Origin of the sequence: Ectothiorhodospira mobilis, from assembly GCF_016584115.1 — a bacterium.
Lineage (GTDB): Bacteria > Pseudomonadota > Gammaproteobacteria > Ectothiorhodospirales > Ectothiorhodospiraceae > Ectothiorhodospira > Ectothiorhodospira mobilis.
This window is the reverse complement of sequence record NZ_NRSK01000003.1, coordinates 1-55,966: the sequence shown is the minus strand read 5'-3', so window position 1 is coordinate 55,966 and position 55,966 is coordinate 1. Positions and strand designations below refer to the sequence as shown.

Genomic DNA, 55,966 nt, shown 5'->3' with positions numbered 1-55,966 from the left:
GACGAGGGCCCGCGCTTGCCGGCTGGCACCCTGGTGCAGCTCCCCGCACTGCCCGAGCCGGAGGCGGAGGATGCCGTGAGGCTGTGGGACTGATATGCAGCCCGCTTTTCGCGTCATAGCAGACGGCCAGGACGTAACGCAACGCATCGCGGATCGCCTGGTGGAGCTTACAGTGTCAGATGAGGCGGGGGGCACGAGTGACACCCTGGATATCCGCCTGGATGACCGCGAGCACGCCATCGAGCTGCCTCGCCGCGGCGCCGAGCTTGAGGTGGCCATCGGGATGGGCGAGGCCAAGACCATGGGGCGGTACGTGGTGGACGAGGTGACCCTGGAGGGGCCGCCGGCCACCCTCTCCATCGCCGCCAAGGCGGCGGATATGCGCCAGTCCCTGAAGAGCCCCAAGACGCGGAGCTGGGACGAGACGACCCTGGGTGACGTGGTGTCGTCCATCGCTGGTGAGCACGGCCTGGAGGCCAAGGTGGCCGCTGAGCTGGCCACCGTGCAGCTCACCCATGTGGACCAGACCGAGGAAAGCGACCTGCACTTGGTCACCCGTCTGGCCCAGCGCCACGGTGCCACCGCCAAGCCGGCCGGTGGCGCTTTGTTGGTGGTCCCGCGCGGCAGCAGCCAGACCGCCAGCGGCCGCACCCTGCCGGCGATGAACATCCAGGGCTCCGAGCTGTCCCGGTGGTCGGTTACCATAGCCGACCGCGAGCGCTACGCCAGCGTGGTGGCCACCTACCACGACCCCGCCAAGGCGGAGCCGGTGGAGATGACGGCTGGCAGCGGAGAGCCAGCCTATCGGCTACGTGACACCTACTCGGACGAGGCGGCCGCCCAGGAGGCGGCAGACGCCCGCTTGCGCGCAGCCAAGCTCGGCGAGGCCACCCTGCGCGCCACGCTGGCCGTGGGCCGCCCCGAGGCGGTCGCAGAGACGCCGATCACTGTGGAGGGGGTGCGGGAGGGTGTGGACGGGGATTGGGTGGCCAAGCGAGTGCGGCACCGGTTCGGGCGGTCCGGCTACACCACCGAGATCGAGGCCGAGGTGCCAGCCTAAACGGTCTCAATCAATTTCGGACGGGTCGCAAAAAATTTTTGCCGGCCTAACGTCCGGGCAGTTCTGACAGGACAGGGAATAGTAGGTCTCGAAGTGCAGGTCTTCGTCCAGGGCCCGGACCCGCTCTGCCTGCGCCTCGCTCACCCGGGGCGGATGCCCGCCCACCTGCAGCAGGGCCAGCACCAGGGAGGTGAACTCGTGCCCCAGGGGGATACCGGCGAAGACCACCCCCGTGTCCTCCCCGGGGCGGCGGATGGAAAAGGACGGGGTTCGGGCATCTTCACCGTCGGTGCGCAGGGTCACCCGCTCCGACAGTTCCGCGATTTCCCGCAGAAGGGCCTCCAGGTCACGGGATTTCTCCCCCGCATCCAGGGTGGCCACCAGCTCCACGGGCTGGCCGATCTTGTCCAGGTGCTGCCTGAGTTGTTCCTTGAGTCGGGCATCCAGCATGCCGGCGGGACCTCATCGTATGGCACTGCGTGGTGGGGGCCCATGCCCCCGGCGTGACGACGCCCGGGAGGGCCCGGGCGTCGTGGGATCCCCATGGGGGAGACGGTGGATCTCAGATCTTGCCCACCAGGTCCAGGGAGGGCTCCAGGGTCTCCTCCCCTTCCTGCCACTTGGCCGGGCAGGCCTCGTTGGGATGGGCCGCCACGTACTGGGCCGCCTTCACCTTGCGCAGCAGCTCCTCGGCATTGCGGCCGATGTTGCCGGCATTGATCTCCACGATCTGGATCTTCCCCTCGGGATCGATGACGAAGGTGCCCCGTTCCGCCAGGCCGTCCGATTCGATCAGCACCTCGAAGTCCCGCGAGATCTGCAGGGTGGGATCGCCGATCATGGGGAACTGCAGCTTGCCGATGGTGGCGGAACTGTCGTGCCAGGCCTTGTGGGTGAAATGGGTGTCCGTGGACACGCTGTAGATCTCCACCCCCAGCCTCTTGAATTCCTCATAATGATCCGCCAGATCCCCCAATTCCGTGGGGCAGACGAAGGTGAAGTCGGCGGGATAGAAGAAGAACACCGACCACTGGCCCTTCAGGCCCTCATCGGTCACCTCGATAAACTCGCCGTTGTGGTAGGCGGTGGCCTTGAAGGGCTTGACCTGGGTGTGGATCAGGGACATGGAATGACCTCCTCGCTGCGTGTGAACAGGGTGCGTTAGATAGTTAGACGCATTCTAACCTACACCCCGGAGGAGACAAATAAGATTTTTTTATGGAAACAACACCCCGCGGGCGGGGCCGCGGGGCGGGATCCGGCCAGTTCCGGGGCCTATTTCAAGACATCCCGGATCTCCCGGGGCCAGGAGAAGGAGCGGTTGCCCCCCTTGCCCCGGGCCCGGCCGCCATGCTGGCGCCCCTTCTGTGTCAACTCCAGATGCCCCTCGGCATCCCGTTGCAGGAAGCCCCGCTCCTGCATCATCTCCAGGAAGGCCGGGGTCTTCATCTTCAGGGAACTGGCGATGCGGGACGAGGGAAGCAGGTCTGCATCGCCCTTGCCGGAGCGGGACGAGGCCTTACCCTGTCCGCCGCTGCCCCGGCCCTTGCCGCGCCCGGCGGGCGATGCCTTCTGCGCGGCAGTGGAGGCGGACGCAGGTGCGGAGGGCTCCCCCTCGCCTGGGACCGCGTCGGGGCGGTCTGCCTCCTGCTGGGAGGGTTGCCCGTCCGCCTGTACGGAATCGGTCCCTGCGGCCAGGGCCGCCTCCCCGGAAGGGGATGCGGGCGGTACCTCGCCCGCTACGGCGGAGGCCTGACCGCCGGCGGACTGCGCCCTGCCCTGTCCACCGCGACCCTTACCCTGGGAACGGCGGGATCGTCCGCCCCCGCCCTTCTTGCGGCCGGGGGCGGCCTGCCCCTCCTCCTGCGCTGGGGTGTCGGCCTTCTCCGGGGCCGCGGGCGGCGCCTCCATGGAGGGCTGGGCCTGGGGCTCCGGGGGGGCCTCCGCGGGTACGGGGGGCTCCTCTTCCGCGGCTGCCTGCGGCGCCGGGGGGATCTGGTCCAGCTCCCAGCGCTCCTGGTAATCCAGGGGCTCCAGTTCATGCAGGTCCGCCAGACCCTGGGCAATGCGCTGCAACGTCTCCCGGTTCACACGGTTGAAGGCCGCCTGCACCGCGTTCACCACCCCCTGGGAGAGGGAGATCTTCTTCAGGCGCTCCCGCTCGTAGTGGCGCACGAACTCACTGAGCTTGAACACCCGGTCCCCCCAGCGGCTGACGTTCTCCACATCCACCTGATCGTCGTCCCCCAGCACCAGGCACACCTCCAGGGAATGGGACATACGCATCCCCAGGCGCCGGGGCCAGGGTTCGGCGGCCAGGATCTTCTCCAGCAGATCGGCCTTCTCGAAGAGTTCGGGGAAGGCACGGCGCACCCCCACCCATTCCTGGCCCTCCTCCGACCAGACGAAGACCTCGCCGAGGGTGTTCACCTTCACCCGCTCGGCCCCCATGAACCCGGAATCCACCAGGGTGAACTGCAGGCTGCGGTTGATGAGCAGATGGTCGATCTCCACCACCTCTTCGCCGTAGGGCAGGCGCAGATCGTGCAGCACGGCCACGTCGTCCGAGAGTTCTCCCAGATGCAGATCCACCGACTCGGCGAACATGTGCAGTGCGTCCTTCAGGTAGATACGCAGCATCTCCGAATCCACCAACCCCGCCTGATCGGGATAGGCCTCCTGGATGCGCTCAAGCTCCATCAGGTGGGGGGACCGATCATCCGGTTGTTTTATCAACATGTGAGACTCCTTGAAGACCGCTCATGGACTGGGCAAAGCCGGGGCGCCGGTGCAGCAACGCCGTGTCCCAACCCTGCAATGGAGATGGAATAACCCGAAAAGTAAAATATTTCCCCCATACAATCAATTACTTATTATTTAAAAACCGGCACATCTCTTGCAGTGCATATTTTGCAGCTGGCGGGGGGATCAGGGACGCTGATACCAGAAGCGGGTGAAGCGCCTGGAGCGCAGGGCGAAGGGGACCAGCAGCAGCACCAGGGCGGTCCACAGGTGCCGCCAGGGGGAGAACCAGCGGGCCTTGCGCCCGGAACTCTGCACCGGATGGGCAAGGATGCGAAAGACCTGGCCACGGCGGCGGCCCTGGCGGGCGAGGCGGCGGGAGAGGAACACTTCCTCGCCGGCATAGACCCGCTCGCTGAAGCCGCCGGCGGCGTCGAAGGCCTCGCGGGTGCAGAAGAGATAGCAACCGGCGGCCAGGCCCAGGGCCATGGACATTTGGTTCCAGAGCACCTGCCCCCAACGGTAGAGGGCCCGATCCAACTGGTCGAGTTGCACCTGTGCCCCGCCGCCGCAGACCTCCCCGCTGCGCAGGGCATGCAGGGTGGCGTTCAGCAGATCCGCATCGGGCCAGGTGTCGGCATCCACGAACAACAGGTAACGCCCCCGGGCCACGGCCGCCCCGGCATTGCGGGCGCGGGCGATGCGGCGTTCCGGCTCGTGGACCACCTGCGCGCCCCGCTCCCGGGCGATGCGGGCCGTGGCATCGCTGGAGGCATTGTCCGTGACGATCACCTCCGCCCGCACCCGGGCCCCGGCACAGGCGGCCTGTACCGCATCCAGGGCACCACCGATCCACTCCGCCTCGTTCCAGGCGGGGAGGATGACGGAGAGTTCGGGGGCCCCGGCGGCGTCCCCCATGGTTCCGGCTGGAGCAGGCCCCGGCAGCGTCATTCGTTCAGGGCCAGGGCCGCCGGGCTGAGCCAGGGATAGTGCTCGCGCAGGGCCTCCCAGTCCTGTGGCGTGCCCAGGTTGTGCCGGGGCGGCAGTTCGTGCCAGCGCCAGCCCAGGGCCTGCAGGCGCGGGCGCAGCTGGGCCATCACCCGGTCCGAGCCCCATTCCAGGGCCTGGAACAGGCCGGGATCGGCGCGGCGCAGGCCCAGCAGCACGCAGCCGCCGTCATGGGCGGGCCCGAGCACGGCATCGGCCCCGGCGCGCAGCTGCGCGGCGGCCTCGCGGAGGTCCTGCACCGTGGTCTCCGGGCAATCGGTACCCATGACCATGGCGGCGGGAAAGCACTCCAGGGCCCGCTCCAGGGCCTCATGAAGGCGGGACTGCAGGTTCACGCCATCCTGGGAGGCCAGGGCCACACCGTAGTCCACCGCCAGCTTGCGCAGGAAGGGATGCTTCCCGTCCGGCGCCCCGTGGATGATCACCGACCCGCAATCGGCGGCACAGGCCACGGTGAGGGTATGGCGCACCAGGGCCTTGTGCACCCGGCAGGCGTCCTCGGCGCCGATGACCGGGATGAGCCGCACCTTGGTGCGCCCGGGCACGGGGGCACGGGTGAAGACGAGGACGGGGATCTCCTGTTCGCGCATGCTCATCCGCCTCAGCCCACCCAGGCCCGGGCGTTGCGGAACAGGCGCATCCAGGGGCCGTCCTCACCCCATTCATCCGGGTGCCAGGAGAACTGGAGGCTGCGAAAGACCCGTTCCGGATGGGGCATCATGAGGGTGACACGACCGTCGTCCGTGGTCAGGCCGGTGATGCCCCCGGGGGAGCCGTTGGGATTGAAGGGGTAGCGCTCCGTGGCCCGCCCGTCATGATCCACGTAGCGCAGGGCCACGGCGGCGGACGCCGCGTCGGCCCCATCGGGGAAGACCACCCGGCCCTCGCCATGGGCCACGGCGATGGGCATGCGTGAACCGGCCATGCCCTGCAGCAGCACGGAGGGGCTGTCCACCACCTCCACCAGGGAGAGGCGGGCCTCGAACTGTTCACTGCGGTTGCGCACGAACCGGGGCCAATGGGCCGCACCGGGGATCAGATCCTTGAGCTGGGAGAGCATCTGGCAGCCGTTGCACACCCCCAGGGCGAAGGTGTCCGGGCGCTGGAAGAAGGCCTCAAAGGCCTCCCGCAGGCGGGCATGGAACAGGATACTCCGGGCCCAGCCGCCCCCGGCCCCGAGGACATCCCCATAGGAGAACCCGCCACAGGCGGCCAGGCCCTGGAACGAGGCAAGATCCACGCGGCCCTCCAGGAGATCGGTCATGTGCACATCCACGGCGGAGAAACCGGCGCGATGGAAGGCGGCGGCCATCTCCAGCTGGCCGTTGACCCCCTGCTCCCGCAGGATGGCCACCCGCGGCCGGGCGCCGGTGTGGACCTGGGGCGCCGGGTCCACAGCGGGATCGAAGGTGAGCCGGGCCGACAGCCCCGGATCGTCGTCCCGGGCCAGGGCCTCGAAGGCCTCCCGGGCACAGTCCGGATCGTCCCGCAGGGCCTGCATGCGGTAGCTGGTCTCGGCCCAGCACTGCTGCAGGGCGGCGCGGGTCTCGGCGAAGACCTCCCGGTGACCGTGACGGAAGACGATGCGCCCGCTGCCGTGCGGGCGGCCGAGGACATGGCTGTGATGGGCCAGACCCGCCTCCTGCAGGGCGGAGAGGACCTCCTCGGTATCCTCGTGGCGCACCTGGATCACCGCCCCCAGCTCCTCGCTGAACAGGGCGGCCACGGGGTCCTCCCCCAGATCGTCCAGGTGCACCTCCATACCGGTGCGACCGGCGAAGGCCATCTCGCAGAGGGTGGCCAGGAGCCCGCCGTCGGAGCGGTCGTGATAGGCCAGCAGGAGGCCCTCCCGGCGCAGGTCCTGGATCACGGCAAAGAAGCGCGCCAGCATCTCCGGATCATCCAGATCCGGGGCGTGGTGCCCCACCTGCCCCAGCACCTGGGCCAGGGCGGAACCCGCCAGGCGGTTATGCCTCTTGCCCAGGTCGATGAGGATCAAGTCCGTATCACCAAGATCGGTGCGCAGCTGCGGCGTCAGGGTCTGGCGGACATCCGCCACCGGGGCGAAGGCGGACACCACCAGCGACAGCGGCGCGGTCATCCCCCGCTCCTCCCCGTCCACCTCCCAGACGGTGCGCATGGACAGGGAATCCTTGCCCACGGGGATGCAGATCCCCAGGCGCGGGCACAGGGCCTCGCCCACGGCGCGCACGGTGTCGAACAGGGCGGCATCCTCGCCGGGATGACCGGCGGCGGCCATCCAGTTGGCCGACAGGCGCACCTGCCCCAGGGCCTCCACCGCCGCCGCGGCGATGTTGGTGATCGCCTCGCCGATGGCCATGCGTCCGGAGGCGGCGGGATGGGCCAGGGCCACCGGGGCGCGCTCCCCCATGGCCATGGCCTCGCCGGTGTAACCTTCATGGTCGCTGGCGGTGACGGCCACGTCCGCCACCGGCACCTGCCAGGGGCCCACCATCTGATCCCGCGCTACCAGGCCGGTGACGCTGCGATCGCCGATGGTGATGAGAAACTCCTTGGAGGCCACCGCCGGCAGGCGCAGCACCCGGCGCACCAGCTCCTCCAGGGCATGCCCGGAGGCATCCACCTCCGGGCGGTGGAAGGTGCGGTGATGCACGTCCCGCAGCATCTTGGGGGGCTTACCCAGGAGCACCTCCATGGGCAGGTCCACCGGATTGTTCTGCCCCTGGGCATCCCCCACCAGCAGATGGCGGTCGGCGGTGGCCGTGCCGATGACGGCATAGGGCGCCCGCTCCCGCTCGCACAGGGCGGCGAACCGCTCCAGGCAGTCGGCGTCCACCGCCAGCACATAGCGCTCCTGGGCCTCATTGCACCAGATCTCCATGGGGGAGAGATCCGCCTCGGCGGAGGGCACGGCGCGCAGCTCGATGCGCCCGCCCCGGCCGGCGTCATCCAGGATCTCCGGCACGGCGTTGGACAGCCCACCGGCCCCCACGTCGTGGATGGAGAGGATGGGGTTGTCCGCCCCCAGGGCGGTACAGCGGTCGATGACCTCCTGGCAGCGGCGCTGCATCTCCGGGTTGCCCCGCTGCACCGAGGCGAAATCCAGGTCCTCGGCGCTCTCCCCGCTGGCCACCGACGAGGCCGCGCCCCCGCCCAGGCCGATGAGCATGGCCGGCCCCCCCAGCACCACGATGGGCGTCCCCTCCGGCAGCGGGGCCTTCTCCACGTGCTCGCGGCGGATACTGCCCATGCCGCCGGCGATCATGATGGGCTTGTGATAGCCCTTGAGCGCCTCGCCGTCGGGCCCCGGGGCCTGCATCTCCAGGGTGCGGAAATAGCCCGCCAGGGCCGGGCGGCCGAACTCGTTATTGAAGGCGGCAGCGCCGATGGGCCCCTCCAGCATGATCTCCAGGGCCGACTCGATACGCCCCGGCCGGCCGAAATCCCGCTCCCAGGGCTGCTCGAAGCCGGGGATGCGCAGGTTGGACACGGAGAACCCGGTAAGCCCCGCCTTGGGCTTCGAGCCGCGGCCGGTGGCCCCCTCGTCGCGGATCTCCCCGCCGGCACCGGTGGCCGCCCCCGGAAAGGGGGAGATGGCCGTGGGGTGGTTGTGGGTCTCCACCTTCATGAGGATGGGCAGATCGCCAGTCACCGGGCGGTATTCCCCCGTGTCGGCATCGGGCATCAGGCGGCGGGCCACGTGACCCTCGATCACCGAGGCATTATCCCGATACGCGGAGAGCACCCCATCCGGGGCCTGATCGTAGGTATTGCGGATCATGGCGAACAGCGTGCGCTCCTGGGGACGGCCGTCGATGATCCAGCTGGCATTGAAGATCTTGTGGCGGCAGTGCTCGGAGTTGGCCTGGGCGAACATCATCAGTTCCACATCCGTGGGATCCCGCCCCAAGGCCTCGTAGGCCTCCACCAGGTAATCCAGCTCGTCCTCGCTCAGGGCCAGGCCCAGCCCGGCATTCACCTCCGCCAGGGTGCGGCGGGGCTCGTCCCCCAGGGGGATCACCCGCAGGGGCCGCGCCGGCGCGGTGGCGAACAGCCCCTCCGCCTCCTCCACGCCGCGCAGCACCGTCTCGGTCATGCGGTCGTGCAACAGGGGCATCAGCGCCTGCAGCGCCCCGTCCTCCAGTGCCCCTTCGCTGTCGATCCAGAAGACCCGCCCACGCTCAACCCGGCGCACCGCCTCCAGGCCGCAGTGGTGGACGATGTCCGTGGCCTTGCTGGACCAGGGGGAGAGGGTGCCCAGGCGCGGCACCACCCACAGGGCCGTACCGCGCCCCTCCGGACCGGGCCCCTCCCCTTCCGTCAGCAGCCGCTCCAGCGTCCCGCGTTCGGCCTCGTCCAGCTCCCGCTCCGTATCGACGAGGTACACAAACCGCGCCGTCACCCCGCACACGGCCGGCACCCGCTGGCGCAGGGCCTGCAGCAGACGCTCACGGCGGAAGGCGGAGAGGGCGGCGGGACCAGAAAGAGACAGCATGGAGTCACCCCGGGGGTTGAAACGGTGGGAAAAGGCCCCAATGATACTGGAAACCACCCGTTCGCGGGTCCCCCCCATGGCGCGGGGATCCCATGGGTAGGTGACACGGAACCAAGGGACGGGTATCCTGTCCAATGGAACAACACCGGGGGCGACCTGGCTTCGACGTGGGTCGCGAAACCTGAGGTGCATGCCGAGGATACAGCTTACCTCGTAAATCATGCTGTAACGCTAATAGTTGCCAACGACGACAACTACGCTCTGGCCGCTTAAAAACCGGTCAGCCACCGACGGGACTTGCTTGTGGGTTCTACTCGGTGGTCATCGCACACAAGCTCGCGGAGCGGACCTGCCCGGGTCCTAACCGTTAAAACCGAGCGGGCTCGCGCCAAGGCATCCTGTCCGTCGGAGGCTGCGGCGTTAACCGAAAAGACGGACTAAGCATGTAGTACCAAGGGCGTAGGTCCTGCGGACGCGGGTTCGATTCCCGCCGCCTCCACCAATCAAGTCGACGAATCAAGCACCTACGGGTGCTTTTTTCGTTTATTGGCCATCCCATTAGCCATTCCCCAAAGCCATACCCGGCCCTGGGAAACCAAAGACACCACATCAGCCGTCCATCCCCGGCACATCAGCGGCCTATTAGCGCCAGCCAGAAAAACGAAAACAGCGCCATCATGGGCGCTGTCCAAGAATCGGGGTCCACTTCTCTGCTGGAGCGCCCCGAGGAGACCAGCGAGGGTTTACGGGACCTGTTTACAAGAAAGGCGCCCTGGGACGCGAGGTGATGTTGCGCGCACCGGAGCCTCTGGCCGCGCAGCATCGGCTGGAGGGTTTTGATTGCGGCAAGCCCGCGCTGAACGACTGGCTGTTGCACCACGCCCGCCAAGCGCAGGGCAGTGGCTCAGCCAAGACCTTTGTCGTTGCCGAAGATGATGGCCGAGTAGCAGGCTACTTCAGCCTGACCGTAGGGCAAGTCGATACGCTGGACGCGCCGGAGCGCATCCGCAAGGGAATGGGGCAGTATCCGTTGCCGGTGGTGATCCTGGCGAGGCTCGCTGTATCGGTAGTGGATCAGGGGCGAGGCATCGGATTTGGCCTGCTACAGGACGCGATTCGCCGTACGATGCTGATTGCTGAGCAGGCCGGTATCCGGGCTATGCTGACCCACCCTATTGATGAACAAGCAGCGCGCTTCTACAACCGGTTTGGGTTCATTGCATCGCCGCTGCGCAAACAGCAATTGCTGCTGCTCTTGAAAGCCGCCCGTCGCTGGGTACGCTGACCATCCCCGCAGGCAGATGCGTTACCCTGTGCCTCAGGCACGTCGTGCCCAGGAAGATCCATCCCCGCGTCCAAGAGTCCTGATGCCCCGGATCCACCCGCTTTCCACCGTCGGCCTGCTGGTCGGCACCCTGTTTTTCGCCTTCTCCCTCACGCCCAGCCTCATCCCCCGGCCGTTTGTCTTTCAGGGCATCCTCGGGGGGCTGTCCTTTACGGCGGGCTATGCCATCGGCGCCGGATTGACGGGTCTGTGGCGCTATCTGCAACTGCCGGGGTACGCCGGACCGGGTCGGCGCGTCCTACGCTGGGGAGTGGCCATCGCCTGCGCCCTGGTGGCGGCGCTGTTCATCTGGGATGCCCCCGGCTGGCAGGACTCGGTGCGCCGGCAGATGGGACTGGCGCCGGTGGAGGGTGTGCAGCCCCTCGGGGTCGCGGCCCTCGGTGTGACGGTGTTCGCCGCCGCCCTGCTCTTCGCCCGGCTCTTCCGGCATACCTTCCGCTTTCTCTCGGGGCGGCTGCAGCGCTTCATCCCCGTGCGGGTGGCCCATCTGCTGGGCACCCTGGCGGCGGTGGTGATCTTCTGGGGGGTGCTGGATGGCGTGCTGTTGAAGATGGCCCTGCGCGCGGCGGACAACTCCTACCAGCAGGTGGATGCCCTCATCGAGGCGGATCAGGAGCGCCCCCGGGTGCCGGTGCGCACCGGCAGCCCCATCTCCGCCGTCGACTGGGAGGATCTGGGTCACCAGGGGCGCAGCTTCGTCACCTCCGGCCCCACGGCTGAAGACCTGGAGGCCTTTTTCGGCGCACCGACCCCCACCCCCATCCGTGTCTATGTGGGGCTCAACGCCGCCGAAACCCCTGAGGCCCGGGCGCAACTGGCCCTGGAGGAGCTGCGCCGCACCGGGGCCTTCGAGCGCGCGGTGCTGATCCTGGCCACCCCCACCGGCACCGGCTGGATCGATCCCGGTGCCATGGCGGCCGTCGAGTACCTGCACCGGGGCGACACCGCCACGGTGACGGCGCAGTACTCCTATCTGCCCAGCCCCCTGGCCCTGATGCTGGAGGGGGACTACGGCGTGGAGACCGCGCGGGCCCTGTTCGAGGCGGTCTACGGCCACTGGCGGGAACTGCCAAAAGACGAGCGCCCCGAGTTGTACCTGCACGGCCTGAGTCTCGGGGCCCTGAATTCCGACCGCTCCTTCGATCTCTACGATGTCATCCAGGATCCCTTCGACGGCGTCCTCTGGAGCGGCCCCCCGTTTCGCAGCGCCACCTGGCGCACCGTCACCCAGCGCCGCGACCCGGACAGCCCCGCCTGGCTGCCTGAGTTTCGCGAGGGCGAGGTGGTGCGCTTCATGAACCAGTACACGGATCTCACGAGCCCCGATGCCCCCTGGGGCCCGTTCCGCATCGCCTTTTTGCAGTACGCCAGCGACCCCATCACCTTCTTCTCCCCGAGCATCTTCTACCGCAGGCCGGACTGGCTGCGGCCACCCCGGGGGCCGGATGTGTCGCCGGAATTGCGCTGGTATCCCGTGGTCACGGGCCTGCAGCTGGCCGCCGATATCGCCGCCGGCGGCGCGCCCCCCGGCTACGGGCATACCTATGCGGTCGAGGACTATGTCGATGCCTGGCACGGGCTCACCGGGCCGAAAGGGTGGAATGCCCGGGCCATCGCAGGCCTGAAGGCGCACCTGAAGCGACAGCTGCCCCCGGATCAGGTCCAGGGTCCCTAGCCCCGCGGATACATCCGAGAGGGACCCATCCACTGGATCTGCCCCACCGTCCCTGGCCAGACCTTGCCGGCCACCTTTACGCTCACGGGGGCAATTGAGTAGATTACTGGGAAAATTTTCGGCCCCGGTCCGCCCGGGGCCTCCTGCCTTTGGAGAACCTTGAGCCATGAGTGAGACCCGACATAGCCGTTTGCTGATCCTGGGCTCCGGCCCCGCCGGCTACACCGCCGCGGTATACGCCGCCCGGGCCAACCTCAACCCGCTGCTCATCACCGGCCTGGAACAGGGTGGCCAGCTGACCACCACCACAGAGGTGGACAACTGGCCCGGCGATCCCGAGGGGGTGCAGGGCCCCGAGCTCATGAACCGCATGCGCCAGCATGCGGAGCAGTTCAACACCGAGATCGTCTTCGACCATATCCACACCGCGGAGCTGGGGCAGCGCCCCTTCCGCCTCACCGGCGATGCCGGCAGCTACAGCTGCGATGCCCTGATCATCGCCACCGGGGCCTCGGCCATGTACCTGGGTCTGCCCTCGGAGGAGATGTACAAGGGCCGCGGTGTCTCCGCCTGCGCCACCTGCGATGGCTTCTTCTATCGCGGCCAGAAGGTGGCGGTGATCGGCGGCGGCAACACCGCCGTGGAAGAGGCCCTGTACCTTTCCAACATCGCCGAGCACGTCACCCTGGTGCACCGGCGTGACCGCCTGCGGGCGGAGAAGATCCTGCAGGACCGCCTTTTCGAACGGGAACGGGAGGGCAAGATCTCCATCGCCTGGGATCACGTCCTGGACGAGGTCCTGGGGGACCGTTCCGGGGTCACCGGCATGCGCATCCGCCATGTACAGACCGGGGAGACCCGGGACTTGGAACTGCAGGGGGTCTTCGTGGCCATCGGCCACAAGCCCAACACCGATCTCTTCGAGGGACAGCTGGAGATGGACTATGGCTACATCCGGGTGAAAAGCGGGCTGGAGGGCAACGCCACCGCCACCAGCGTGCCCGGTGTCTTCGCCGCGGGGGATGTCATGGACCAGGTCTACCGCCAGGCGGTCACCTCCGCCGCCACCGGCTGCATGGCCGCCCTGGACGCCGAACGCTACCTGGAATCCCTCTGAGTCGCTGAAGGGGCCGCCCGGAACGGCGCGGCCCCGGCAGGGTCAGAATCAGGCAAGCCCCGGAGACCCTGCCATGGCCGAGATCCCCGCCCCCCTGGAACGATCCGTGTGCGACCGCCTGGACGCGGTTTCCCCCAGGGAATGGGATCGCCTGGGTGGCGAAGACGACCCCTTCCTCAGCCATGCCTTCCTCTCGGCCCTGGAGCGTCACGATTGTCTGGGCCCGGCGTTCGGCTGGTATCCCCGCCACCTGCTGCTGCGCGAGCCCGGCGGCCCCCTGGTGGCCGCCCTGCCCCTCTATATCAAGACCAACAACTACGGTGAATTCGTCTTCGACTGGACCTGGGAACAGGCCTGGCAGCGGGCCGGACTGGCCTACTACCCCAAGCTGGTGAGCGCCGTGCCCTACACCCCGGCCAGCGGCCGCCGCCTGCTGGTGCATCCCCAGCGCCCCGCCGGGCCCCTGCGCCGCACCCTGGTGCAACAGGCCATGGCATTCACCCAGGCCCAGGGCCTGTCCGGGCTGCATTGGCTGTTCACGGACGCCGCCGACACCCGTGCCCTGGAGGCGGAGGGTCTGGCCCTGCGCATGGGGTGCCAGTATCACTGGCACAACCGCGGCTACCGGGATTTTGAGGATTTCCTCGCAGGCTTTACCTCGAAACGGCGCAAGAACGTGCACCGGGAGCGGCGCCGGGTGCGGGAACAGGGCATCGAACTGCGCGTCCTCCACGGGGACGAGGCGGACGAGGGCCACTGGGTGTGGTTCCACGGCTTGTACGAGGATACCTTCCGGCGCAAGGGGGGTATCCCCACCCTCACCCTGCCCTTCTTCCTTGAGACGGCCCGCACCCTGGGGCGCCGGGTGGTGCTGATCCTGGCCGAGAGCGGGGAACGGCCCGTGGCCGCCGCCCTGTGCTACCGCGGCCGGGACACCCTCTACGGCCGCTACTGGGGCTGCCATGAGGAGCACGACGGACTGCACTTCGAGGCCTGCTACTACCAGGGGATCGACTACTGCATCCGCGAGGGCCTGGCCCGGTTCGAGCCCGGGGCCCAGGGGGAGCACAAGATCGGCCGGGGATTCCTGCCCACCCCCACCTGGTCGGCCCACTGGATCCGGGAACCGGGGCTGCGGGAGGCAGTGGCCGCCTACTGCCGCGAGGAGCGCACGGCCATGGAGGCCCGGTGTGACGCCCTCATGGGCCTTTCCCCCTTCCGCCGGGAGGCGGCCCCATAAAAATGCGGGATGCGGAACCGGCCCTTTCCAGCGCGCAGACGGCGGGCGATACTGGTAAGACATGTTCCCTGCATCCCAACAGGACGTCCAGGCCATGTCTGGCAGCAACCAAGTCTACTCCCTCACCTGGCTGCATCCCGGCCGGAGCGACGAGCCCTTCCCGCCGGTGGAACAGGCCCTGCGCGAGCCCAACGGGCTGCTGGCCGCCGGCGGGGACCTGAGCCTGCCCCGCCTGCTCAACGCCTACCGCCACGGGATCTTCCCCTGGTACGAGGCGGGCCAGCCCATCCTGTGGTGGTCCCCCGATCCCCGCACCGTGCTCTATCCCGACCGGGTACAGGTGCGCCGCAGTCTGAGAAAGACCCTGCGCAACGCCGGTTTCCGGGTCACCTTCGATCAGGCCTTCGCCGACGTCATCAAGGGCTGCGCCGGCCCCCGGCGCGGAGTGCACGGCACCTGGATCACCTACGGCATGCAGCAGGCCTTTTTGCAGATGCACCGCGCCGGCTATGCCCATTCTGTGGAGGTGTGGCGGGACGGCGCCCTGGTGGGGGGGCTCTACGGGGTGGGGCTGGGCCGGGTCTTCTTCGGGGAATCCATGTTCAGCCGGGAACGGGACGCCTCCAAGGTGGCCCTGGTGAGCCTGTGCCGCCATCTGGAGCACTGGGGCTATCCGTTGATCGACTGCCAGACCCCCTCGGATCACATCCTGCGCATGGGGGCAGAATCCATGGCCCGCCACCGCTTCAGTGCCCGTCTGGATCAGCTCTGTGCCGTCCCCGGCCGGCCCGCCCCATGGTCGGTGGACGAGACCCTGAGCATCGTCTGAAGCCGGCCCGGGCAGGCCATCACCCTACCCTGGGATTGGCGGATTATTGCCGGTCCCCCAGGGTGATGTTCACCTCCAGGATCTCGCAGTTGCCCTGGTTTTCCAGGTTCATCTGCACTGCCTCGTCATCCACCTGCACGTACTTGCGGATCACCTCCAGCAGCTCCCGGTGCAGGGCCGGCAGGTAGTCGGGCCCCGAGCGGCTGCTGCGCTCCCGGGCCACGATCACCTGCAGACGTTCCTTGGCCACCTGGGCGCTGGACGGCTTCTGGGAGCGGAAGTAGTCGAAGATCCCCTTCATCACGATCACCCCTTGAACAGGCGTCCGAAGATGCCCTTCTTCTGGGCGGTGAGAAAGCGGTGCGGGCGCTCCTCGCCGAGGAAGCGCGCCACGGCGTCTCGGTAGGCCTGGCCGGCGTCGGATTCCTGATCCAGCACCACCGGCATGCCGGCATTGGAGGCATTGAGCACCGCCTGGGATTCGGGGATCACCCCCAGCATCTGGATGGAGAGGATCTCCTGCACGTCCTCCACGCTGAGCATCTCCCCCTTGTCCACCCGGTCCGGGGCATAGCGGGTGATGAGCAGATGCGCCGGGATGGGATCCTCCCCCTGCTCGGCCCGTCGCGTCTTGCTGGCCAGGATGCCCAGCATGCGGTCCGAATCGCGCACGCTGGAGACCTCGGGGTTGGTCACGACAATGGCCTCGTCGGCGAAATAGGAGGCCATGAGGGCACCCCGCTCGATCCCGGCCGGGCTGTCGCAGATGATGTAGTCGAAGTCTTTGGAGAGTTCCTGCAGCACCTGCTCCACCCCCTCCTGGGTGAGGGCCTCCTTGTCCCGGGTCTGGGACGCGGGGAGGATGTAGAGTCCCTCCGTGCGCTTATCCTTGATCATTGCCTGGCGCAGGCTGGCATCGCCGTTGATCACATTGACGAAATCGTAGACCACGCGCCGCTCGCAGCCCATGATCAGGTCCAGATTACGCAGGCCCACATCGAAATCCACCACGGCGGTCTTGTGGCCCTCCAGGGCCAGCCCCGTGGCCACGGCGGCCGACGTGGTGGTCTTTCCCACACCTCCCTTGCCCGAGGTAATGACGACTATGCGTGCCATAGAGCCTGCATCTCCCGATGTTTGGACACTAAATTTCGGTAATCCGGATGGCTTCGCCACAAAGGGTGACGACCCGGTTCTCCCCACGTTCGGCGTCGAGGATATCCTCTGCAATACGGTAATGTCCGGCAATGGATACCAATTCTGCCTCCAGGCGGCGACAGAAGATGCGCGCCCCGGCCTGCCCCCGGACCCCCGCCAGGGCCTTGCCCCGCAGGACGCCGTAGACATGGATGTGCCCATCCGCCAGAAGCTCGGCCCCGGCGGATACGGCACCGGTGATCACCAGATCGCCGCCGCGGGCATAGACCTGCTGGCCGGAGCGCACCGGCTGATCCACCAGCAGGGAGGGACTGTGGGGCGCGGGGGGCGGGGGTGAATCCTCATCCCCTGCCGCCTGCCCCTTCTCCGGGGCGGGCGGCGCGGCACGCAGGGGCACCTCCCCCCCCGCGCGGGAGCCCATGCTGATCAGGGGCAGTCCGGCGCGTCCGGCCAGGGGTTCGGAGACCCCGTTCCTCTGCAGGCCGATGAGCTTCACCCCATGGGTGCGCAGCGTGTCCAGCAGGGAAAGCAGATCCTGCTCCGCCATCCCGGCCATGGCCTCCAGGTCCACCACCACCGGCATGTCCCGCATGAGTTCGGGGGCCTCCCCCATGCGTGCCTCCAGGGCCTGGTGCAGCGCGTGGGCATCGCTGGGGTGCAGCCGGAGGATGGACACCAGGAGCATCCGACCCTTGAACTCGATCGGCTGAATGGTGCTGGGATTGGCGGTCATAAAGGGTTCTCTTGCAGTTGCGGGGCCCTTCCCCGTCGGAAACATATGCCTTGCAGGCGGCGCATTGTAACGATTCACGGCCCGGGACGCGCGGACGACATGTTAATATGCTTATAATGGCCGCCGCATTGGCGTGTGCTAGAAAATCCAACACCGGGCATCGCACCGATCCCCCGGAGATGCGCCGGCCACCTAGAGCTATGGAGTGAAGTCAGTTATGAGCCAAGACGACAAGAAGATCCGAGCCGCCGTCCATCGCGCCCTGGAATCCTCCGGCATGTCGCGCCGGAACTTCCTGCGGCTCTCCGGGGGCGGGGCGCTGATGGCAGGGGCCACCGCCAGCGGTCTCCTCGTATCCCGCCCTGCGCGGGCCGTACCCACCAGCGCGCGCATCGTCATCGTCGGCGCCGGCGCCGCGGGCCTGTCTTCCGCCTCACGGCTGTCGCGGGAGCTGGACGGGGCCCGCATCACCATCATCGACCGCCAGGAGGCCCATTATTACCAGCCGGGGCTGACCCTGGTGGCCTCGGGGCTGTGGGGGGCGGACAAGGTCACGGACCGCAACGCGCGCTACCTCCCCTCCGATGTGGAATGGGTCCACGACATGGTGGCGGAATACGACCCGGACAACAACCGGGTGATGACCGAGGACGGCCGAACGGTGGAATACGACTACCTGCTGGTCACCACCGGGCTGCAGATCAACTATTCCGACATCGAGGGCATGTCCCGGGATCTCATCGGCCAGCACGGCATCGGCTGTGTCTACGACCGCCCCGACACCGCCCAGGCCACCTGGCAGGCCATCGACCGCTTCACCACCGAGGGGGGCGTGGGCCTGTTCACCCGGGCACCGGGGGCCATCAAATGCGCCGGGGCGCCGCTGAAGATGACCATGCTCACCGAGAACCGGCTCAATGAGCGCGGCACCCGCGACCGGGCCGAGATGCATTACCTGCCCCCGGCCAGGAGCCTGTTCTCCCAGCCGGACATCCATGACTTCCTCACCGAGCACCTGCCCGGCCGGGGCATCCAGATCGACTGGGATCACCCCCTCAAGGCCATCGACCCGGGCGCCCGCACCGCCACCTTCGCCACCCCCGAGGGGGACCGCACCCTGGACTACGATTTCATCCACGTGGTGCCCCCCATGAGCGCCCCGGATGCGCTGCGCAACAGCCCCCTGGCCGCCCCGGCGGAGAGCAAGTTCGCGGGCTGGCTGGAGGTGGACCAGTACGAACTGCAGCACCTGCGCTATGCCAATGTCTTCGGCGCAGGGGACGTCAACGGTGTGCCCATCGGCAAGACCTCCGCCAGCGTCAAGGCACAGGTGCCCGTGGCGGTGGAGAACCTGATCCAGACCATCCAGGACAAGGAGAACACGGCCCGCTACAACGGCTACACCTCCTGCCCCCTGATCACCCGGGTGGGCCGCGCCATCCTGCTGGAATTCGACTACGACCTGAAGATGATCCCGTCCTTCCCCATCATCACCCCCTACGAGCCCCGCTGGACCTCATGGCTGATGAAGGATTACCTGCTGCTGCCGGCCTACCGCGCCATGCTCCGCGGCCGCATCTGAGGCGGACTCATCTCATGATCCGGTGCGGGCCATGGCGATGCCTGCCCCGCGCCGTGCCCAAAAAGACTGCAAGAGGAACGCATCATGGCCTTTTCGATCACTGGCATCCTGTTCGTCATGCTGGAATTCTTCCGCGGCATGCTCTGGTTTCTGATCCCCCTGATCCTGCTGGACCTGATCCTGCTGGGGTGGTACTTCAAGCGCATCTCCGGGCGCCGCAACAAGGCGGGCCTGGCCATCAAGACCTCCATCGGCTTTGGCGTGTTCGCCTTCGTGCTCACCCTGATCCTGCTGCCGGGCTCCACCCATGCCACCTGGGGTGATCTGATCGGCTGGATCGACTACTTCTCCCTGATCCTGGTGAGCCTGGGCATGGGCGCCGCCGGCGCGGTGGCCATCTTCCCGGTGATGCTGCACCTGGTGGGCATCGGTCCGCGCAAGCAGTCCGCCCAGCGGCCCCAGGCCTCGCGCCCCGAGCAGGCCAGCGGGGAAAACGCCGGCTGATCCTGTGCCCCGGCACGATCCTGCGGGGGGAAGGGGCGGACGGCCTCTCCCCCCGCTTGACACCCCCGGGCGCCCCGGCTAGCTTCATCTGCCGGCCCATCTCCCCTCCCCCGCATCCCATGCACACCGTCCAGTACAGCATTCCCCTGGTCACCCAGGCCCCCATCCAGATCCTGGATGTGACCGAAGCGGTGCGCGAACATCACCGCCAGAGCGGCATCCGCAACGGCAGCGTCACCCTCCTCTCCCGGCACACCACGGCCTTCGTCAATCTCAACGAGAAGGAACCGCGGCTGCAGGAGGACATGCTCACCCACCTCAAGCGCCTGGTGCCAAGGGACGGGGACTACCGCCACAACGAGGCCCCGGTGGACGGCCGGGACAATGCCCATGCCCATCTCATGGGTCTGTTCATGAACGCCTCCGAGACCCTGCCCATCCTGGACGGCGAGCTCTGCCTGGGGCAGTGGCAGTCCATCTTCTTCATCGAGCTGGACGGCCCCCGGCCGGAGCGCCGGCTCCTCGCCCATTTCACCGGCAGCCGGGAGTGACCCCATGGACGCCCGCGACCTGGAAGGTTTTTTCACCACTCCCGGCGGCATCGACCCCGAGGATCACCTGATCCTGGACTACGAACTGGAATGCGTGGGGGATCCCCGCTTCGCCGCCGCCCACCTGTGCAGCGAGCAGTCCACAGCCCAGTGGCGCCGCGTGGGGGTGGACGAGGACCTGCGACCCCGTTTCGGGGCCAAGGTGCTGGAACTGGAGGTGCTGGAGCGGCGGGAACGGCCGAGCTATCCCCTGGAGCAGGGCCCCGAGGGGCCGGTGCACGCCTGCCGTGTACGCATCGCCCATCCCCACGGGAATTTCGGCCCGCGCCTGCCCAACCTGCTCTCCGCCGTCTGCGGCGAGGGCCCCTTTTTCACCCCCGGGGTGCCCCTGATCAAGCTCATGGACATCCATTTCCCCGGCTGTTTCCTGGAACACTTCCAGGGACCGCAGTTCGGTGTCCAGGGCCTGCGCGAACGGCTCAACGCCTTCCATCGCCCCCTCTTCTTCGGCGTGATCAAGCCCAACATCGGCCTGCCGCCGGATGCCTTCTCCGAGATCGGCCGCGAGGCCTGGATGGGGGGGCTGGACATCGCCAAGGACGACGAGATGCTGGCGGACCCGGAGTGGTCCCCCCTGGCGGAGCGCTGCCGCCATCTGGGGGCCGCCCGCCGGGAGGCGGAGGCGGCCACCGGCGATCCCAAGATCTACCTGGCCAACATCACCGACGAGGTGGACCGGCTGGTGGAACTGCACGACCTGGCGGTGGAGCGGGGGGCCAACGCGGTAATGGTCAATGCCCTGCCGGTGGGTCTGTCCGGCGTGCGCATGCTGCGCCGCCATGCCCGCGTGCCCCTGGTGGCCCACTTCCCCTTCATCGCCGCCTTCAGCCGTCTGCCCCGTTACGGCATCCACAGCCGGGTGATGACCCGGCTGCAGCGCCTGGCGGGATGCGACGTCATCATCATGCCGGGCTTTGGCCCGCGCATGATGACCAGTGAGGCGGAGGTGATGGCCAACGTGCGCGCCTGCCTGGAGCCCATGGGGAACCTCCGCCCCGCCCTGCCGGTACCCGGGGGCAGCGACTCCGCCGCCACCCTGGAGGGGGTGTATCAAAAGCTGGGCACGGTGGACTTTGGCTTTGTCCCCGGCCGCGGCGTCTTCGGTCATCCCCAGGGCCCCCGGGCGGGGGCCGCCAGCCTGCGCCAGGCCTGGGACGCCATCACCGCGGGCGTGCCGGTGCAGACCCATGCCCGGGAACACGAGGCCCTGGCCCGGGCCCTGGAGGCCTTCGGCGGCTGAAGATCCCGCCCCGGCACCTTCCCGGCTAGGTCCGGCGGTTCCAGAACTGCGCCGCCAGCACCTCCAGGTGCTGGGACAGGGTCTCCAGTTCGCCGGCGGAGCGTTCGATGTCCATGATGGACTGGGCGTTGCCATCGGCCGAGGCGCGGATGTTGGAGATGCTGTTGTTGATCTCCTCGCTGACGCTGCGCTGTTCGTCCACCGCCGTGGCGATCTGCACGCTCATCTCGCTGATGGCGCTCACGTTGCGGGTGATCTCCTCCAGGGACCGCGCCGCCCCGTCCGCCTGGCCCACGCTGCGCTCCGCCTGCTCCCGGCTCTGGCCCATCACCTGCACCGAGGAATGGGCCCCCGCCTGCAGCTTCTCGATCATGCCGCGGATCTCCTCCGTGGCCCCCTGAGTGCGGGAGGCCAGGCTGCGCACCTCGTCCGCCACCACGGCAAAACCCCGGCCCTGCTCCCCGGCACGCGCCGCCTCGATGGCGGCGTTCAGGGCCAGCAGGTTGGTCTGCTCGGCGATCTCGCGGATCACGTCCACCACCGTGCTGATCTCCTCGCTGCGCTGCTCCAGGCCGTGGATCGCCTCGGTGGCCTTCTCCACCTCATCGGTGAGCTGGCCGATGGCCTCCCCGGTGGAGACCACCACACGGCGTCCCTGGGCGGCGCTGCCGTCGGCGGATTCCGCCGAATCGGCGGTCTCCTGGGCGTTGCGCGCCACCTCCTGGATGCTGGCAGCCATCTCGTTCACCGCCGTGGCCACCTGATCCGTCTCCGACTGCTGGCGCAGGATCTCCTCCCGGGCATGCCCCACCACCCCGGCCATCTCCCGGATCTGCGCCGTCAGGCGCCGTGTGGCCTCCGCCACCCGGCCCACCGCCGCCCCGGTCTCCGCCGAGAGCATGTCCAGGGCGAAGGCCACCTCGCCGTACTCATCCGTGCGTCGCGTGTAGATGTACTGGCAGAGGGGATCGTGCACCACGGCCCGGGCCCGGTCCCGCAGGCGCATGAGCGGCCGCGTGGCCCATCCGGCCCAGGCCCCGGACAGGGCCAGGAACAGCGCCGCCGCCAGCAGCATCGGCCCCGCCGGGGCCCCGGCCAGGAGCCCCGCCACCGTCCCCAGCAGCGCCGCCCCCCCCAGGGCGGCGGCCAGACGCGCCCGTACCCCCTTCAGGGGCAGACGCAGGGCCAGGGGCAGGCGCCCGGCGTTGATGCCGGCGTAGACGGCCTCCGCCCGCTCCACCCGTTCCCTGGGGGGGCGGGTGCGCACCGACTGGTACTCCGCGATGCGCCCGTCCCGGCGGATGGGCATCACGTAGGCGCTCACCCAGTAGTGATCCCCGTTCTTGCAACGGTTCTTCACCATGCCCATCCACGGGCGCCCGGCCTTGATGGTGTCCCACAGGTCCTGGAAGGCGGCGGGCGGCATGTCCGGATGGCGCACCACGTTATGGTTCTTATGCAGCAACTCCTCTTCGGAGAAGCCGCTCACCTCCACAAAGTCCCGGTTCACGTCCGTGATGATGCCCTTGAGATCCGTGGTGGAGAGGATGTTGGTGCTTTCGGGAAAGGTCTTCTCCTTCCCGGTCACCGGATGGTTTTTCTTCATGCTATCCCCCGAAGGGCGTACCTGCCCCGGTGCCGCGGGGCGGGACGCGGCCTGCCTCAATCTTTACCGATGCGGTCCCAGAACTGCTTGGCCAGCACCCGAAGATCCCCCGAGAGCCCCGCCACGCCGGTGACCGCCTGCTCGATGCGCTCGCTATCCTGGGCATTGCTGTCGGCATGCTCACGGATGCGGGTGACGCTCTGGTTGATGTCCTCGCTGGCGGTGCTCTGCTGATCCACCGCGGCGGCGATGCGGGCGCTCATGTCGGTGATGGCGGACACCCGTTCGGCGATGGCCTCCAGGGAACAGGCCGCCTCCCGGGACTGCTGCACACTGTGATCCGCCTGGCCACGGCCCCGCTGCATCACCTCGGCGGAGGAATGGGCCGCCTCCTGCAAGCGCTCGATGGTGTCGCGGATCTTCTGGGTGGATTCATGGGTGCGGGAGGCCAGGCCGCGCACCTCGTCCGCCACCACGGCGAACCCCTTGCCGTGCTCGCCGGCCCGGGCCGCCTCGATGGAGGCGTTCAGGGCCAGCATGTTGGTCTGTTCGGCGATGCCCCGGATCACATCCAGCACGGCGCCGATCTCGCCGGTGCTGCCCTCCAGTTCCTGGATCACCGAGGCGGCCCGTTCCACCTCCCGGGCCAGTTCCCCGATGGCCTCCCCGGCCTCCTTCACCACGCCGCTGCCATCTTCGGAACTGCCGGCCGCCGCATGGGCCGCATCCGCCGCATGCTGGGCGTTGCGCGCCACCTCCTGGACGCTGGCGGTCATCTCGTTCACCGCCGTGGCCACCTGATCCGTCTCCGCCTGCTGGCGCAGGATACCCTCCCGGGTGCTGCGCACGGCGGCCACCATGCCGTCGGCATGACCGGAAAGGTGGACGGCGGCATCGGCCACACGCCCCACCGCAGCCCCGGTCTCCGCAGCCAGCATGCGCAGGGCGAACTCGATCTCTCCGTATTCATCCATGCGCCGCGTGTAGACGTACTGACCCAGGGGGTTGTGGGCCACCTCCCGGGCGCGGGTGCGCAGGCCGGACAGGGGGGCCGTGAGACCGGCGGCGGCCAGCCCGCCGGCCAGGGCGGCCACAGCCAGTCCCAGGGCCACACCACCGGAGGCAGCCCCCAGGGGCAACAGGGCCAGAAGGGCCACCGGCGCGGCCAGCAGCACCCCCAGGGGCAGCAGCCAGCGCATGGCCAGCCGGGGCAGGCGCAGGGCCAGCGGGGTATGCCCCGCCATGATGCGCGCGTAGACCGCCTCCGCCCGATGCACCAGATCGCGATGCGGGCGGGTGCGTACCGACTGGTATTCCGCAATGCGTCCCTCCCGGCGGATGGGCATCACATAGGCGCTCACCCAGTAATGATCGCCGTTCTTGCAACGGTTCTTGACCATGCCCATCCAGGGGCGTCCGGCCTTAAGGCAGGCCCAGAGCTCCCGGAAGGCCTCGGGGGGCATATCCGGATGGCGGATGATGTTGTGATTGCGGCCCAGCAGTTCGTCCCGGTCGAAGCCGCTGATGTCCACGAAGTCGTCATTGACGTAGGTGATGGCACCCTTCAGGTCCGTGGTGGAGAGGATGTTCGCGCTGGACGCGAAGGGGCATTCCCTGCCTGTGACCGGCAGATTCTTCTTCATGGATGGTCAGACCCCCTGAGATTCACCAATGGCCGCCGAATCGTATATGCCGCCCCGGGCACGGCCCGGGACGGCATCGGGCGGCGGGGCCTGCCCGGCAGGCCCTGTGCGGGTCACATCACGGGCCGTCCGATGAGCCACATGTGCAGGAAGAACACAAAGGCCAGGTATCCGGCCAGACCTGCGGCCACAGTGATGGCATCCGCCTTGAGGTTAGCGGCAGCAGGGGTCGATCCCTGAAGTGCATCCCGCTTGCGGGCCGCGCGGAAGGAGAGGATGGCCCAGACCAGGAAGGAACCGAACAGGAGGATGTCGGCGAGGCTGCCATTGCTCAGCAGATGCCCCAGGGCCCAGGCCTTCACGGCGATGACCATGGGATGACCCACCCAGGCCTTGATGTGATTGCCCGGGACGTAGGCCGCCGCCAGGAAGACGAAGGCCACCAGGGAGAACAAGGCGTTGACATGAAAGGTCCAGCCCGGCGGCACCCAGAGCACCACGGGCTGGGCCCTGGCCATGCCAAAGCCCCAGACGATGAGGACAAAGCCCACCAGGGAGACCAGGGAGACGATCCCCGTCCACCCCTTTTCCCCGAACTGCTGGATACGCGCGGCACGCCAGTCCTCGGCGAAGATGCGCAGGGAATGTGTGCCCAGGAACAGCACCAGGCCCAGAATCATCACGATCACGGCAATCTTCCTTCTTTTGGTGTGGTTGGTTTGCCCCGCCGGATTTTACCCACCGCCGGCGCGCGGGGCCATCGCCCTCTCCCGTCATCGCCGGCTGTGGGCTGTGGTCCGAGTTGTCTCGCCAAGGCGCGAAGACGCCAAGAAAGAAATACACCGGTAAGGCCCCATTTCCGCTAGTGGACTTCCCCTCCTTGCGCCTTTGCGCCTTTGCGTGAGCACCCCTATCCAGCGGGAGATATTCACAGGGCATGATCGAAGATGATCTCCCCGTCCCGGAGCAGGAACAGGCCGCCGACGGATTCATTGCTGAGCCTGCGCACGCGGTCGCCGATGCGCACCTCCACGCCGGGATAGGCGCGCCCGCGCACCTGGATACACGCCCCCTGGGCCTGCTGCAAGTCCTGCATCCGCTCCTCCCACTCGGCCTCCAGTGCCGCCAGGGCCTCGCGGGTCTGGGCCAGGGTGTTGCCCGCACGCTCCAGGAAATCCGGCTTCACCCGCTCGGGATGAGCGCGGGCAAAACGCAGGGTCTTGTCCAGCTCCTCCTGCAGCCGCCGTTTCTCCTGCAACTGACTCTCCACCGCCGCCAGCCGGTCCTGGGCCTCTGGATCCAGACCCACCGCCACCACCGTATGAGGGCCGTTGGGGCCGCCCAGCAGACGGCAGTCCAGCAGATGCCCGGCGCGCACCTCGCCGCCCATGATCTGCCCCTTGCGGGCCCCCTCGGGGCCGATCATGACGGATTGATGCACACTCACGCGACAGTGCACCAACTGCTCCCGCACCAGCAGGTGATGGGCCTCCACACGGCCGTTCTCGATGAAATGCGCCGACACCCCGCCACCGGCCCGGAGCACCGCCGTGGGCTCCCCCTGGTCCAGACGGCCCACCACCCCCTTGTGCACCACGATGTCACCGCCCGCCTCCAGCCGGGCCCCCTCCACCATGCCGCCCACATGGATGTCGCCGGTGGCCTCCACGTGCATGCCCTCCACCACGTCGTGGCGGATCTGCACGGTGCCGTCAAAGCGCAGATGCCCCACCGACAGGTCCACCCCATCCACCTGCAGCAGATCGTCCACCATCACCCCCCGGTCCACCACCGAGGGGACCCCCTGGATGCCGGCCCGCAGCAGATCCGGATCCCCGGGGTCCCGTTCGGCGTTGCGCAGATGGGCATCGAAGGCGTATTCCTTGCCCGGCTTCGGCGGGAGTACACCGCCGAAGATGTCCCGCCCGGGGGTGCCGGGGGTGGCGGGATGGCGCCGCATCAGGGGCGTGCCCGGACTCACCTGCACCACCCCCCCCAGGTCGCGGTAATCCACCCGGCCGCGTTCATCCACCCGGGGCCGGCGGTGATGTGCCTCCGGCACCAGGGATTCGAAACGGGTGTCCTCGCCATGCACCGGCGGGGTGGCCTCGGCCACCACCACCTCCTGGTGCGCCTGTTGTCCCGCCTTCACCGCCGCCTCCAGGGCGGCCTCGTCGATGCCGTGCACCACCCCCTGCTGGGCCAGGGCCTCGCGCACCTGTTCCAGGGTGACCGGCTGTCCTCCCTGGGGCGGGTCCAGATGCAGCACGGCCTCCCGTCCCCTGCCCTGGACCTTCAGGGCCATGGCCCCGTCCAGGGCCCGGGCCAGGAGTACCGGGGCATCCCCCCCCTGGCCCCGGACCAGGGCCTTCAGCCCCGCATCGAGGATGGCCCAATCGCCGTAGCCGGCCTCCGCCAGGGCCGCCCGCACCACCTGCGCATCCAGGGGCTGCCCCGGGGACGGGGGAGCCGCATAGAGGGCCGTTCCGGCCTCGTCGGTCTGGAACTGGGGGAGCGGAGGAGAAACGGGTTCCCGGGGGCCTTCGGCATCGCTCATGGCACGTCTCTTCCAGCATTGGGGACCGCCTCAGTGTATCAGCCCCCGAAGGCATGGAAAGCCTTGATTCCCGGGGCCGCTTTCCCCGCATCCCCGTAACCGCGGGTATGCATCACTGCACCCGGAACTGGCCCGTGTGCCGTGCCAGCTCGGCGGCCATGTCCTTCTGCTCATCGGCGGCCCCGGCCAGCCGACCCATGGCCTGCTCCGTCTGATTGGCCTCCTCCACCAGCTGATCCAGCTTGTGACGCATACTCTCGGTATTGCCCATCTGGGTCTCCGTCTCCCCGGCCACCTCCCCGGTGATGCCCTGGATGGTCTCCACCACCTCGCTGATGGCCCCCAGGGCCCCCACCGCCTCGCCGGTGCGGGAGACACACTGCTCGGCGGTGCCCCGTTCCAGTTCCATGGCCTCCACCACCTCGGTCATATTGGTATTGAGCCGTTCCACCATGCCGTGGATGCGCGTCGTGGCCTTGTGGGTTTCCCCCGCCAGGGACCGCACCTGCTCGGCCACCACGGCAAAGCCCCGTCCCTGGGATCCGGCCCGGGCCGCCTCGATGGCGGCATTCAGGGCCAGGAGATTGGTCTGGTCCGCCACCTTCTGGATGGTGCCCAGGACGGAATCGATATCCCCCACCGCCTGTTGCAGCTCATGCAGGCGGCTTCCGGATTCGCTCACCTGTTGTGCCAGGCGGTCCATGAGACGGGCCACGTCATCCACCTGGCGGCGGCCCTCGGCGGCGCGCTCCGCGGCGCTGCGGGCCGATTCCGAGGCCCGGTCCATGCGTTCCACGATACGCCGGGTGGCGGTCTCCAGGGCATCGGACTCGCGATTGATGACATCCAGGGCCTCGTGCTGGCCGTGAACCGAATCGAGACACCCCCGGGCGGTACCGGCATTGCCCTCCGCCGCGTCCGCGGCGCGCCCGGAAAGACGCACCATCTCGCGGATGATCGTCTCCAGTTCCGCGAAGAAACCATCCAGGGCCTCGGCGATCCTGCCGATCTCATCGCGCCGCCCCGTGGAGAACCGCCGGCCCAGGTCGCGGGAGGACGCCGCATCGGTGATCGCCCGGGCCAGGTCCTGCAGGGGACGGCTGATCATGCGGGCAAATCCATAGGAGGCCAGCGCCGCGGCAAGGGAGAGCAGCGCCACCGCCAGCAGGGCCCCCAGGGCCACGTCACGGCGCATGTGCTGCAGGGGCGCCCGGATTTCCTCCGGGGCCTGCTGGGTGATGAGGGCCATCCGGTGCCCGCCCAGATCCACCGGCGCCCAGGCCATATACATGCTGCGTCCCAGATAGTCCTCCCCCACCCCCATGCCGGAGTCCCCGGACAGCGCCGCCTGCACGGCGGTGTTGTCCAGGCGTAAATGGCCGCTCACCCTGCCCCGGCGTTCTGCCAAGGCCAGCCAGGGACCGCCGCGCCCCGCCGACCGCAGCCGCTGCAGGAAATCCGTCCCCTGTTCCAGCATGGGCCGGGGTTCGGTCACCATGCGGCCCTCCCCGTCCACAAGATAGGCCTCGCCGGTCTCCCCCAGCCCGGCCTGGCGCCAGGCGCCGCCATCGGTCATGAGGTCGGTGAAGCGACTTGCCGGGATCTCCGCGATCAGGATCCCCACGGCCCGCTTTGGGCTGTAGGCGGCATGGAACACCGGCACGGCCATGAACACCACCTGCCGGCCAAAGCGCCCCGGGAAGGCCCGGAAGCCGCTCATGCGGAAACGGTCCGCCTCCCGGTCCCCGGCCATACGGGCCACCAGGCGCCCCAGATGGGTATCGGCGAAGGGCCCGTTGCGCAGGGAGGTACCGAACACCGGCCCCTTGTCCACGGTGTAGATCACCGCCCCGGAGGCGGCATCCACCAGCATCAGATCATTGAATCCCCAGCGCTGCGCCGTATCCCGGAAGCTGGCGTGATAGCGGCGGTGCTGCTGCCCATAGATGGTGGCATCCCCGCGGTCCACCAGGGCCTCCAGCTGTGATGGGGGATGAGGGTTATCGGCCATGTAGTACCGCTGCAGCAACAGGGCCTCATGGGACATGGCCTCCACCCAGGGACGCGGGTCCAGTTCCTCACCGTGGGTCCGCTCCCGGTACAGGGGGGCGTAGGTCTCCCGGTACCAGGATGCCATCTGCCCGCGCAGGGTCTGCGTGGGTTCGGATGCCACCTCGTAGCGATAGGAGACATAGGGCTCTTTGAAACCCCAGACGGCGTCCTGGACCATGCGGCCGTGGGCCAGGGTCTCCAGCAGATGGCGGATATCGGCCATCTCATCCTCCAGCCGGGCCCGGCGCCCGCTGGCCACGGCACCGAACTGCTGCTGGATGCCGTGCTCGATCACCTGGGAGGCCCCCCGCTGCGCAAGCAGGCCGGTGACCCCGGCCGAGAGGAGCACGGCCAGCCCGGTGAGCACGGTGGCACCGATCATGAGGCGTGTAAGGATCTTCATGACATCCGGTCCTGGAAGGCAGTGCGGGGGAGCCGCAGAGAACGAAGACCGGAAACCTAACGCCTGTTCATGACAGGATGGTGAACCCCTGGGATGGACCACCAGGATGAACTGGCCTGAGAAAGCGCTGGAAACGGGATAAGAGTGGGAAAAGGGGAAAAGGGGACAGACCCCATTTTCTTGGGGAATCGGACCCGGCATCCGTAGATGCCGGGCCCGGCCGGATCAGACCCTGCCGTTGGCCTGATAGCGGGACAGCCCCCGCTGCAGGCTCCAGATGAGAAAGACCAGCAGGATGGCGAAGGGCAGACCCGTGGCGATGGCCGCCGTCTGCAGGGCCGAAAGGCCGCCGGCCACCAGCAGCGCCGCAGCCACCACCCCTTCGGTCACCGCCCAGAACACCCGCTGGGCCACCGGCGGATCCGCCTTACCCCCGGCGGTGATCATGTCGATCACCAGGGAACCGGAGTCCGACGAGGTGACAAAGAAGGTCACGATGATCAGGGTGGCCAGCACCCCGGAAATGGTGGCCAGCACCGTCACGATGCCGCCGGTAAAGGTGGTGGCGGGCAGGGTCTCCAGGAAAACGAACAGGGAGGTGGTCAGATTCTCCTGCACCGCCTGGGCGATGCCGCCGTCCTTGAACAGTTCGAAGTACATGGCAGCGTCCCCGAAGATGGAGAGCCAGACAAAGGTGGCCAGGGTGGGCACCAGCAGCACCCCCGCCACGAACTGGCGGATGGTGCGGCCGCGGGAGACCCGGGCGATGAACATGCCCACGAAGGGGGACCAGGCGATCCACCAGCCCCAGTAGAACACCGTCCAGGCGTTCTGCCAGTCCCCGGCCGAGTAGGTCTCGTTCCAGAAGGCCAGGTAGAAGAAGTCGTTGAGATACAGCCCCACGTTCTCCACAAAGCCGTTGAGGATGAACAGGGTCGGCCCCACCAAAAGGACCATCAACAGCAGCAGGGCCGCGCCGACCATGTTGATCTCCGAGAGCCGGCGAATACCGTGGTTCAGCCCCGCCACCACCGAGGCCGTGGCCATGGCGGTGATCAGCACGATGAGCACCACCTGGACCAGGGGATTCTCAGGGATGCCAAAGAGGTGGTTCAGTCCCCCGTTCACCTGGCTCACCCCCAGCCCCAGGGACGTGGCCACGCCGAACAGGGTCGCCACCGTGGCGATGATGTCGATGAAATGCCCCCAGGGCCCGTAGATGCGATCCCCCAGCACCGGATAGAAGATGGAGCGCACGGAAAGGGGCTGCTTCAGATTGAAGGCGAAGAAGGCCAGGGCCAGCCCCACCAGGGCATAGACCCCCCAGGGGTGCAGACCCCAGTGCAGAAAGGTGGTGCGCATGGCGTCCTTATAGGCCATGAGCGAACCCGCCTCGGCCCCGTGGGGCGGCGTCAGCAGGTGATACATGGGCTCGGCCACGGCGTAGAACAGCAGCCCGATCCCCATGCCGGCGGAAAACAGCATGGAGAACCACCCCAGCAGGGAGAACTCGGGCCGGGCCTCCTCGCCCCCCAGCCGCAACCGGCCATAGCGGGATAACCCCAGATAGATCACGTAGAACAGGATCAGGTTGATGGCCAGCACGAAGAACCAGCCGGTGGTGTTGGCGATCCAGGCCTGGGTGGCATTGAAGGCCTCGGCCATCACATCCAGCCAGATGAAGCTGGCGGCCACAAAGCCCAGGATGATCACCGCCGAGGCCACGAACACCACGGGATTCAGATCCAGGATCCGGTTCCCGTTGCGGGCATAAGTCCAGTTTTTCATTTTCATGAGGGGAGATTCCTCCGTGTGGACAGGGAGATCGATGCCCCGCCCCGCAGATAGGGACGGGCTCCGCAGGGCATCGGAATGCTGCGGCCACCGGCCATCCATACCAGGGAGGATATACGAGAGGGATCGCTCCGAGGGGCGCAAAGGCACCTTCGGGGGTCCGGAGAACCGGAAGCCTCCGCAGCCAGGCGGCCGCTTCAGATACTGGATTTTTTCGAGATGGCGGAAGGGGTGGGATTCGAACCCACGGATGGTCGCCCATCGCCGGTTTTCAAGACCGGTGCATTCAACCGCTCTGCCACCCTTCCGTGAACGCGGGGGTACTGCTTAGGGTCTCATAGTCTACCGGGGGCGCCCGCGCCCCCACAACCTCGGGGCGGGGACCCGGGGCAGTCTTTGCCCGGACGCAATGATTTCGAGTACCTTAGCCCCGGCACGGGGCACCAGGCCCCGAAGGGCGCCCCAGGGGCGCCGATGACGTTTCATGCAACCACCGGAGGAATTCCCACATGGCGACTGAACGCGTGCGCAGCGTGGCCACCCCCCAGGCCGGGACAGGCGTCCTGGCCACCAACAAGGTCATCCGCAACACCTACCTGCTGCTGTCCATGACCCTGGCCTTCAGCGCCGCCATGGCCTTCGTGGCCCTGGCCGTGGGGGCCCAGCCGGTACACTGGCTGGTGATGCTGGCCGTGTTCATCGGCATGCCCTTTGGCATCCAGGCCCTGCGCAACAGTGTCTGGGCCCTGCCGCTGACCTTCGCCTTCACCGGCATCATGGGCTACATCCTCGGCCCCATCGTCGGCCTCTACCTGGCCCTGCCCAACGGACCGGCCATCGTCGGCGGCGCCCTGGCCTCCACGGCGGTGGTGTTCGTGGGTCTCTCCGCCTACGCCCTGGTGACCCGCAAGGACTTCAGCTTCCTGGGCGGCTTCGTGTTCGTGGGGCTGCTCGTGGCCCTGGCGGCCATCATTGCCAATATCTTCCTGGCCCTGCCGGCGTTGTCCCTGGCCATCTCCTCGGCGGTGGTACTGCTCATCTCCGCCGCCATCCTCTGGGACACCAGCCGCATGGTGCATGATGGCGAGACCAACTACGTGGTGATGACCGTCTCCCTGTTCGCCAACATCTATGTGCTCTTCATGCACCTGATGAACCTCTTCGCCCTGCTCAGCGGCGACAACTGAAGCCATCGCCCCCACCGGGCCCCGGCTGGCCGGGGCCCGGTTCCCCATGCCTCCCTTCCCTTTGCCCTCGCAAGGACCTTCCATGCAGCTTGAACGCGGTGTCTTCCTCGATCTGGAGACCCTGGATCGCGGCGACCTGGACCTGGGGCCGTTGCACGAAGCCCTGGGGGAATGGACCTTCCACGCCCATACCCCGCCGGAGGACGTGGCCGGGCGCCTGTCCGGGGCGCAGGTGGTGGTGACCAACAAGGTGGTGCTGGATGCCGATACCCTGGCCTCGGCCCCGGACCTGCGTCTGATCTGTGTGGCCGCCACGGGCACCAACAACGTGGATCTGGAGGCGGCCCGTCGCCTGGGTATCCCGGTGTGCAACGTGCGCGACTACGCCACCGCCTCGGTGGTGCAGCATGTCTTCGCCCTGATCCTGGCCCTGACGGTGCAACTGCCCCGCTACGATGCCGACGTGCGTGCCGGGGCCTGGTCCCGCAGCCGCCAGTTCTGCCTGCTGGATCACCCCATCCGCGAACTGGCGGGCCGGCGCCTGGGGATCATCGGCCATGGCGTGCTGGGCCGGGCCACGGCCCAGGCCGCCCGGGCCTTCGGCATGGAGGTGGTGGTGGCCCGGAGCCTGGCCGGCGGGCCGCCGGACCCGGAGCGGGTGCCGCTGGACACCCTGCTGGCCAGCAGCGACGTGGTGAGCCTGCACTGCCCCCTCACCCCCCAGACCCGCGGTCTCATGGACACCCGGCGCCTGGCCGCCATGCCAGCCGACGCCCTGCTCATCAACACCGCCCGGGGCGGCATTGTGGACGCCGAGGCCCTGGCCCACGCCCTCCGCCAGGGCACCCTCGGGGGCGCGGGCATCGACGTGCTGGAGCCGGAGCCCCCGCCGGCGGATCATCCCCTGCTGGCCGGGGACATCCCCAACCTCATCGTCACCCCCCATGTGGCCTGGGCGGCGGTGGAATCGCGTCAACGCATGGTGGCCGGGCTGGCAGACAATATCCGTGCCTTCCGGGAGGGCCGCCCCCGCAACCAGGTGAACCCCTGAACGACCATGTCCCCAAGCCCCGAAGAACGCCTCTGTGAACTGGAATTCCGCCTGGCCCACCAGGAGGACCACATCCAGGCCCTGAACGATACGGTGAACCGCCAGCAGCGGGAACTGGAATCCCTGCGCACCCAGATGGAGACCCTGCGCCAGCGCCTGGCGGAGGTCATGGCCGCGGGTCCGCCCCAGGACCCGTCCCCCGAACCGCCTCCACCCCATTACTAAAAGGGCCGGGCATGGAACACCTGGTATGTGAGGCGCCGGCACGCGGGACCGAGGCGCAGCGCCTAGCCGACACCCTGGGGCTGGCCATGACCTCCGCCCCGCCAGCGCAAGGGCTGTACCTGGCCTGCACCGAGGAACGCCTGGAACTGCGCCAGGCGGGACCCGGGGCACCGGGGCCGGTGTACGTGGATTTCACCGGGGGCCGGCTGGGCTACCGCGGCTCCCACGTCAGCCCCCGCCGGGAACCCCTGGCCCGGGCCGCGGGGCTCAAGGGGGGACACCGCCCCCAGGTCATGGACGCCACGGCGGGACTGGGGCGGGATGCCTTCATCCTGGCCACCCTGGGCTGCCGGGTGCTCCTGCTGGAGCGTCACCCGGTGATCGCCGCCCTGCTGCAGGACGGCCTGCGCCGGGCCGCCCTGCAGCTCCCCGAGGTGACGTCACGCATGACCCTGCAACGGGTGGATGCCCTGGCAGGGCTGGCGGCCCACACCGCCGGCGTGGTGTGCCTGGACCCCATGTATCCCCATCGGGACAAGCAGGCCCTGGTGAAAAAGGAGATGCGGGTCTTCCGCGCCTTGGTGGGGGACGATCCCGACGCCGACCATCTGCTGCAGGCCGCCCGGGCGGCGGCACGGGAGCGGGTGGTGGTGAAACGTCCGGTCCGGGCCCAGCCCCTGGCGGAGCAGCCCCCCGACTTCTCCGTCCCCGGGAACAGCACCCGCTTCGACGTCTACCTGGGGGCCTCCCCCAGCACCAGCCGGGTATCGGAGACGAGCCGGTAGGGCGGCACCTCCAGGTTGCGGCGTGCCGGCTGGTCCTGGAGCACGCGTCCGGCGAAGTCATAGCGCGAGCCCCGGCACCGGTCCACAAAGCCCCCATCCCAGGCATCCCCCTCCCCTTCGTCCCCGGAACCGGGCGGCACGTAGTCCAGGGGGCAGTTGAGATCCGTGCCCAGGGCGATGAAGACGAACCACTCGGGGGAGGCGGAGCGGTGGGCATTGCGATAGGCATCGGGCTGACGGCTCAGGCGGGAGGCCGGATCATAGAGCCGGTCCGCGGTACCGGCATCCGCCGCCTCCATGGCCGGGGTGCGGCGCAGGATCCACACGGGCCGTCCGTCCCAGGCCACCTTGCGGATCTTCCCCGGGGAAAGATCCGCAAGGTCCACCGTCCGGCCGGGCGCCGCCTTGCCCTCCTCGCCGCCGAACCAGCTCCCCAGCAGGCCGCTGAGCATCACCAGGGCCAGGGCCCCCACCCCTGCCAGGGACAGGAGCTTGAGGGCCACCCGGTAGTAAAAGCGCAGGGGACGGGCATCTTGAGGGGCGTGTGGTTCGGTCATGCTCGGGCCATGGCGAAGTCAGATGGGCGCGGGGCCTCCCGCGGCGGCGGGGATGGCGCACCTAGACTGGCAAAGGTAGCATGTCCGCACCCCTTTTCAGGAGACGACACCATGGCTGCGCGGGATCAACAGGGCTATGTGGGGATCCACAACGACCGCTTCGGCGGCATGACCCCCATCGGCGGCCTCATCAAGGACGCCTGGGTCTTCGGCATCCTGCCGGAGGACGAGACCTGCGAGGGCTGGACCCGCCAGCAGCTGCAGCAACTCCACGACCAGGTGGCCGCCGCCTGGGACCGGCATGGCCTGCGGGTGGCGAATCTGCCCCCGGAACTGCGGGAACGCCATGCCCGCATCCACGACGCGGCCATCGCCCGTGCCCGGGAGCTGGGCTGGGTCCCCGGCGCGGATATGGACCCGGAGATGGAATGAGCCCCGGAAGGCATCCCAATGCCCCCTGTGGAGGGGATGCAGGCCGACAACCAACGGGCAGCCCCATCCCGCCCGGGATACCGCAGCAGCGGCCATGCAGGCCGATTCCAAAGCCCGGAGGGAAGTGATACCGTCGGGATTGGACCATCATTCGAGGATCGCAGCCCATGACCCAACCCTCCTTCGCCCTGCAGGCGGAACAGACCCTGGAGGACCTCATGGAACGCATGGGGAATGTGGACGCCCTGGCCGACCTGGACATGGACCTGGTGGACGGGGTGCTGACCGTGGAATTCGACGACGGCGGCCAGATCATCCTCAACCGCCAGGAGGCGGTGCGTCAGCTCTGGCTTGCCTCCCCCGAAGGACCGGCCCACTTCCGCTTCGATGCCGACGCGGGGCAGTGGCTGGATGAGCGCTCCGGCGATGAACTGGTGTCGGTCCTGCAGCGGGTGCTGGGCCGCAAACTGGGCCAGGACATCCGGCTCTGAGGATTCACCCCTCCGGAGGCTCCTCCGACTGTCCCTGGGCCGCCCGGCGCCGGGCATCGTGCACCATGGACTCCAGCTGGCTGAGCACCACATGGGGCTTATCCTGCTCCAGGGCCCGGTCCAGCAGGTTCAGCATGGCCTGATGCTCGGGGCGGGAGGCATAACGCAGGTGGGCCAGGTTCACCGACAGCCGCCGGAACTGGCGGAAGAAGAGATAGGACAGGGTGGCCACGATCAGCGCCGTCCAGGACGCCCCCTGGAACCAGGCCCAGACGGCGGCGCCATAGCCCAGGAAAGTGAGGACGAACAGCAGGCCCGCGAAGCGGTGCACCGTGGCCACAAAGGCCTGGAACCCTTCCCGGTGGGCGGCGAATTCTTCGGCTGAGATCATGGCTCGGACTCCGGTAGGGCAAAGCCCCGCATTATGGCCCAGTCGCATGCGGCTGGGAATGGAACCCGCCCTTCAGACCGGCTCCAGGGCCGCCAGCAGGCGCTCGTGGAGGCCGCCGAAACCGCCGTTGCTCATCACCAGCACGTGGTCCCCGGGGCGCACCCGGGCCGCCAGGGCCTGCACCAGGTCCTCCACGCGTTCCCGGGCGTGTCCCCGCCCCCCCAGTGCCCGGACCACCGGGGCCATGTCCCAGCCCAGATCCTCGGGGGCATACAGCCATACCTCATCGGCCGCCGCCAGCGCCCCCGCCAGGGTATCCCGGTGCACCCCCATGCGCATGGTGTTGGAACGCGGCTCCAGCACCGCCAGGATGCGCCCCTCCCCCACCCGCCCCCGCAGGGCCTTCAGGGTGGCGGCGATGGCCGTGGGGTGATGGGCGAAGTCGTCGTAGACCCGTACCCCGGCCACCTCACCGTGCAGTTGCAGACGGCGCTTCACCCCCCGGAAACGTCCCAGGGCCGAAAGCCCCGCCGACAGGGACACCCCGGCGTGACGGGCCGCCAGCAGGGCCGCCAGGGCGTTGCACAGGTTATGCTCCCCGGGCAGCAGTGATTCCCCCCGCCCGATTTCCCGATCCCCTTCCAGCGGATCCCCGCCCAGGATGCAAAAGCGACCGGCATCGGATGTCAGGGGCTGCGCCCGCCAGGGGGCCGGGTCCTGTGCGAGCCCGAAGCGCTCCACCGGTGTCCAGCACCCCCGGGCCAGGACCCGCTCCAGGGCCGGATCCCCGGCGCGGCAGAGGATGCGGCCGCTGCCGGGCACGGTGCGCACCAGATGATGGAACTGCCGTTCGATGGCCTCCAGATCCGGGAAGATATCCGCGTGATCGAACTCCAGGTTGTTGAGCACCAGGGTGCGCGGCCGATAGTGGACGAACTTGGAGCGCTTGTCGAAGAAGGCGGTGTCGTACTCGTCCGCCTCCACCACGAAGAAGGGACCGCCCCCCAGCCGGGCGGAGAGGCCGAAGTTCTCCGGCACGCCGCCGATGAGGAAACCGGGATCCAGGCCGGCATCCTCCAGGATCCAGGCCAGCAGGCTCGCCGTGGTGGTCTTGCCATGGGTCCCGGCCACCGCCAGCACCCAGCGGTCCCGCAGCACGTGCTCCGCCAGCCACTGGGGCCCGGAGGTGTAGGGCAGCCCGCGATCCAGCACCGCCTCCACCACCGCATCGCCGCGGCGCATGACGTTGCCGATGACCACCTGATCCGGGGCCGGATCCAGGTGGGCCGGATCATGGCCCTCGGCCACGGCGATGCCCTGGGCCTGCAGCAGGGTGCTCATGGGGGGATAGACGTGGCGGTCGGAACCGGTGACCCGGTAGCCGGCAGCCCGGGCCAGCAGGGCCACCCCGCCCATGAAGGTGCCGCAGATCCCCAGGATATGGATGTGGGTCATGGGGACAACAGATGGAACAGGGCCTCGCCGGCCACGGCGGTGAGGATGAGATAGAACACCGCCAGGGCGATGCCGCCGGAGAGGCTGCGCAGATCCAGGGCGCTGCGCAGGATATGCCCGTAAACGGTGAGCAGCCAGCCCAGCAGGATCAGATAGGCGATGGTGGCCAGGGCCGGGATCTCCTGGGGATTCTCCGCGCCCCGCAGGCTGTACACCAGCGGCAGCATGAGCAGCCCCATGAGCACACCCACCCCCAACAGGGCGGTGAAGGTCTGGACAAAGCGCGGGCGCAGCCCACGGCTGTTCAGGAGGCTGGCGCTGAACAGGGCCAGCAGGCCCAGCTCCATGCCGGACTGCAACACCGCCACCTGGAAGGAGAAGAAGGGCACGGTGACCACCAGCCCCAGGACCAGGTAGGCCAGCACGCACAGCCACATGAGCAGGGCCGAGGCAGGCAGGTCCTCCGGCCCCTGGCGCATCAGGATCAGCTGCACGAAGGGGCGGATCAGGGCATACATGGGCCGCCTCCAGGCATCCGGGCCATGTGTTGCTGGCTATTCCTCATCCCAGGCTTCCAGCTCGCGCAGCAGGTCATAGTCCGACTCCGATGGGGCCCCGTCCCGCACCTGATAGTCCCGTCGCTCCAGATAGGCGTTGCGGATGGCCGCGTAGCGGTCCCCGCCGACCCCCTCCAGGCTGCGCTCCACCGACAGCAGGTCCGCACGCCGATCCACCAGGCCCAGCGCCGTGAGGGCCTCCTGGTCGGGATGCTCGTGGTAGGTGTAGAGGGGATGGACGCGCCCGTCCACCAGTTCGGCCGGGGCGTCGCGCAGGGTGCCGGGCCCCCGGAAGGGCACCACCAGATAGGGACCGGAGGGCACCCCCCAGCGTCCCAGGGTCTGGCCGAAATCCTCGTTGTTCTTGTCCAGGCCCATGGGGCTGGCCACGTCCAGCAGTCCGAAGAGGCCGAAGCTGGTGTTCATGATCAGCCGCGTCAGATCCACCGCCGCCTCGTGGAACTTCCCCTGCAGGGCATCGTTGGCCAGGATGCCCACATCCCCCAGGTTGGAGAAGAAGTTGCCCACCGAGGTGCGCACCGGCTCCGGGGTGTAGCGCTCGTAGCCCTGGGCCACGGGTTTGAGCACGGCCCGGTCCACGGTATCGTTGAACTGGAACATGGCCCGGTTGTACCCCTCCCAGGGGTCCCGCGGATCGCGGGAGGCCTCGGGCACGCTGGCGCAGCCCGCCAGGCAGAGCAGCGCAACGCCCGCCAGCAGGCCCCTGGATCGTCCACAATGGGATGAGGGCATGAAGCGTCCTCGTGTCTTGTCCGTTCCCTGCGCCGGGGGCAAGCCCCCGGGAAGGCTCAATCGCCCCGCCGGGCGCCGATGCGCAGGCGCAGGGCGTTGAGCTTGATGAAGCCCTCGGCGTCCTTCTGGTCGTAGGCCCCGGCATCGTCCTCGAAGGTGGCGATATGGGGATCGAACAGGGTATCGGCCTCGGACTTGCGCCCCACCACGGTGACATTGCCCTTGTACAGCTTGAGGCGCACCACGCCGTTGACATGGGCCTGGGAGGCGTCGATCAGGGCCTGCAGCATGCGCCGCTCGGGGCTCCACCAGTAGCCGTTGTAGATGAGGCTGGCATAACGGGGCATGAGCTCATCCTTGAGATGGGCCGCCTCCCGGTCCAGGGTGATGGACTCGATGGCCCGATGGGCGCGCAGCAGGATGCTGCCCCCGGGGGTCTCATAGCAGCCCCGGGACTTCATGCCCACGTAGCGGTTCTCCACCAGATCGAGACGGCCGATGCCATGGGCCCCGCCCACCTGGTTCAGCCGCGACAGCAGGGTGGCCGGGCTCAGGCGTTCGTCGTTGATGGCCACGGGATCGCCGTTCTCGAAACGGATCTCCAGGTACTCCGGACGGTCCGGTGCCGCCTCCGGCGACACGGTCCAGCGCCACATGTCCTCCTCCGCCTCGAACCAGGGATCCTCCAGCTGGTTGCCCTCGTAGGAGATATGCAGCAGGTTGGCGTCCATGGAGTACGGGGACTGGCTGCCGCGCTTCATCTCCACGGGGATACCGTGCTTCTCGGCGTAGGCCAGGAGTTTTTCCCGGGAGTTGAGATCCCATTCGCGCCAGGGGGCGATGACCCGGATGCCCGGCTTGAGGGCATAGGCCCCCAGCTCGAAGCGCACCTGGTCATTGCCCTTGCCGGTGGCCCCGTGGGAGACGGCGTCGGCGCCGGTCTCATGGGCGATCTCCACCAGACGCTTGGCGATGAGGGGGCGGGCGATGGAGGTGCCCAGCAGGTACTCCCCCTCGTAGACGGTGTTGGCGCGGAACATGGGGAAGACGAAATCCCGGGCGAATTCCTCCCGCAGGTCCTCGATGTAGATCTCCTTCACCCCCAGGGCCTGGGCCTTGGCCCGGGCCGGTTCCACCTCCTCCCCCTGGCCGATGTCGGCGGTGAAGGTGACCACCTCGCAGCCGTAGGTCTCCTCCAGCCACTTGAGGATGACCGACGTATCCAGCCCGCCGGAATAGGCGAGCACGACCTTGTTCACATCACTGGCCATGTAAAGGCAACCCCTGGTAGAGATAAGGAATGATCCGGACCGGACAGTATAGCGAAAAGCGGCGCTTTTCCGGAACAAGACCACGCCCGGGCCGTCTCATCCCGGGCGGGAGGCGCTTGGGCCCGGCCCATGGGCCCGCTAGAATGCGATTGAATCACCTGCCGTGAGAGTGGACCCATGGCCCTGGCCCAGGAAGACATCGAATTCATCAAGTCCCATCTGGGGGAATGGCTGGCCGAGCAGAGCCTGGGCAAGCCCCCGGCGGTCTACGAGTTGGAACTGCGCGAACGCATGGTGCGCGTGGAGGAGGAACTGAAGCACCAGCGGGAACTGATGTACCAGGGGTTCCAGCAGATGGAGAAGCGCTTTGAGCAGGTGGATCAGCGCTTCGAACAGATGGAGAAACGTTTTCAACAGATCGATCAGCGCTTCGAACAGGTGGAGCGGCGCTTCGAGCAGGTGGAACAGCACTTTGAACAGGTGGAGAGGCGCTTCGAGCAGGTGGAGCGGCGCTTCGAACAGGTGGACAGGCGTTTTGAACGGGTGGACCAGCGCTTCGACGAGATGCTGCGCCGCCATGACCGCCAGTTCCTCTGGCTGGTGGGCTTCATCGTCACCTGCACCGGCCTGCTGTTCGCGGGGCTGCGCCTGTTCTGATCCTGCTCACCCCCCGGGCAGGGTCCACCACAGGTCCACCCGCCGGCTGCGGGCCCAGGCCTCCTCCTCCGAGGCCGCCTCCAGGGGCCAGGACTCGCCGAAGACCCGCATCTCCATGCGCCCGGGGTCCACGCCCTGGTCCGCCAGCCAGTCCCGCACGGCGGCCGCCCGTTCCCGGGAGAGGTCCCGGTTGTAATCCATCTCCCCCTGGGCATCGGCATGCCCACCCAGCACCAGACGGGTGCGGGGATTCTCCCGCAGCCGCTGCAGCGCCTGTTCCAGGGTGGGCCGGGCCGTCTCCCGCAGCCGGGCCTCGTCGAAGTCGAACTGCACCCGCCAGTGACGGATCACGGGGAAATCGATGCGGGCGGGGCGATCCAGGCAGGGGCGGAAATCCGCCAGCACCTGACGGAAACGGGAGGGGGAAAGGGTGATCCGCACCGCCTCGTTCCCCCCTGCCGCATGTTCCAGGCGCACCTCGTGGCCGGTCTCCAGGGCATAGAAGACCTCCAGGGCCCGCTCCCGCCCCAGCACGGTCAGCACCTCCCCCGCCAGCAGCGGCACCACCCCCAGATCCCGCCGCGAGAGATCGTGGCGCCAGGCCGGCGGGTGCACGGCCATGCGCCCCTTCCCGGGTGCGGCCAGGGGGCGTACCGGGTGAACCTCCAACTGCAGGTCCCGGTCCTTGCCCACGGTGAAGCGCACCTCGCCGTAGCGGGGGATGGACTGGCGCAGGACACAATCGTCCCCCTCCTGCTCGAAGGACCACAGGGTCTCGGAGAGGCGCGGTGTATAGTCCACGGCGCCACAGGGGGCGGACGCCAGGCCCAGGAGCATGCCGATGAGAAGGAAGCGTTTCATGCCCTGATCTATCGGCCGCCGGGCCGGATCATTGAGCCCGGCGGCCTGCGGCGCCTATTTCCCCCGGGGCGGGAGGATGTCGGTGATCGAGCCGTGGGCCATCTCGGCGGCGAAGCAGAGGGTCTCCGACAGGGTGGGATGGGGATGCACCGTCAGGGCCAGGTCCTCCACGTCCGCCCCCATCTCCAGGGCCAGCAGGGCCTCCCCCAGGAGCTCCCCGGCGTTGGGGCCGGTGATGCCGGCACCGATGACCCGCTGCTGCTCGTCCAGCAGCAGCTTGGTGAGGCCGCTCTCCCCGCCCAGGCTCAGGGCACGTCCGCTGGCGGCCCAGGGGAAGGTGGCCTTGGTGTAGGGGATGCCCTCCTTCTTCGCCCGGGTCTCGGTGAGCCCCATCCAGGCCACCTCCGGGTGGGTGTAGGCCACGCTGGGGATGGCCCGGGCGTCGAAATGGGCCTTGTGCCCCGCCGCCGCCTCGGCGGCCACCTTGGCCTCGTGGGTGGCCTTGTGGGCCAGCATGGGGCCGCCCACCACGTCCCCGATGGCAAAGATGTGGGGGACCTGGGTGCGCATCTGCCCGTCGGTCTGGATGAAGCCGTGTTCATCCACGGCCACGCCGGCGGTCTCCGCCTGGATCTGCCCGCCGTTGGGCAGACGCCCCACGGACACCAGCACCCGGTCGAAGGTGTCCTCCGCCGGGGCCCTGCCCCCCTCGAAGTGCACGCGGATACCGGCATCGGTGGCCTCGGCCCCGGTGACGCGGGTGCCGGTGTACACGGCCTCGTACCGCCCGCGGATGCGTTTCTCCAGGGGCTTGACCAGATCCCGGTCCGCACCGGGCATGAGGTCGTCGGAGAGTTCGCACACGGTCACCTTCGAGCCCAGGGCGTCGTAGACACAGGCCATCTCCAGGCCGATGATGCCGCCGCCCACCACCAGCATCCGCCCGGGGATGTCCCGCAGGGCCAGGGCGCCGGTGGAGTCCATCACCCGCTCGTCGTCCCAGGGGAAGGCGGGCAGGTGCACGGGGCGGGAACCTACGGCAATGATGGCCTGCTCGAAGGCGATGGTCTGCTCCTCCGCCTCGCCCCGCACCGCCAGGGTATTGGGGGAGGTGAAGCGCCCCACCCCCTGCACCACCCGCACCTTGCGCTGCTTGGCCAGGTGCTTCAGGCCCGAGGTGAGCTTGCGCACCACCCCATCCTTATAGCCGTTGAGCTTGTCCAGGTCGATCTGCGGCGCGCCGAAACGGATGCCGTGGCGCTCGAAGGACTGGGCCTCGTCGATCACCTGGGCGGCGTGCAGCAGGGCCTTGGAGGGGATGCAGCCCACGTTGAGGCAGACGCCGCCGATCACCGGATAGCGCTCCACCAGGATCACATCCATCCCCAGGTCGGCGGCGCGAAAGGCGGCGGTGTATCCCCCCGGGCCGGAACCCAGCACCAGCACCTGGCAGCGCAGATCCGCCTCACCGGCGGGAGGCGCGGCGGGGGCGGGACGGCGATCGTCCGAGGCCTGTGCCCCGGAATCCTCCGGTTGGGCCTTGGCCGCGGCGGGGGCTTCCTCCCGGGCGGTGGGGCCCTCCGCAGGACCCGCCGTGCCGCCCTCCTCTTCCGCCTCCAGATCCAGGATGGCGCTGCCCTGGGACACCTTGTCCCCCACCTTCAGGTGCAGGGCCTTCACCGTACCGGCCCGGGGGGCCGGGATCTCCATGGAGGCCTTGTCCGATTCCAGGCTGATGAGGGGATCCTCCGGCTGCACCGTATCCCCCGGCGCCACCAGGACCTCGATGACCTCCACGTCCTTGAAATCGCCGATGTCGGGGACCGGGATGGTGTGCAGCTTGGGCATGGATCGCTTTCCTCTGGTTGAGTCGGGACAATGGGCATCCGCCGCGGGGGCAGTCTACAACAGCATGCGCCGCATATCGGACAACAGGCCGCTGAGATGGTCGGTGAACCGGGCCCCCAGGGCGCCGTCGATGACGCGGTGGTCGTAGGACAGGGCCAGGGGCAGCATCAGGCGCGGCACGAAGGTCTCCGACTGGGCGTCCCACACCGGCTGCATGCGGGCCCGGGAGACCCCCAGGATGGCCACCTCCGGGGCGTTGACGATGGGGGTGAACTGGGTGCCGCCGATCCCCCCCAGGCTGGTGATGGTGAAACAGCCCCCTTCCATATCCGCCGTCTTCAGGCGCCGGTCCCGGGCCCGCTGGGACACCTCGGCGGCCTCCCGGGCCAGTTCCACCAGGCTCTTGCGGTCCACGTCCCGGATCACCGGCACCACCAGGCCGTCCGGGGTGTCCACGGCGATGCCCAGGTGATAGTACTGCTTCAGGATCAGGTGCTCACCGGCGGCATCCAGGGAGGCGTTCACCCGGGGATGGGCCTTCAGCGCCGAGACCACCGCCTTCATGAGAAAGGCCAGGAAGGTGATCTTGACCCCCTGCTCCTGATACTCCTTTGCCAGGGAGCGGCGGAAGGCATCCAGCTCGGTGATGTCCGCCTCGTCGAACTGGGTGACATGGGGGACGGTCACCCAGTTGCGGTGCAGGTTCTGGCCGGTGAGTCGGTTGATCTTCGTGAGGGGTTGGGTCTCCACCGGACCGAAACGGGCAAAGTCCACCTCCGGCGCCGGGGCCACCCCGAGCCCCCCCGCGCTGCCCCGGGCCAGGGTCTGCTTGACGAAGCCCTGCACGTCCTCCTTGAGGATGCGTCCCTTGCGGCCGCTGCCCTGCACCTGCCCCAGGTCCACCCCCAGTTCCCGGGCGAAGCGGCGTACCGCCGGGGAGGCGTGGGCCTTGCGAAAGCCGGCCTCGTCCACCATCCCCGCCGTGGGGGAGGGCCGGGGCCCGGGGGCCGCCTGCCCCCCGGCGGCGGGGCCGGGTGCCCCCGCCGCAGCGGGGGCACCCTGGGCAGCCGTGCCCGCCTCCTTCGCCTCCCCCCCGGCTGCGGCGGGCCCGGCCTCCGTGGTCCGCTCCGGAGCCTCCCGGGGGGGCTGCGGAGTGGCGGCGGCCTCCTCCCCGCCGCCGGCCTCGGCCTCCAGATCCAGCACGGGGGAACCCTCCGACACCCGGTCCCCCGGTTTCACCTTCATACCCACCACCCGGCCGGCCCGGGGCGCCGGGATGTCGATGGAGGCCTTGTCCGACTCCAGGGTGATCAGGGGATCCTCCGGCTGGACGGAATCCCCCTCGCCCACCAGCACCTCGATGATCTCCACATCCTTGAAGTCCCCGATATCGGGGACCTTCACTTCAACCACGCTGCCCATCACGCCACTCCTGTCTGAGATTGGGAACCCACCACGGGGACCTTGCACGCCCCGCGCCTCAGGCGCGCAGGGGATTGGGCTTGTCGGGATCGATGCCGTACTTGCGGATCGCGTCGCTCACCCGGGCGGCGGGCAGGGCCCCCTCGTCGGCCAGGGCCTTGAGGGCCGCCACGGCCACGTAGTGCCGGTCCATCTCGAAATGACGGCGCAGCCGGGCGCGCAGGTCGCTGCGGCCGAAGCCGTCGGTCCCCAGCACGGTGTAGCGGCCGGGCACCCAGGCACGGATCTGGTCGGGATAGGCCTTGACGTAGTCGGTGGCCGCCACCACGGGGCCGGAGGCATCCGCCAGGCAGCGGCCCACCCAGGACTGGCGCGGGGATTCTTCCGGATGCAGCAGGTTCCAGCGCTCCACGTCGCGACCGTCCCGGGCCAGCTCGTTGAAGCTGGTGGCGCTCCACAGGTCGGCCTGCACGCCGAAGTCCTCCCGCAGCAGGTCGGCGGCGGCCATCACCTCCCGCAGGATGCTGCCCGAACCCATGAGCTGCACCCGGGGGCCGTCGCCCTCGGCGCGGGCCAGGCGGTAGAGGCCACGGCGGATACCCTCCTCCGTCCCCTCCGGCAGGGCCGGCTGGTGGTCGTTCTGGTTCATCACCGTGATGTAGTAGAAGACGTTCTCCTGCTCGGCATACATGCGCCGCAGACCGTCCTGCACGATCACCGCCAGCTCGTAGGCGAAGGCCGGGTCATAGCTGACGCAGTTGGGCACATTGGCCGCCATCATGGGGCTGTGACCGTCCTGGTGCTGCAGCCCCTCCCCCGCCAGGGTGGTGCGCCCGGCGGTGCCGCCGATGAGAAAGCCCCGGGCCTGCATGTCGCCGGCGGCCCAGATCAGGTCCCCCACCCGCTGGAAGCCGAACATGGAGTAGAAGATGTAGAAGGGCACCATGCTCACGCCGTGCACGCTGTAAGCGGTGGCGGCGGCCATCCAGGAGGCCATGGCCCCGGCCTCGTTGATACCCTCCTCCAGGATCTGGCCCTTCTTGTCCTCCTTGTAGAACATCACCTGGTCCTTGTCCTGGGGGGTGTAGAGCTGCCCCACGGAGGAGTAGATGCCCAGCTGGCGGAACAGACCCTCCATGCCGAAGGTGCGCGCCTCGTCGGGGACGATGGGCACCACGTGGCGGCCGATCTTCTTGTCCCGGGTGAGCTGAGTGAGCATGCGCACCATGGCCATGGTGGTGGACAGCTCCCGCTCGCCGGAGTCCTCCAGGGAGGCGGAGAAGAGGGACAGGTCCGGGATCTCCAGGGGGGCCACCGAGGACTTGCGCACCGGCAGATAGCCGCCCAGGGCCTTGCGGCGCTCGTGCATGTAGCGGATCTCGGGGGCGTCGTCCGCCGGGCGCACGTAGCGCATCTGCTCCACGTCCTCGTCCGACACGGGCACGTGGAAACGGTCGCGGAAGGCCTTGATCTCCTCCTGACCCATCTTCTTCTGCTGGTGGGCGCGCATCTGGCCCTCGCCGGCGGAACCCATGCCGTAGCCCTTCACCGTCTGCGCCAGGATCACCGTGGGCTGACCGCTGTGGTTCACCGCGGCCTGGTAGGCGGCATAGACCTTGTAGGGATCGTGGCCTCCACGGTTCAGACGCCAGATATCCGAATCGGACATGTTGGCCACCATGGCCTTGAGCTCGGGGTACTTGCCGAAGAAATGCTCGCGCACATAGGCCCCGTCCTTGGACTTGTAGTTCTGGTAGTCGCCATCCACGGCCTCCATCATGCGCTGCGTGAGCAGGCCCCTGGTGTCCTTGGCGAACAGCGGATCCCAGTAGCTGCCCCAGAGCACCTTGATGACGTTCCACCCCGCCCCGCGGAAGGTGGCCTCCAGTTCCTGCACGATCTTGCCGTTGCCACGCACGGGACCATCCAGGCGCTGCAGGTTGCAGTTGACCACGAAGATGAGGTTGTCCAGACGCTCCTGGGCGGCCAGGCCGATGGCCCCCATGGCCTCCGGCTCGTCGGTCTCCCCGTCCCCCAGCAGGCACCACACCTTGCGGTCACGGCTGGAGGCCAGCTCCCGGTCGTTCATGTACTTCATGAAGCGGGCCTGCATGATGGCCTGCATGGGCCCGAGCCCCATGCTCACGGTGGGGAACTGCCAGTAGTCGGGCATGAGCCAGGGATGGGGATAGGAGGACAGCCCCTTGCCCTCCACCTCCTGGCGGAAGTGGTCCAGCTGCTCCTCGCTGAGGCGCCCCTCCAGGAAGGAGCGGGCATAGATGCCGGGGGCCGAATGCCCCTGGATGAACACCAGGTCGCCGCCGTGCTCATGGGTGGGGGCGCGCCAGAAGTGGTTGAAGCCCACGTCGTAGAGGGTGGCGGCGGAGGCGAAGCTGGCGATATGTCCGCCCAGTTCGGTGCTGATACGGTTGGCCTTGACCACCATCATCAGGGCGTTCCAGCGGATATAGGCGCGGATGCGGTGCTCCAGCTCCGCGTTGCCCGGGTATTCCGGCTCCAGGTGGGGCGGGATGGTGTTCACATAGGCCGTATGGGCGGAATACGGCAGAAAGGCGCCGGAACGGCGGGCCTGGTCCACCAGGCGCTCCAGCAGGTAATGGGCCCGCTCGGGCCCGTCGGCCTGGATCACCGCCTCCAGGGCATCCAGCCATTCCTGCGTCTCCTGCGCGTCCAGGTCCTGAGGCAATGCCTGCGCATTCATGTTGTACTCTCCATCCGTCATCCCCCGTAGCGAACACCCGGGATCTCCCGCCCCGGGGGGCGATGGATCACGGAAAGGGGGGAGTGGCTGCTATGATGCCTGTTGTTATAGGTGTCGGGCCGCAAGGCGGCGCGGCGGTATATTCAGACTTTTGCGCGGGCAGGTCAAGAAAGTGGATGCAGCCGTTTCATGCTTCGCTGCAACACGCCAGGTCCCCGTTTTTCATGGGAAATTCGCACGATGACGACAATTCAGGAATTGCATATCCGGCGCCCGGACGACTGGCATCTCCATGTGCGCGACGGCGACGGATTGAAGTGTGCAGTGCCGCATTCCGCGCGGCGTTTCGCGCGCGCGGTGATCATGCCCAACCTCAAGCCGCCGGTGGTGAATGTGGCCCAGGCCGCCGCCTACCGCGACCGCATCCTGGCGGCCGTGCCGGAGGGGGTAGCGTTCGATCCATTGATGACAATCTATCTCACCGATGACACCACCCCCGACGACATCCGGGCGGTGGCCGAGAGCGGTTTCATGCTCGGCGCCAAGCTCTATCCCGCCGGGGCCACCACCCATTCCGACGCCGGCGTCACCGACATCCGCCACATCGATGCGGTGCTCCAGGCCATGCAGGACCTGGGGGTACCGCTCATGGTGCACGGGGAGGTGACCGGCCCGGAGGTGGATCTGTTCGACCGCGAGGCCCGCTTCATCGAGCAGGTGCTGACGCCGCTGGTGGAGCGCTTCCCCGCCCTCAAGGTGGTATTGGAGCACGTCACCACGGCCGAGGCCGTGGCCTTCGTGCGCCAGGCCCCGGAGACGGTGGCCGCCACGGTCACCCCGCAGCACATCCTCATGAACCGCAACGCCCTCTTCCAGGGCGGCATGCGCCCCCATCATTTCTGCCTGCCCGTGCTCAAGCGGGAGGAACACCGGGCGGCCATCCTGGAGACCCTGGCGGAGGGCCACCCCCGCTTCTTCCTGGGCACGGACAGCGCGCCCCATCCCCGGGGCGCCAAGGAAAGCGCCTGCGGCTGCGCCGGCATCTACAGCGCCCCGGCGGCCATCGAGCTCTATGCCGAGGCCTTCGAGCAGGCCGGGGCCCTGGATCGCCTGGAGGCCTTCGCCAGCGAGAACGGCCCCCGCTTCCACGGCCTGCCCCCCAACGAGGATTACATCACCCTGCGCCGCCAACCCTGGACGGTGCCCGAGGCCCTGCCCTTCGGCGAGGATACGGTGGTGCCCCTGCGGGCGGGGGAGGAACTCGCCTGGCGCCTGGTGGACTGAGGCCGCACTGAGGCCGGTTCAACGCCCCACCGCCGGCCCGGAACTGGTACCCTAGCGCCCATGAGTGAAGAACCCGATTTTTGCCCCATGGGCGACCGGTTCCGCGGCTTCCTGCCGGTGGTGGTGGACGTGGAGACCGGTGGCTTCAACCCCAAGACCGATGCCCTGCTGCAGATCGCGGCGGTGCTGCTGCGCATGGATCAGAACGGCGACCTGCACCGGGACCGCACCCTGTCCTTCCATGTACAGCCCTTCGAAGGGGCCCACATGGACCCCAAGTCCCTGGAGGTGACCGGCATCAACCCCTGGCACCCCCTGCGCATCGCCGTGCCGGAACAGGAGGCCCTGCAGGGCATCTTCCGGGAGGTGCGCCAGGAGGTGAAGCGCAACCGCTGCACCCGCGCCATCCTGGTGGGGCACAACGCCGGCTTCGACCTGGCCTTCGTCAACGCCACCGTCGAGCGGGCGCAGATCAAGCGCAACCCCTTCCACCCCTTCAGCAACCTGGACACGGTGACCCTCTCGGCCATGGCCTACGGCCAGACCGTCCTCGCCCGGGCGGCCCGGGAGGCGGGCCTGGCCTGGGACAACGCCGAGGCCCATTCGGCCACCTACGACGCCGAGAAGACGGCGGACATCTTCTGCGACGTGATGAACCGCTGGAACCGGCACACCGCGGCGGAAACCGAAACCATGGACAAGGCCTGAGGGGTCGCCTATAAGGGCCTATCCCCCACCACCACGACCATTCATGACCCCTCCCCCCCTCTCCATCCTCATCGTGGACGACATGCAGTACAGCCGCATGGTGTTGAAGAACACCCTGGAGCGGCTGGGCTACGAGGACGTGCGCCTGGCGGGCTCCGCCGCCCGGGCCCTGGAATCCCTGGAGGAACGCCAGGCGGACGTGGTGCTGGCGGACTGGGTGATGCCGCAGATGAGCGGTCTGGAACTGGTGCAGGCCATCCGCGCCATGGACGAGGACCGGCCCCGTTACACCGCCATCATCCTGTTCACCGCCAAGGAAGGGAATGACCCCATGCTGGAGGCCTTCCACCAGGGGGTGGACGACTACCTCACCAAGCCCATCAACGACGTGCAACTGGCGGCCCGGGTGTATGCCGCCGGCCGCATCGCCACCCTGCACAACCGGCTCATGGAGACCTCCGCCGCCCTGGATGCGGCCAACCGCCACCTGGAACAACAGGCCATGGTGGACCCCATCACCGGCCTGGCCAACCTGCGGGCCCTGAACCAGCGCCTGGAGAACGTGCTCATGGAGACCCAGTCCCGCGGCGGCGCCCTGTGCCTGGCGGTGCTGGACCTGGACCACCTGGAACACGTCAACGCCCGCCACGGCCACGACCTGGGGGACGAGGTGCTCATGGGCCTGTCGCGGCGGCTGCGCCTGTGCGTCCGCCCCACGGACCTGGTGGCCCGCATCGGCGGGGACGAGTTCGCCCTGCTGCTGCAGGTGCATCCCCCCCACCACTTCAACCGCGACCTCTGCCGGCGCATCCACACGGGCATCGTGCGCGAGGGCATCCCCACCTCCGAGGGCAGCATCCCGCTGAGCGTCTCCATCGGCGCCCGCTTCCACACCCACGGCCAGTCCCTGTCCACGGTACACGGCCTGCTCTCCCTGGCCCAGGATAACCTGCGCCAGGCCAAGGCCGACGGTGGCAACCGGGTGGTGGCCAGTTGACGCGACTATTCCTGTATCAGGAGTTGGGCGATGGTATCCATCGGCAGGAACATGCGCAGCGGCTGTGAAGGCAGTGACTGAAAGCCAAAGCCGGCATAAAGCCGTTGTCGCCTTGCCACGGCTTTGGGGTTGCCGCAGTAGAGGATGTCCAACAGCACCATAGCGGTACCGACCCGATGGGAGGCCTGATAGGCCCCGGCCAAGGCGTCGACCAGGAGACGGCTGCCGATGCCCTGCCCCTGGACGTGCTCCGCGACACCGATCATGCCGATGAATGCCGCGGGCAGACTGCCGTCAGCCAGGGCGAAACGCCGATAGCGCTTCGGCAGGTCACCGCACTGCACGCTATGCGCGTTCATCGAATAGAAGCCGAGGATCTCCTCGGGGCGCTCTGGATCCACCATGACGAAGACCCGCGCCGTGCCTCCCTTCATCAGGCGATTGGCCGTCTTCTTCAGGAAACGGTCCACCTGAGGGACACCGGACGCAAAGGCCGCGCGATCGTGTTGGGCTTGATCCAGCGGCTCGATGACGACCGCAGAGGCCATCAACGCCGGTCCACCGTCTCCCTGTGGTGAGTGAAGGCTACGCGAAGCCGTTCGGTCGGTGCCGGCGGGTTCTCCAGGGCATCGAAAAAGGCCTGGTGGTCTTCGGCCGTCAGCCGGGTCACCTCATGGGCCTGGATGGTCGCCAGGGCGCGCTCGTAGGCCGCGGCCAGCACAAAGGACGACATGTCCTGTCCGGACAGCGCGGCGGCGCGCTCAATCGTCTGCTTGATGCGCGGCGCGGTACGGAAGGCAAAGCGCTCGGTATTGCGCTCACGACCATGATTTGCTTCATCGTGGGGGAAGGCAGTCGGCATGAGGGTCTCCTGAGAGCGGGTGTGGACCCGGTGGCGCCGCAGCGGAGCAAACTATGCTCTTACTGTACATCTATTATGCGTACATAACCACCACCACAAGGCAACACCCCCTAACGCGATGCCGGCAAGGTGGCTTGTCATTCTCCTCGCCCTGAAGTGCAACCATCAGATCCCCTGGCGCTGCAGCCAGAACTCCAGCAGGGCCAGATGCCAGAGCTTACTGCCCTGGATGCGGGTGAGATGCCGTTCCGGCTCGGCCAGCAGGGCCTCCACATACTCCCGGCGGTACAGCCCCCGCTCCCGGCAGGCCCGGGAATCCAGAATGTCCCGCATGAACTCCAGAAACGGCCCGCGCACATACTTTAAGGCCGGCAGCGGGAAATAGCCCTTGGGCCGGTCGATCACCGCATCCGGCACCAGCCCCCGGGCGATGCTTTTGAGCACCCCCTTGCCCCCCTGATCCAGCTTGAGTTCCGGGGGCATGCGCGCCGCCAGCTCCACCAGCTCATGGTCCAGGAAGGGCACCCGCGCCTCCAGCCCCCAGGCCATGGTCATGTTGTCCACCCGTTTCACCGGGTCGTCCACCACCAGGGTGGTCACATCCAGGCGCAGCACGGCATCCAGGAAGGTATCCGCCCCGGATTCCTCCAGGGCCGAGGCGATGAAGGCGCCGGTATAATCCTCCCCGGCCCATTCCGGGGACAGCATGCGGGCGAATTCCTCGTGATCCCGGTCGAAATAGTGCTTGCGGAAACGCTCCAGCGGCGAACCCCCGGTCTCCGCCGCCATGCGCGGATACCAGAAGTAGCCGGCGAAAACCTCGTCCGCCCCCTGCCCCGACTGCACCACCTTCACATGCCGGGACACCTGCTCCGAGAGCAGGTAGAAGGCCACGGCATCCTGGGCCACCATGGGCTCGGCCATCTGATCCACCGCCTCGGGCAACCGCCCCAGCACCTGATCGTTGGGCACGTGGAAGCGATGATGGCGCGTGGCATAGCGCTCGGCCACCGGATCGGAATACTCGAACTCGCTCCCCTTCTCCTCCGGCTGATCCTCGAACCCCACGGTAAAGGTCTGCAGATCCCGCACCCCCGACTCCGCCAGCAGGGCCACCAGCAGGCTGGAATCCAGCCCGCCGGAGAGCAGCACCCCCACGGGCACATCCGCAACCTGCAGGCGCCGTTCCACCGCCCGGCGCAGGGCATCGTGCACCGCCCGGGTCCATTCCCCGGCATCCAGGGGCGGCTGCGGCCGGGTGGCCTCCAGGTGCCAATAGCGCTCCATGCGGGTGCGCCCATCCCGCTCCACCGTCAGGGTATGGGCCGGTGGCAGCTTGCGCACCCCGCGCAGCACGGTGCGCGGCGCGGGCACCACCCCATGCAGGGTGAACTGGTGATGCAAGGCCACCGGGTCCAGTGTGGTGTCCACATCCCCCGCCGCCAGCAGGGCCTGGAGATTGGAGGCGAAGCGCAGCCGGCGGCCGCTCTGGCTGTAATAGAGCGGCTTGATGCCCATGCGGTCCCGGGCCATGAACAGCCGCCGCTCCTGCAGATCCCACACGGCGAAGGCGAACATGCCATGGAAGCGCCGCACACAGTCCGCCCCCCAGGCGTCATAGGCCTTGAGGATCACCTCCGTATCGCCGTTGGAAAAGAACCGGTAACGCCCCTCCAGCTCGGCCCGCAACTCCCGGAAGTTATAGAGGGTGCCATTGAACACCACCACCAGCCCCAGCTCCGGATCCACCATGGGCTGATGCGCCCGCTCCGAGAGATCCAGGATACTCAGCCGCCGGTGCCCGAAGGCCAGGGGGCCATCGGAATAAGTCCCCTCATGATCCGGCCCGCGCCGCTGCAACCGGTCCAGCATGGCCCGCACGGAGGTCAGATCCGGCCGGGTGTCATCGAAATACAGTTCGCCGCAGATGCCGCACATAAATGCCTGATCTCAGAATCAATATCAGAAAAATCCCCGCCCGCGGCGGGCCCGGTGAATCGAATTCCAGTGTAACAGGTTTGCCCAGAGCCCCTTATGGCCCATCGGGGTTCGCCCAATGGGCACCGAAGAACCCTCCGCTGGGAACGCCGGGCCCCAGCCCGGCTCGATCTAACGCATGGCACAGGAAACCATCCCCGGGAGCGCCAAGCCCCAGCTTGGCTCGATCCACCCCGCTAACCCATGACACGAGGGAATCTCACGATCCTCAGGAAGGCGTAACACCGACGCAATCAACATCGCCTCTCCCCCAGGGCAGAGGCAGGGGGAGCACAGGCCCCCACAGTTCCAGCGATGGGCTTTGAGGCAGTGACAGTGGCTTCAGGAGCAGTGTAACAACGTGCCCACAGAGATCTTCCGGACCGGACAGACTTGAAAAGTCGGTGGATATTGCCAAACTCTTTTGTGAGACCCATCACATCACAACCTCCACCGGTCATGCTCAAAAGGACATGAACCATGAAAGGGATCATCCAACCGGAACTCCCCCTACCCTTCCCTGAACTCAACGAAGATCAACCGCTGTTGCCAGCGCGAATGATCAATGAATATGAATATTGCCCACGGCTGGCCTACCTGGAATGGGTTCAAGGTGAGTGGTCTGATTCAGGAGACACCATCGAAGGCCGCCATGCACACCGCATAGTGGATCGCCCCAGCAAACCCTTGCCTCCACCTGACAATACCAGTGAGGCGCCGGAACCGATCCACTCCCGCTCCGTTACCCTTTCCTCCAACCGCCTGGGTCTCATCGCCCGCATGGATCTGGTGGAATCAGAAGGAGACTATGCCACCCCAGTGGACTACAAACGCGGCAAGCGGCCTCATGTGGAAAAAGGTGCCTATCTACCGGAACAAGTGCAACTCTGTGTCCAAGGAATGCTTTTAGAGGAGCATGGCTACCAAGTAGAGGCAGGTATGCTTTACTTTCATGGATCCCGTGAAAGGGTGCGCATCGCCTTTGATGAGGAATTACGTGATCGGACACGCTCAGCCATCCACGGATTAAGGGCCATGGCGGCCGGAGGACAGATTCCCGCACCACTGACAGACAGCCCCAAGTGCCCACGGTGCTCCCTGGTAACGATTTGCCTCCCGGATGAAATCAATAACTTAAAACGCATCCAGGAAAACACCCGCCCCCTGGCGGTAGGACGCGACGAGGCGATGCCCCTCTATGTTCAGGCCAATAAGGCATCTGTACGCAAGAAAGGTGACACGCTCCAAGTCCATATCGATGACCAACTCGCCAAGACCGCACGGCTAAGGGACATATCCCAAGTTGTACTCATGGGAAATGTATATCTTACCACACCCACGCTTCATGAACTCATGCGCCGAGAGATTCCTATTACCTGGCATTCTTACGGCGGCTGGTTCCTGGGGCATAGCACTGGGACAGGGCACAAGAATGTCGAACTACGCACAGCTCAATATCACACCAGCTTCAATACCCAGGGATGTCTTCACATAGCCCGCCGCATCATTGCCAACAAAATCACCAATTGCCGCACCCTCCTGATGCGCAACCTCAAGGACGAAACAGTTTCAGAAGAAGATCGGAACCTATTCGATGCACTACGCCAGGATGCACGCAAAGCCATGCGTGCAGAATCACTCGAGCAGCTATTAGGCATTGAAGGTACCGCAGCATCCCGATACTTCAGTGCTTTTCCACGCATGATCAAACCCAAGGACGATCGTTCCAGCCTGGAATTCAATTTCACCAAACGCAACCGCAGGCCACCCACTGACCCAGTAAATGCACTTCTTTCCTACGCTTATTCCGTACTCACCCGGAGCTGGCTCATCACTCTTTCCGCCGTCGGGCTTGACCCTTATCGTGGTTTCTACCACCAACCACGCTACGGGCGACCGGCCCTGGCTCTGGACATGATGGAACCATTCAGACCCCTGGTTGCGGATTCATCAGTTCTTACCGCAATCAATAAAGGCCTGAATTCAACCAATAACCGCAACGCCCCGTCATGCGGCGCGTTGCCGCTGTAAAGACCCCACCAGGACCTCGATCGGGGCCCGGTACCCGAGCCGCTTGCGAGGCCGAAGGTTGAGCCG

50 protein-coding genes, 1 tRNA gene and 1 other RNA gene (1 of these 52 cut by a window edge) are annotated in these 55,966 nt (G+C 67.8%); 23 read left to right on the top strand and 29 right to left on the bottom strand.

From position 1 onward, the window contains the following. A protein-coding gene (locus CKO33_RS02130) for a tail protein X (protein ID WP_200178865.1) crosses the window boundary here: on the top strand, positions 1-93 show its 3' end. The gene continues 111 nt to the left of window position 1, outside the view; 93 of the gene's 204 nt are visible here — the last part of the coding sequence; its start codon lies beyond the left edge, outside the window; it ends in the stop codon at positions 91-93. Between the two features lies 1 nt (position 94). Beyond that, positions 95-1,060: a phage late control D family protein gene (locus CKO33_RS02125; protein WP_200178863.1), complete on the top strand. Its 966-nt coding sequence runs from the start codon at positions 95-97 to the stop codon at positions 1,058-1,060. A gap of 6 nt (positions 1,061-1,066) precedes the next feature. Here CKO33_RS02125 and CKO33_RS02120 read toward each other — a convergent pair whose 3' ends face one another. The 6 genes from CKO33_RS02120 to purL form a co-directional block, all read right to left on the bottom strand. After that, entirely contained in the window at positions 1,067-1,510 is a 444-nt protein-coding gene (locus CKO33_RS02120; RefSeq protein ID WP_200178861.1) for an alkyl hydroperoxide reductase subunit F family protein, read from the bottom strand. 112 nt (positions 1,511-1,622) lie between these two features. Continuing rightward, positions 1,623-2,186 (bottom strand): alkyl hydroperoxide reductase subunit C, encoded by a 564-nt coding sequence (gene ahpC / locus CKO33_RS02115; protein ID WP_200178859.1) that lies wholly within the window; start codon positions 2,184-2,186, stop codon positions 1,623-1,625. A 149-nt stretch (positions 2,187-2,335) separates the two neighbouring features. After that, complete coding sequence (locus CKO33_RS02110; protein WP_200178857.1) at positions 2,336-3,799, bottom strand: nuclease-related domain-containing protein; 1,464 nt, start codon at positions 3,797-3,799, stop codon at positions 2,336-2,338. 189 nt (positions 3,800-3,988) lie between these two features. Next, positions 3,989-4,720 (bottom strand): glycosyltransferase, encoded by a 732-nt coding sequence (locus CKO33_RS02105; RefSeq protein ID WP_200178856.1) that lies wholly within the window; start codon positions 4,718-4,720, stop codon positions 3,989-3,991. Between the two features lie 29 nt (positions 4,721-4,749). Beyond that, a complete protein-coding gene (locus CKO33_RS02100; RefSeq protein ID WP_200178854.1) occupies positions 4,750-5,406 on the bottom strand; it encodes a TIGR04282 family arsenosugar biosynthesis glycosyltransferase in 657 nt (218 codons plus the stop codon). A gap of 5 nt (positions 5,407-5,411) precedes the next feature. Beyond that, positions 5,412-9,287 (bottom strand): phosphoribosylformylglycinamidine synthase, encoded by a 3,876-nt coding sequence (purL, locus tag CKO33_RS02095; RefSeq protein WP_200178851.1) that lies wholly within the window; start codon positions 9,285-9,287, stop codon positions 5,412-5,414. 147 nt (positions 9,288-9,434) lie between these two features. On the opposite strand from purL, the gene ssrA reads away from it, so the two are divergent. The 6 genes from ssrA to aat all read left to right on the top strand — a co-directional run bounded on the left by ssrA (position 9,435) and on the right by aat (position 15,493). Then, positions 9,435-9,789: a transfer-messenger RNA gene (gene ssrA, locus CKO33_RS02090) on the top strand. A gap of 285 nt (positions 9,790-10,074) precedes the next feature. Further along, positions 10,075-10,572, top strand: a complete 498-nt coding sequence (locus CKO33_RS02085) for a GNAT family N-acetyltransferase (RefSeq protein ID WP_207146415.1) — start codon at positions 10,075-10,077, stop codon at positions 10,570-10,572. 82 nt (positions 10,573-10,654) lie between these two features. Continuing rightward, on the top strand, positions 10,655-12,307 hold the full coding sequence (locus tag CKO33_RS02080; RefSeq protein WP_200178849.1) for an alpha/beta hydrolase: 1,653 nt from the start codon (positions 10,655-10,657) through the stop codon (positions 12,305-12,307). Positions 12,308-12,473: 166 nt separating this feature from the next. After that, positions 12,474-13,424: a thioredoxin-disulfide reductase gene (trxB, locus tag CKO33_RS02075; RefSeq protein ID WP_200178847.1), complete on the top strand. Its 951-nt coding sequence runs from the start codon at positions 12,474-12,476 to the stop codon at positions 13,422-13,424. Between the two features lie 73 nt (positions 13,425-13,497). Then, a complete protein-coding gene (locus CKO33_RS02070) occupies positions 13,498-14,664 on the top strand; it encodes a GNAT family N-acetyltransferase (RefSeq protein ID WP_200178845.1) in 1,167 nt (388 codons plus the stop codon). Between the two features lie 94 nt (positions 14,665-14,758). Next, complete coding sequence (aat, locus tag CKO33_RS02065) at positions 14,759-15,493, top strand: leucyl/phenylalanyl-tRNA--protein transferase (protein WP_200178843.1); 735 nt, start codon at positions 14,759-14,761, stop codon at positions 15,491-15,493. Positions 15,494-15,536: 43 nt separating this feature from the next. Here the strand turns inward: aat and minE are convergent, their stop codons facing one another. The 3 genes from minE to minC are packed head-to-tail and all read right to left on the bottom strand — an operon-like array spanning position 15,537 to position 17,384. Next, positions 15,537-15,797, bottom strand: coding sequence for a cell division topological specificity factor MinE (gene minE / locus CKO33_RS02060; protein ID WP_090486702.1), 261 nt, complete (start codon positions 15,795-15,797; stop codon positions 15,537-15,539). 2 nt (positions 15,798-15,799) lie between these two features. Further along, entirely contained in the window at positions 15,800-16,609 is an 810-nt protein-coding gene (minD, locus tag CKO33_RS02055; RefSeq protein ID WP_200178841.1) for a septum site-determining protein MinD, read from the bottom strand. 28 nt (positions 16,610-16,637) lie between these two features. Beyond that, positions 16,638-17,384 (bottom strand): septum site-determining protein MinC, encoded by a 747-nt coding sequence (minC, locus tag CKO33_RS02050; RefSeq protein WP_200178839.1) that lies wholly within the window; start codon positions 17,382-17,384, stop codon positions 16,638-16,640. 217 nt (positions 17,385-17,601) lie between these two features. Here minC and CKO33_RS02045 point away from each other — a divergent pair, with 217 nt between their 5' ends. The 4 genes from CKO33_RS02045 to CKO33_RS02030 all read left to right on the top strand — a co-directional run bounded on the left by CKO33_RS02045 (position 17,602) and on the right by CKO33_RS02030 (position 21,321). Then, positions 17,602-18,966, top strand: coding sequence for an NAD(P)/FAD-dependent oxidoreductase (locus tag CKO33_RS02045; protein WP_200178837.1), 1,365 nt, complete (start codon positions 17,602-17,604; stop codon positions 18,964-18,966). An 84-nt stretch (positions 18,967-19,050) separates the two neighbouring features. Next, positions 19,051-19,470, top strand: coding sequence for a hypothetical protein (locus tag CKO33_RS02040; protein WP_200178835.1), 420 nt, complete (start codon positions 19,051-19,053; stop codon positions 19,468-19,470). 119 nt (positions 19,471-19,589) lie between these two features. After that, the gene (locus tag CKO33_RS02035; RefSeq protein ID WP_200178834.1) at positions 19,590-20,021 is read left to right on the top strand and encodes a secondary thiamine-phosphate synthase enzyme YjbQ; all 432 of its coding nucleotides are present in this window, start codon (positions 19,590-19,592) and stop codon (positions 20,019-20,021) included. 4 nt (positions 20,022-20,025) lie between these two features. Further along, positions 20,026-21,321, top strand: coding sequence for a RuBisCO large subunit C-terminal-like domain-containing protein (locus tag CKO33_RS02030; RefSeq protein ID WP_200178833.1), 1,296 nt, complete (start codon positions 20,026-20,028; stop codon positions 21,319-21,321). Positions 21,322-21,346: 25 nt separating this feature from the next. On the opposite strand, the gene CKO33_RS02025 is transcribed toward CKO33_RS02030, so the two are convergent. The 7 genes from CKO33_RS02025 to CKO33_RS01995 all read right to left on the bottom strand — a co-directional run bounded on the left by CKO33_RS02025 (position 21,347) and on the right by CKO33_RS01995 (position 31,684). Further along, positions 21,347-22,927 carry a methyl-accepting chemotaxis protein gene (locus tag CKO33_RS02025; RefSeq protein ID WP_200178832.1) on the bottom strand — a complete coding sequence of 527 codons (1,581 nt, stop codon included), beginning with the start codon at positions 22,925-22,927 and terminating at the stop codon, positions 21,347-21,349. A gap of 56 nt (positions 22,928-22,983) precedes the next feature. Beyond that, the gene (locus tag CKO33_RS02020; protein WP_200178831.1) at positions 22,984-24,570 is read right to left on the bottom strand and encodes a methyl-accepting chemotaxis protein; all 1,587 of its coding nucleotides are present in this window, start codon (positions 24,568-24,570) and stop codon (positions 22,984-22,986) included. A gap of 113 nt (positions 24,571-24,683) precedes the next feature. Continuing rightward, positions 24,684-25,250: an NnrU family protein gene (locus CKO33_RS02015; RefSeq protein ID WP_207146417.1), complete on the bottom strand. Its 567-nt coding sequence runs from the start codon at positions 25,248-25,250 to the stop codon at positions 24,684-24,686. Positions 25,251-25,498: 248 nt separating this feature from the next. After that, complete coding sequence (locus CKO33_RS02010) at positions 25,499-27,127, bottom strand: FapA family protein (RefSeq protein ID WP_200178828.1); 1,629 nt, start codon at positions 27,125-27,127, stop codon at positions 25,499-25,501. Positions 27,128-27,239: 112 nt separating this feature from the next. Continuing rightward, positions 27,240-29,582 (bottom strand): methyl-accepting chemotaxis protein, encoded by a 2,343-nt coding sequence (locus tag CKO33_RS02005; RefSeq protein ID WP_200178827.1) that lies wholly within the window; start codon positions 29,580-29,582, stop codon positions 27,240-27,242. 225 nt (positions 29,583-29,807) lie between these two features. Further along, a complete protein-coding gene (locus CKO33_RS02000) occupies positions 29,808-31,370 on the bottom strand; it encodes a BCCT family transporter (RefSeq protein ID WP_242472424.1) in 1,563 nt (520 codons plus the stop codon). Positions 31,371-31,596: 226 nt separating this feature from the next. After that, positions 31,597-31,684: transfer RNA gene (locus CKO33_RS01995), tRNA-Ser, on the bottom strand. A gap of 201 nt (positions 31,685-31,885) precedes the next feature. On the opposite strand from CKO33_RS01995, the gene CKO33_RS01990 reads away from it, so the two are divergent. The 4 genes from CKO33_RS01990 (at position 31,886) to CKO33_RS01975 (ending at position 34,624) form a co-directional block, all read left to right on the top strand. After that, complete coding sequence (locus CKO33_RS01990) at positions 31,886-32,563, top strand: Bax inhibitor-1/YccA family protein (protein ID WP_200178823.1); 678 nt, start codon at positions 31,886-31,888, stop codon at positions 32,561-32,563. 82 nt (positions 32,564-32,645) lie between these two features. Beyond that, complete coding sequence (locus CKO33_RS01985; protein ID WP_200178821.1) at positions 32,646-33,614, top strand: 2-hydroxyacid dehydrogenase; 969 nt, start codon at positions 32,646-32,648, stop codon at positions 33,612-33,614. A gap of 6 nt (positions 33,615-33,620) precedes the next feature. Further along, positions 33,621-33,839: a SlyX family protein gene (locus CKO33_RS01980; RefSeq protein WP_200178819.1), complete on the top strand. Its 219-nt coding sequence runs from the start codon at positions 33,621-33,623 to the stop codon at positions 33,837-33,839. A gap of 11 nt (positions 33,840-33,850) precedes the next feature. Beyond that, positions 33,851-34,624: a class I SAM-dependent methyltransferase gene (locus tag CKO33_RS01975; RefSeq protein ID WP_200178817.1), complete on the top strand. Its 774-nt coding sequence runs from the start codon at positions 33,851-33,853 to the stop codon at positions 34,622-34,624. Here the strand turns inward: CKO33_RS01975 and petA are convergent. After that, positions 34,573-35,181 carry a ubiquinol-cytochrome c reductase iron-sulfur subunit gene (gene petA, locus CKO33_RS01970; protein ID WP_200178815.1) on the bottom strand — a complete coding sequence of 203 codons (609 nt, stop codon included), beginning with the start codon at positions 35,179-35,181 and terminating at the stop codon, positions 34,573-34,575. The genes CKO33_RS01975 and petA overlap by 52 nt on opposite strands. A gap of 111 nt (positions 35,182-35,292) precedes the next feature. Here petA and CKO33_RS01965 point away from each other — a divergent pair, with 111 nt between their 5' ends. Next, positions 35,293-35,613 (top strand): hypothetical protein, encoded by a 321-nt coding sequence (locus CKO33_RS01965; RefSeq protein ID WP_200178814.1) that lies wholly within the window; start codon positions 35,293-35,295, stop codon positions 35,611-35,613. Positions 35,614-35,780: 167 nt separating this feature from the next. Next, the gene (gene cyaY / locus CKO33_RS01960; protein ID WP_200178813.1) at positions 35,781-36,104 is read left to right on the top strand and encodes an iron donor protein CyaY; all 324 of its coding nucleotides are present in this window, start codon (positions 35,781-35,783) and stop codon (positions 36,102-36,104) included. Between the two features lie 4 nt (positions 36,105-36,108). On the opposite strand, the gene CKO33_RS01955 is transcribed toward cyaY, so the two are convergent. The 5 genes from CKO33_RS01955 to CKO33_RS01935 all read right to left on the bottom strand — a co-directional run bounded on the left by CKO33_RS01955 (position 36,109) and on the right by CKO33_RS01935 (position 40,531). After that, a complete protein-coding gene (locus CKO33_RS01955) occupies positions 36,109-36,495 on the bottom strand; it encodes a hypothetical protein (protein ID WP_200178809.1) in 387 nt (128 codons plus the stop codon). A gap of 72 nt (positions 36,496-36,567) precedes the next feature. Continuing rightward, the gene (gene mpl, locus CKO33_RS01950; protein WP_200178807.1) at positions 36,568-37,950 is read right to left on the bottom strand and encodes a UDP-N-acetylmuramate:L-alanyl-gamma-D-glutamyl-meso-diaminopimelate ligase; all 1,383 of its coding nucleotides are present in this window, start codon (positions 37,948-37,950) and stop codon (positions 36,568-36,570) included. Continuing rightward, positions 37,947-38,468 carry a hypothetical protein gene (locus CKO33_RS01945; RefSeq protein ID WP_200178805.1) on the bottom strand — a complete coding sequence of 174 codons (522 nt, stop codon included), beginning with the start codon at positions 38,466-38,468 and terminating at the stop codon, positions 37,947-37,949. The genes mpl and CKO33_RS01945 overlap by 4 nt, the downstream gene beginning before the upstream one ends. A 36-nt stretch (positions 38,469-38,504) precedes the next feature. Continuing rightward, entirely contained in the window at positions 38,505-39,260 is a 756-nt protein-coding gene (locus CKO33_RS01940; protein ID WP_200178803.1) for an MlaA family lipoprotein, read from the bottom strand. 56 nt (positions 39,261-39,316) lie between these two features. Continuing rightward, the gene (locus CKO33_RS01935) at positions 39,317-40,531 is read right to left on the bottom strand and encodes an argininosuccinate synthase (protein ID WP_200178801.1); all 1,215 of its coding nucleotides are present in this window, start codon (positions 40,529-40,531) and stop codon (positions 39,317-39,319) included. A gap of 177 nt (positions 40,532-40,708) precedes the next feature. Between CKO33_RS01935 and CKO33_RS01930 the strand changes: the two genes are divergently transcribed. After that, positions 40,709-41,188 carry a hypothetical protein gene (locus tag CKO33_RS01930; protein WP_200178799.1) on the top strand — a complete coding sequence of 160 codons (480 nt, stop codon included), beginning with the start codon at positions 40,709-40,711 and terminating at the stop codon, positions 41,186-41,188. A 6-nt stretch (positions 41,189-41,194) separates the two neighbouring features. On the opposite strand, the gene CKO33_RS01925 is transcribed toward CKO33_RS01930, so the two are convergent. From CKO33_RS01925 to aceE, 4 genes are read right to left on the bottom strand one after another with little or no spacing between them, the layout of a single operon-like run. Next, the gene (locus CKO33_RS01925) at positions 41,195-42,049 is read right to left on the bottom strand and encodes a MotY family protein (protein ID WP_200178797.1); all 855 of its coding nucleotides are present in this window, start codon (positions 42,047-42,049) and stop codon (positions 41,195-41,197) included. 54 nt (positions 42,050-42,103) lie between these two features. Then, the gene (gene lpdA / locus CKO33_RS01920; protein WP_200178795.1) at positions 42,104-43,897 is read right to left on the bottom strand and encodes a dihydrolipoyl dehydrogenase; all 1,794 of its coding nucleotides are present in this window, start codon (positions 43,895-43,897) and stop codon (positions 42,104-42,106) included. 54 nt (positions 43,898-43,951) lie between these two features. Further along, a complete protein-coding gene (gene aceF, locus CKO33_RS01915; protein WP_200178793.1) occupies positions 43,952-45,319 on the bottom strand; it encodes a dihydrolipoyllysine-residue acetyltransferase in 1,368 nt (455 codons plus the stop codon). A 58-nt stretch (positions 45,320-45,377) separates the two neighbouring features. Further along, complete coding sequence (gene aceE / locus CKO33_RS01910) at positions 45,378-48,041, bottom strand: pyruvate dehydrogenase (acetyl-transferring), homodimeric type (RefSeq protein WP_200178791.1); 2,664 nt, start codon at positions 48,039-48,041, stop codon at positions 45,378-45,380. Positions 48,042-48,281: 240 nt separating this feature from the next. Between aceE and pyrC the strand changes: the two genes are divergently transcribed. The 3 genes from pyrC to CKO33_RS01895 are packed head-to-tail and all read left to right on the top strand — an operon-like array spanning position 48,282 to position 51,030. Continuing rightward, positions 48,282-49,325 (top strand): dihydroorotase, encoded by a 1,044-nt coding sequence (gene pyrC / locus CKO33_RS01905; RefSeq protein WP_207146414.1) that lies wholly within the window; start codon positions 48,282-48,284, stop codon positions 49,323-49,325. A gap of 60 nt (positions 49,326-49,385) precedes the next feature. Then, on the top strand, positions 49,386-50,033 hold the full coding sequence (gene rnt, locus CKO33_RS01900; RefSeq protein WP_200178789.1) for a ribonuclease T: 648 nt from the start codon (positions 49,386-49,388) through the stop codon (positions 50,031-50,033). 43 nt (positions 50,034-50,076) lie between these two features. Further along, complete coding sequence (locus CKO33_RS01895; protein ID WP_200178787.1) at positions 50,077-51,030, top strand: diguanylate cyclase; 954 nt, start codon at positions 50,077-50,079, stop codon at positions 51,028-51,030. A 5-nt stretch (positions 51,031-51,035) separates the two neighbouring features. Here the strand turns inward: CKO33_RS01895 and CKO33_RS01890 are convergent, their stop codons facing one another. From CKO33_RS01890 to CKO33_RS01880, 3 genes are all read right to left on the bottom strand, one after another. After that, complete coding sequence (locus CKO33_RS01890) at positions 51,036-51,578, bottom strand: GNAT family N-acetyltransferase (RefSeq protein ID WP_200178780.1); 543 nt, start codon at positions 51,576-51,578, stop codon at positions 51,036-51,038. Beyond that, a complete protein-coding gene (locus tag CKO33_RS01885) occupies positions 51,578-51,892 on the bottom strand; it encodes a type II toxin-antitoxin system TacA family antitoxin (RefSeq protein WP_200178778.1) in 315 nt (104 codons plus the stop codon). The genes CKO33_RS01890 and CKO33_RS01885 overlap by 1 nt, the downstream gene beginning before the upstream one ends. Before the next feature lie 165 nt (positions 51,893-52,057). Further along, complete coding sequence (locus tag CKO33_RS01880; protein WP_200178776.1) at positions 52,058-53,830, bottom strand: N-acetylglutaminylglutamine amidotransferase; 1,773 nt, start codon at positions 53,828-53,830, stop codon at positions 52,058-52,060. 519 nt (positions 53,831-54,349) lie between these two features. Between CKO33_RS01880 and cas4g/cas1g the strand changes: the two genes are divergently transcribed. Beyond that, a complete protein-coding gene (gene cas4g/cas1g, locus CKO33_RS01875) occupies positions 54,350-55,900 on the top strand; it encodes a CRISPR-associated endonuclease Cas4g/Cas1g (RefSeq protein ID WP_200178774.1) in 1,551 nt (516 codons plus the stop codon). Positions 55,901-55,966 lie beyond the last annotated feature (66 nt).

Excerpts from the sequence above, each read along its gene's own strand:
- CKO33_RS02125 (WP_200178863.1), top strand. The coding sequence starts at position 95 with ATGCAGCCCGCTTTTCGCGTCATAGCAGACGGCCAGGACGTAACGCAA.
- CKO33_RS02120 (WP_200178861.1), bottom strand. The coding sequence starts at position 1,510 with ATGCTGGATGCCCGACTCAAGGAACAACTCAGGCAGCACCTGGACAAG.
- ahpC (WP_200178859.1), bottom strand. The coding sequence starts at position 2,186 with ATGTCCCTGATCCACACCCAGGTCAAGCCCTTCAAGGCCACCGCCTAC.
- CKO33_RS02110 (WP_200178857.1), bottom strand. The coding sequence starts at position 3,799 with ATGTTGATAAAACAACCGGATGATCGGTCCCCCCACCTGATGGAGCTT.
- CKO33_RS02105 (WP_200178856.1), bottom strand. The coding sequence starts at position 4,720 with ATGGGGGACGCCGCCGGGGCCCCCGAACTCTCCGTCATCCTCCCCGCC.
- CKO33_RS02100 (WP_200178854.1), bottom strand. The coding sequence starts at position 5,406 with ATGAGCATGCGCGAACAGGAGATCCCCGTCCTCGTCTTCACCCGTGCC.
- purL (WP_200178851.1), bottom strand. The coding sequence starts at position 9,287 with ATGCTGTCTCTTTCTGGTCCCGCCGCCCTCTCCGCCTTCCGCCGTGAG.
- CKO33_RS02085 (WP_207146415.1), top strand. The coding sequence starts at position 10,075 with ATGTTGCGCGCACCGGAGCCTCTGGCCGCGCAGCATCGGCTGGAGGGT.
- CKO33_RS02080 (WP_200178849.1), top strand. The coding sequence starts at position 10,655 with ATGCCCCGGATCCACCCGCTTTCCACCGTCGGCCTGCTGGTCGGCACC.
- trxB (WP_200178847.1), top strand. The coding sequence starts at position 12,474 with ATGAGTGAGACCCGACATAGCCGTTTGCTGATCCTGGGCTCCGGCCCC.
- CKO33_RS02070 (WP_200178845.1), top strand. The coding sequence starts at position 13,498 with ATGGCCGAGATCCCCGCCCCCCTGGAACGATCCGTGTGCGACCGCCTG.
- aat (WP_200178843.1), top strand. The coding sequence starts at position 14,759 with ATGTCTGGCAGCAACCAAGTCTACTCCCTCACCTGGCTGCATCCCGGC.
- minD (WP_200178841.1), bottom strand. The coding sequence starts at position 16,609 with ATGGCACGCATAGTCGTCATTACCTCGGGCAAGGGAGGTGTGGGAAAG.
- minC (WP_200178839.1), bottom strand. The coding sequence starts at position 17,384 with ATGACCGCCAATCCCAGCACCATTCAGCCGATCGAGTTCAAGGGTCGG.
- CKO33_RS02045 (WP_200178837.1), top strand. The coding sequence starts at position 17,602 with ATGAGCCAAGACGACAAGAAGATCCGAGCCGCCGTCCATCGCGCCCTG.
- CKO33_RS02040 (WP_200178835.1), top strand. The coding sequence starts at position 19,051 with ATGGCCTTTTCGATCACTGGCATCCTGTTCGTCATGCTGGAATTCTTC.
- CKO33_RS02035 (WP_200178834.1), top strand. The coding sequence starts at position 19,590 with ATGCACACCGTCCAGTACAGCATTCCCCTGGTCACCCAGGCCCCCATC.
- CKO33_RS02030 (WP_200178833.1), top strand. The coding sequence starts at position 20,026 with ATGGACGCCCGCGACCTGGAAGGTTTTTTCACCACTCCCGGCGGCATC.
- CKO33_RS02025 (WP_200178832.1), bottom strand. The coding sequence starts at position 22,927 with ATGAAGAAAAACCATCCGGTGACCGGGAAGGAGAAGACCTTTCCCGAA.
- CKO33_RS02020 (WP_200178831.1), bottom strand. The coding sequence starts at position 24,570 with ATGAAGAAGAATCTGCCGGTCACAGGCAGGGAATGCCCCTTCGCGTCC.
- CKO33_RS02015 (WP_207146417.1), bottom strand. The coding sequence starts at position 25,250 with ATGATTCTGGGCCTGGTGCTGTTCCTGGGCACACATTCCCTGCGCATC.
- CKO33_RS02010 (WP_200178828.1), bottom strand. The coding sequence starts at position 27,127 with ATGAGCGATGCCGAAGGCCCCCGGGAACCCGTTTCTCCTCCGCTCCCC.
- CKO33_RS02005 (WP_200178827.1), bottom strand. The coding sequence starts at position 29,582 with ATGAAGATCCTTACACGCCTCATGATCGGTGCCACCGTGCTCACCGGG.
- CKO33_RS02000 (WP_242472424.1), bottom strand. The coding sequence starts at position 31,370 with ATGAAAAACTGGACTTATGCCCGCAACGGGAACCGGATCCTGGATCTG.
- CKO33_RS01990 (WP_200178823.1), top strand. The coding sequence starts at position 31,886 with ATGGCGACTGAACGCGTGCGCAGCGTGGCCACCCCCCAGGCCGGGACA.
- CKO33_RS01985 (WP_200178821.1), top strand. The coding sequence starts at position 32,646 with ATGCAGCTTGAACGCGGTGTCTTCCTCGATCTGGAGACCCTGGATCGC.
- CKO33_RS01980 (WP_200178819.1), top strand. The coding sequence starts at position 33,621 with ATGTCCCCAAGCCCCGAAGAACGCCTCTGTGAACTGGAATTCCGCCTG.
- CKO33_RS01975 (WP_200178817.1), top strand. The coding sequence starts at position 33,851 with ATGGAACACCTGGTATGTGAGGCGCCGGCACGCGGGACCGAGGCGCAG.
- petA (WP_200178815.1), bottom strand. The coding sequence starts at position 35,181 with ATGACCGAACCACACGCCCCTCAAGATGCCCGTCCCCTGCGCTTTTAC.
- CKO33_RS01965 (WP_200178814.1), top strand. The coding sequence starts at position 35,293 with ATGGCTGCGCGGGATCAACAGGGCTATGTGGGGATCCACAACGACCGC.
- cyaY (WP_200178813.1), top strand. The coding sequence starts at position 35,781 with ATGACCCAACCCTCCTTCGCCCTGCAGGCGGAACAGACCCTGGAGGAC.
- CKO33_RS01955 (WP_200178809.1), bottom strand. The coding sequence starts at position 36,495 with ATGATCTCAGCCGAAGAATTCGCCGCCCACCGGGAAGGGTTCCAGGCC.
- mpl (WP_200178807.1), bottom strand. The coding sequence starts at position 37,950 with ATGACCCACATCCATATCCTGGGGATCTGCGGCACCTTCATGGGCGGG.
- CKO33_RS01945 (WP_200178805.1), bottom strand. The coding sequence starts at position 38,468 with ATGTATGCCCTGATCCGCCCCTTCGTGCAGCTGATCCTGATGCGCCAG.
- CKO33_RS01940 (WP_200178803.1), bottom strand. The coding sequence starts at position 39,260 with ATGCCCTCATCCCATTGTGGACGATCCAGGGGCCTGCTGGCGGGCGTT.
- CKO33_RS01935 (WP_200178801.1), bottom strand. The coding sequence starts at position 40,531 with ATGGCCAGTGATGTGAACAAGGTCGTGCTCGCCTATTCCGGCGGGCTG.
- CKO33_RS01930 (WP_200178799.1), top strand. The coding sequence starts at position 40,709 with ATGGCCCTGGCCCAGGAAGACATCGAATTCATCAAGTCCCATCTGGGG.
- CKO33_RS01925 (WP_200178797.1), bottom strand. The coding sequence starts at position 42,049 with ATGAAACGCTTCCTTCTCATCGGCATGCTCCTGGGCCTGGCGTCCGCC.
- lpdA (WP_200178795.1), bottom strand. The coding sequence starts at position 43,897 with ATGCCCAAGCTGCACACCATCCCGGTCCCCGACATCGGCGATTTCAAG.
- aceF (WP_200178793.1), bottom strand. The coding sequence starts at position 45,319 with ATGGGCAGCGTGGTTGAAGTGAAGGTCCCCGATATCGGGGACTTCAAG.
- aceE (WP_200178791.1), bottom strand. The coding sequence starts at position 48,041 with ATGAATGCGCAGGCATTGCCTCAGGACCTGGACGCGCAGGAGACGCAG.
- pyrC (WP_207146414.1), top strand. The coding sequence starts at position 48,282 with ATGACGACAATTCAGGAATTGCATATCCGGCGCCCGGACGACTGGCAT.
- rnt (WP_200178789.1), top strand. The coding sequence starts at position 49,386 with ATGAGTGAAGAACCCGATTTTTGCCCCATGGGCGACCGGTTCCGCGGC.
- CKO33_RS01895 (WP_200178787.1), top strand. The coding sequence starts at position 50,077 with ATGACCCCTCCCCCCCTCTCCATCCTCATCGTGGACGACATGCAGTAC.
- CKO33_RS01890 (WP_200178780.1), bottom strand. The coding sequence starts at position 51,578 with ATGGCCTCTGCGGTCGTCATCGAGCCGCTGGATCAAGCCCAACACGAT.
- CKO33_RS01885 (WP_200178778.1), bottom strand. The coding sequence starts at position 51,892 with ATGCCGACTGCCTTCCCCCACGATGAAGCAAATCATGGTCGTGAGCGC.
- CKO33_RS01880 (WP_200178776.1), bottom strand. The coding sequence starts at position 53,830 with ATGTGCGGCATCTGCGGCGAACTGTATTTCGATGACACCCGGCCGGAT.
- cas4g/cas1g (WP_200178774.1), top strand. The coding sequence starts at position 54,350 with ATGAAAGGGATCATCCAACCGGAACTCCCCCTACCCTTCCCTGAACTC.